Genomic DNA, 57,671 nt, shown 5'->3' with positions numbered 1-57,671 from the left:
TGGCTTGGGGGCGATTGGTTTGGCGGTGGTGCAAGGTGCGCGTCAAGCCAAAGCCGGTCGCATTATCGCTATTGATACCAATCCTTCAAAATTCGAGCTGGCAAAACAGTTTGGTGCAACTGATTGTTTGAACCCAAACGATTACGATAAACCGATCAAAGATGTGTTGTTAGACATCAATAAATGGGGCATTGACCATACCTTTGAATGTATTGGCAATGTAAACGTAATGCGTCAGGCATTAGAAAGTGCACACCGTGGTTGGGGTCAATCCATTATCATCGGCGTAGCGGGTGCAGGACAAGAAATTTCAACTCGTCCGTTCCAGTTGGTCACAGGTCGTGTTTGGAAAGGCACGGCATTTGGTGGCGTGAAAGGCCGCTCTGAACTTCCGAAAATGGTGGAAGATTCAATGAAAGGCGACATTCAGTTGGAACCATTTGTGACCCACACAATGACGCTCGATCAAATCAATGAAGCCTTTGAGTTAATGCATGAAGGTAAATCGATCCGCGCTGTTATTCATTACTAAGGCCCGAGATGAAACTGATTGAACAACATCAAATTTTTGGCGGTTCGCAACAAGTTTGGGTGCACCATGCCCAAACGCTTCAATGCGAAATGAAATTTGCCGTCTATTTGCCAAATAATCCGGAGAATCGACCGCTTGGTGTGATTTATTGGCTTTCCGGCTTAACTTGTACTGAACAAAATTTCATTACCAAATCAGGCTTTCAGCGTTATGCGGCAGAGCATCAAGTGATTGTGGTCGCCCCCGATACCAGCCCTCGCGGAGAGCAAGTGCCGAACGATGATACTTACGATTTAGGGCAGGGTGCAGGCTTTTATCTGAATGCGACCGAGCAGCCTTGGGCGACGAATTATCAAATGTATGATTATATTTTGAATGAGTTGCCTAGTCTGATGGAGGAAAATTTTCCTACCAACGGCAAACGTTCGATTATGGGACATTCAATGGGCGGACATGGCGCATTGGTATTGGCGCTGCGAAACCAAGAACGTTATCAAAGTGTTTCTGCCTTTTCGCCTATTTTGTCGCCAAGCCTCGTGCCTTGGGGAGAAAAAGCCTTTTCTGCCTATTTAGGGAAAGATCGCGAAAAATGGCAGCAATATGATGCTAACTCGCTCATCCAACAAGGCTGTAAAGTGCAAGGTATGCGCATTGATCAGGGCTTGGAAGATGAGTTTTTGCCAACACAATTGCGTACCGAAGATTTTATCGAAACCTGTCGTGCGGCAAATCAACCGGTCGATGTGCGCTTCCATAAAGGCCATGATCATAGCTATTACTTCATCGCCAGTTTTATTGGTGAGCATATTGCCTATCATGCGGCATTTTTGAAGTAAACCAAAGAAGTGATTTGTGTTAATAAATTAAAAAGGCATCGGATTGATGCCTTTTATTTTTTATAAATGATGAAAAATAATGTGATTAAAATGAGCTAGCTTGCCCACTTTATTTAAATATCCCCCCATTCCAGTCCAAACCGTTGCAAATACTTTCTCAATCGATCGCTGTCATTGACTTTTGCCCTTTCTGTTCTGGAGACGTTGAACAATGCACGGCCGGCAGCGGCCATGTTGGGGTGTTTGCGGCATTCGTCGATGACGTGTTGCAGTTGTAGTTTGTCGAACAAATCCAATGTGTCCCAATCGACTTTATCGGGGTAGTCTTGTGCTTTTTCAGACGGCCTTTTATGTAGGAGGCCGTCTGAAAAGGGTTCTTCCGACCATAGCCATTTGAGGCGTTCGATTTCGGCTTGGACTTGTTCTACCTGTATCCTGCCTTGCGGCGCGAGTGTGGCCAGGCGCATGATGCTGGCAGCGAGGTCGCGGAAGTTGCCGCGCCATGGTGCTTGGTTGGAGTGGGCGAAGTCGAGGTAGGCGGCCAGGGCTTCTTTGTTGAAGCGGGTGGTTCGGCCGAGTTCTTGCGAGGCTAGGGCGAGCTGGTGTTCGACGTTGGGCTCGATGTCTTCGCGACGGTTGGCGAGTGCAGGTAGTGGGTAATTCCAGATATTAATGCGGGCGAACAGGTCTTCGCGGAAGCGTCCGGCGCGGATTTCGTGGCGTAGGTCGCGGTTGGTGCCGGCGATGAGTTGGAAGTCGCTTTTGACTTCGCTGTCGCTGCCAACGGGGTAAAAGTGTTTTTCTTCAATGGCTTTGAGCAGCATGGCTTGCTCGTCCAAGCCCAATTCGCCGATTTCGTCTAAAAACAATACGCCGCCGTCGGCAGTTTTCAGATAACCTTCACGCTTTTCTGCGGCGCCGGTAAAGGCGCCTTTTTTGTGGCCGAACAGGGCAGATGCTGCGCCGTCGCCGCGAAGGGTGGCGCAGTTTACATCGACAAATGTGCCTTTAATCAGATGGCGCGCTTTTTTCAATTCAAAAATCCTGCGTGCCAACATAGATTTGCCTGCGCCTGTCGGGCCGGAAAGCAGAATGGGGGAAGGGGAGTTGAGTGCGACTTGTTCGATTTCGGCAATCATGCGGTTGAAGGCGGCGTTTTTGGTGGAAATGCCGCTTTTCAGGTAGCGCACTGCGTCGTCGCGTACGGCGGCAAGGCGTTCTGCCAGTACGTCATAACGAGCCAAGTCTAAATCGATGATTTCATAACTTCCGACATTGCCGTCCTCCATACTGCGTCTTTGATTTTTGGGCGGAGCGGTTTGTAACAGTACGCCGGGGATTTGACGCGATTCCACCAATAAAAACAGGCAGATTTGGGCAACGTGTGTACCTGTGGTGATGTGGGTGAGATACGTTTCTTCTTCTGTATCAAATGGATAGCTCGCAGCCCAATCGTGCAGCTTGGTATAAACTTCGGAAAAATCCCACGGGTTTGCCAGCTCCATAGGCACAAGATTGACGACCGTGTGTGGCGACACCTGTTGAATATCGGCTTTTACATGATCCGCTAGGTTGCGATATTTCTCCGCATAAAACAGCTCCATGCGGTCGAGATGAAAATCCTGATGCTGATTCATGGCGACATTCGGCCGCCACTTCTGCCAACGGCCCTGACCGAAACCTTTATCCAGCACTGTACCGAGAAAACTGACGGCGACTTGTTTTTTAGGGGTGATATTCATGTTTCAGACGGCCTTTAAATTATTTTTTCAATACAAATTTGCCGTTTGCTTAACCGCAAGCGTTTGTCCAAATCATCGAATCTCATCATATATCCTTATATATTTTATTTTCTATATAACTATCTACAAATATATTTTTCAGCATTCTACGCTTTTTGCCGATAAAAGCCACTTTAAAATATATTTTTCTTATATTCAATAAATTAAAAATTATTTTTATAAAATTTTATTCTTGGCACGCTGTTGGCTATGTTGTGAATGTAGCGATACAGCAGATGCTTCGGGAAATACAGTTACCGGAGAAAAATTTTCCGTAAATTTAGTTGCTGTGTGGTTACAGGGCGAATGCCGACAAGACTACATTTGGATTAACAGGTTCGAATCCTGTCTCGTCTGATAGACGTTGAACGTCTTGTTTATTTAGTCGCCCACCCTTTTTCAATATGGCAGGCAAATGCCTAGGAAAACTACAACATGGATATCCTTATGTCGCAGGTTCGAGTCCTGTCTCTGTTGTTCCAAATAGCAGAGTAGCTCAGTTGGTAGAGCCAAGGCATGTTTCCCTTAAAAACTTGTTGCGTGCCATATTACTTTTACGGCAGCAGGCGGATGTCTGGAGAGAATACATGAACCTTTTACGTTAAAACCGTTTCTCTTCATGTTTATCCGCTACGCAGCCCCCATTCGAGGCCGTCTGAAATATTCAGGCGGGCTGATATAAAAACTGTTTTTGGTGCAAACGGCAAATGCCGGAGGAATTACAGCCTGCTAAGCTCGAGGTCGCGGGTTCGAGTCCCGTCTCTGCCGCCAACTATGGCAGAGTAGCTCAGAGGATAGAGCGCGTAAAAATTTCTCCACTCTTTGTTGCCCAATGTGCCACCCCTTATGGGCGAATGCCATTAGGATTACATTCCTTCCTTGCTACAAACCCGAATGATCCTAATTAAACTGGTCGCCCTACGGCAGTAGGCGGATGCCCGGAAGAGAATACATTAGCTTTCAGTTAAAAACGCTTCTCTTCATCTTTAGCAGCCACACTGCCACCCATTCAAGACCGTCTGACAAACAAAGCTAAAACAAGTTCAGACGGCCTCAAACCAACAATATGAAAGAAAATGAAAATGGCTAATACTACCTTGTTTCAATCTATTAAAAACCGTTTTACTAAAACCGATACCTATAATGAAGCCGGCGGCATCGCCTACACGCTGACACCCAAACAACAGCTGGCCCAACTTGCCGCTACCGGTTGTCTGAACAATACCTACTATGCCGATGCCCAAAGTCAGCTTGACCAAGTGTTGAAATTGGCAGAAAGCCTGGATGCCGAGTTTATCGCCAAAACTGCCGTATATGCCCGTCAAAAAGGTTTGATGAAAGATATGCCTGCGCTGTTGCTTGCCGTGTTGGCGCAAAAAGACGTGAACATGCTCGCCCGCGTATTCGACCAAGTAGTGGACAACGGTAAAATGTTGCGTAACTTCGCACAAATTATCCGTAGCGGCGCGGTCGGCAGAAAATCTTTCGGCAACCGTCCGAAAAAACTGATGCAGACTTGGCTTTTGACTGCCACCGAAAAACAACTGTTGAACGCCGCCGTCGGCAATTCGCCATCGCTGGCAGACGTGGTCAAAATGGTGCACCCCAAACCGCGTGAAGCATGGCGTGCCGCCTGGTTTGCGTGGCTGATCGGCAAACCGTACGACCGCGAAGCATTGCCACCCATTACCCGCGCTTTTGAAAACTACAAACAAAGCCGAGAAGGCGAATTACCCAACGTTCCTTTCCAAATGCTCACTGCTTTAGACTTGAACAGCGGCGACTGGGCAGAGATTGCCCGCAACGGCTCATGGCAGCAGGTTCGTCAAAACCTGAACACTTTCCTGCGCCACGAAGTGTTTGCGAAAAGCAAAAACATCAAAATGGTGGCAGAAAAACTGCGTGACGAAACCACCATTGCCCGCGCCCGTGTTCTGCCTTATCAGTTGCTGACCGCGTATCAGGCAACATCTAATCAAATGCCGTCTGAAATCTGCGAAGCCCTGCAAGATGCGATGGAAACCTCCGTACAAAACGTACCGGCCATCCAAGGCAAAGTCGTGGTTTGTCCGGACGTTTCCGGCTCTATGCACAGCTCGGTTACCGGCTATCGCGGCAGCACGACCAGCAAAACCCGCTGCATCGACATTGCCGCGCTCGTATCTGCCGCCATGTTGCGTACCAATCCGCAAGCCCGCGTGATACCGTTTGAACAAATCACGGTAAACGTGAAGCTCAATCCGCGCGACAGCATCATGACCAACGCCGAAAAACTCGCCAATATCGGCGGCGGCGGAACGGCATGCAGCGCACCGCTCGCCATGCTGAACCGTGAAAAAGCCGATGTGGATTTGGTCGTCATCGTATCAGACAACGAAAGTTGGGCAGATGACAGCCAAGGATGGGGTGCCACAACCAGCCTGATGAAAGAGTGGGACATTCTGAAACGGCGTTGTCCCGAAGCCAAACTTGTTTGTCTGGATATCCAGCCCTACACCAAGGCTCAAGTACGAAACCGTCAGGATATTTTGAACATCGGCGGCTTCTCCGACCAAGTATTCTCCCTGATCGGTTCCTTTGCCGAACGAGGTATGGGTACAGATTTCTGGGTAGAAGAGATTGAGAAAACGCCGTTGGCAGTTGTGAACTGAAGCTAAGGCCGTCTGAAAAAAGGGTAGAAATATTTTTCAGACGGCCTATTTATTCAGGGTAAGCTGAGAAAAAGAATAAGGAAACAAAATGCAAAAATTTATCTTAATCCGCGGTCATCAAGGTTCGGGAAAATCGACGTTTGCCGAACAAAAAGCCACCGAATTTAAAGCGCAATATCCGGATGCAGAAGTTGTCCGTATTGAAAACGATTTGTTCATTACCGATGAATACGGTGAGTATCATTGGTCGGGTGAAGCAGTGGATAAGGTGCAGAAACGCGGTAATACCTTGATGACTGAAACTTTGAGACTTGGACGCCAAAATCCGAACCGAAATATTCTGATCATTAATTCCAATACCAACCAAAAAGCTTCGCGTTGCCGTCATTTATTGGATCAGGCGGAGAAAAGCGGTTTTGAAACAGAGGTCTATCGACTGCACAATTTCTATCCCAACCTGCATGGCGTGAAAGAGCATGACGTATTGGCGGCGTATATCAAGCTGAACCAAAACCGAGTGGCAAACGAAATCCATATCGAGGCCGTGCAACCGGCAAATGCGGAACAGTTAGAAAAAATCGAACAGATGCAGGCTATCGAGCATAAGCCGCTGGTGTTTGATGAGGCGCAGCAAACCTTTGTGACCGATCACTATCTGCAACACAGCAGCCGTAACTTTACCGCCAAAGCATCCAAGCGTTATCCCGAATTGCGCGTGTTGAAATACGCCCGCAGCGTGTTCTATAACAACCGCTTTGATGATGCGTTGCTGGAAATGCGCGGTTTGATTATCGATGCGCATAATCGAATCATCGTGCGTCCGTTTAAAAAAGTGTTCAATTATTCGGAACGTATTGCCAAATGCAGCCGTTATCCGATCATAATCGGCGACGAGAGACTGGTAGATGCGGTGGTGAAAGTAAACGGCTTCCTCGGCTGCTGTACTTTCGTCTCGCTTTCAGACGACCATCTGTCTAAAGGCGCGGCGTTTGACGGCAAAGTGCTGTATTCGACCACCGGTTCGCTTGATAGCGCGTTTGCCGACATGACCGCCACACACTGCGCACAATACGAAACCTTGTTCCGCGCATATCCGAACCATACTTTTTTGTTTGAAATCACAGACGCGAAAGACGTACACATCATCCGTGAAGAGTTGGGCGAAACCTTAATCGGCTGCATCGACGTGGCGACAGGCCGTCAGTTTACCGAAGCCGAATTGGACGAAATCGGCAAACAATACGGTATCCGCCGTCCCGAAACGCTGAAAAACATCACGTTCGAGGAGTTGAAAGGTCGTCTGAAAAACGTGGAACACGAAGGTTTTATGGTGTTTGATGCCCAAACCGGCGAAATGCTGTTCAAACTCAAATCGCCGTATTACCTGATTTCCAAGTTTTTAGGACGAAGCAACGAGGGGAATATCGGCCGCAAACTCGACAAACGCCACGTCGATGAAGAGTTTTACCCCTTAATCGACTACATCCACGAGCATCAGGAAGCGTTCAATGCTATGCCGGAATTGGATAAAATCGCGTTCATTCAGGCGTTTTTGAGACAGTTGTAAGGCCGTCTGAAAAATGCTATATGCTTGTGTTAGTATAGCGCTGGCGGATGGAGTGTTTCATCTGCCATACTTTTAGTGAATAAGGAAAAACAATGAAAAAAACAAGTATCGTTAGGAAACTGATGCTCGCCATCGCTATGCTTCCGTTAGCTGTTCAAACTGCGCAGGCTGAGGAATTTGGGTCTTTCGGCGCTCCGCCTAAAGGCTTCAAAGTCGGCTATCAAACCGCGCAAAATGGTGTGACATTGATAGAACTTGTGCCGCAGAAACAGACTGTGGAAGACTGGACGCAAATGGTCACGCTGCAATCCATGGCAGGTATGAAACCGGGTGTTGAGCAGTTTTTCGGCAATCTTTCAGCCTCATGGCAGAATGCCTGTCCGCAAAGTAGTGTCAACCCAATAACGGCAGGTGAAGAAAACGGCTATCCATTCGCTTTGGTGATGTTGTTTTGCGCCAACAATCCGCAAACCAGCAAACCTGAATTTACTTGGATAAAAGCCGTACAGGGTAACGAAGCTTTGTACGTGAAGCAATATGCTTTCCGTTACGAGCCGACGAAGGCCGAGTTGACCAATGCCGTCATGCATTTGCGCAATTTACGCGTCTGCGACAACAGCGCAGGACATCCTTGCAATAAAAAAGGAAAATAAGCATTTAAATATTTTCAGACGGCCTTACCGGTTTTGCTAAAGCGAAACGTAACAAGGCCGTCTGAAAATATATGGAGCAACACGTATTTATTTTCCGCGCTCGTATGCTTCGATTTCTCCGACTTTAGGCGCATAGCTGCTGCTTGTGTCGTGGCGCAAATCCAACCAAATATCGACCAATGCCCAAGCGGCCGGCGCGGCAATCACGTTTTGCCCCATACATAAAACTTGCGCGTTATAGTTTTCCACCGAGCCGCGGATAGTAAGCAAATCATGTGCTGTCGCCGCTCGTATGCCGCGCACTTTATTGGCGGCAATTGCCGTGCCCACGCCGGTGCCGCAAATCAATAGCGCACGGTCGGCGCGTCCTGCCGCGACTTCTTCGGCTGCGGTAAACGAGAGTTGCGGATAGCTTCCTTCTGGCGAGGATAAATCGACCAAGCTGCTGACGCGCGTGTCGTTTTGCAGATGCGCTTTGAGCGCGTCTTTCAATATTGCGCCGTTGGCCGGCGCGGCAATAACCAAACGCATAAAAACTCCTTGAAGCACACAATAAACATCACTCAGCATACGCCCGCGCGTGATACGATTCAAGCTTGCAACGCAGAGAACACGGCATGAGCAAAACCTACTTCACATCCGACCTACATTTCTCACATAAAAACATTGCCAAATTCTGCCCGCAATTTCGACCGTTCGATAACGTGGAGCAGATGGATGAATTTTTAATCCAAACGTGGAATGAAACCGTTACGCCTGAAGATACGGTGTACAACTTGGGCGATTTTTCCTTTGCCCAAGACCATAAGCAGATAGAGCGCGTTTTGTCGCGGTTGAACGGGCAACATCACTTGATTTACGGCAATCATGATCATGTGATTCGGCAGCATGCCAATTTGTTCCGCAGCCAAACCAAGCATGACGGCCATCCGCTGCTGTCGTCCATACGGCCGTATTTGAAACTCAAATTGCCGGAAATTAAGAATACGCTGGTTCTCTTTCACTATCCGATTCAGGAGTGGGACGGCTGCTATCAGGGCTGGTATCACTTGTACGGCCATTTGCATGACAGGGTGGCGGAAATCAAAGGGCGTGCTTTAAATGTCGGATTTGATTTGCACGGCCGCTTTTTGACGGCGCAAGATGTCGATAAGTTTTTGTGTGATTTGTCTAAAATTTCGTATTTTGGCGAAGCAGTGTTGAAGGCCAATTCGCCGGAAGAAGCGGCAGAGCTGGTGTCTCGGAAACTGGCGCAGTTAAATCAGGTATAATTTCAGACGGCCTTTGCGGATTTCCGGCAAAGGCCGTCTGAATATCAATTTCCCATTTTTGAGTGATACATGGAAAACCTTTTGGCTTACTTACTACAAAAAATCAGCCTCCCCAATCAAACCGGCAAGGACAAGCCATGAGCGGTAAGCCTTTGAAGTATCCCGTTTCCGCTTTGGTTGTTTTGCATGATAAAGACGGCAATATCCTGCTGATTGAACGCACGGCGCCGCAAGGTTTTTGGCAGTCGGTCACAGGCAGCTTGGAAGAGGGCGAGCGTATCGAAGAAACCGCATGGCGCGAAGTGTGGGAAGAAACCGGTATCCGCCTTGCAGACGGACAGCTGGAAAACTGGCACGACAGCACCGTTTATGAAATCTATCATCACTGGCGCCATCGCTATCCCAAAGGCGTTTTTGAAAACCGCGAACACATCTTCTCCGCCCAAATTCCGCGCGATACACCCATCGTCCTGCAACCGGACGAACACGTTGCCTACGGTTGGTTTGATGCAGAAGAAGCGGCGGAAAAAGTGTTTTCCCCTTCCAATAAACGCGCAATTTTAGAACTGGTCAAAAGGCTGAATGCCAAAAAGGCCGTCTGAATACGACAGTTTCACATTTTCAGACGGCCTTGGGTTTGCTATACTTTCGCCGTTTGACTCTCTTTAAAATCAAAGGAAACCATCATGGCAGACTTCAACAAAATCCTGACCCCGGGCGACGTGGACGGCGGCATCATCAACGTTGTCAACGAAATCCCTGCAGGCAGCAACCACAAAATCGAGTGGAACCGCAAACTGGCCGCTTTCCAACTCGACCGCGTTGAACCGGCAATTTTCGCCAAACCGACCAACTACGGCTTCATTCCGCAAACTTTGGACGAAGACGGCGACGAATTGGACGTATTGCTGGTTACCGAGCAGCCTTTGGCAACCGGTATTTTCTTGGAAGCACGCGTTATCGGCGTGATGAAATTCGTTGACGACGGCGAAGTGGACGACAAAATTGTCTGCGTTCCAGCCGACGACCGCAACAATGGCAACGCCTACAAAACTTTGGCCGATTTGCCGCAACAACTGATCAAACAAATCGAGTTCCACTTCAACCACTACAAAGACCTGAAAAAAGCAGGTACCACTAAAGTTGAATCTTGGGGCGATGTAGAAGAAGCGAAACAAGTCATCAAAGAATCTATCGAACGTTGGAACAAACAAGCCTAATCGGTTTGTCCCATCCAATATCAAGGCCGTCTGAAAGTAAAGTTCAGACGGCCTTTTTATGTTCCAAACCAATATAACAAAATCGTCTTTAAAACAAACAAACCATTCTTTCTCATTTTCAGACGGCTTCATTAAAGTAACGCCTATACCAAAAATAAGGAGTGCTTCAATGACTGCTACCACAACCGACCCACGAGCCAAGCTGCCTGAGACACCTTTGTCCGGCAACGAAGCCTTGAAAGAGCGCAGCGATTATCTGCACGGTACGATTAAAGAAGAGTTGAAAGACGATTTTACCGGTGGCTTTACTGCCGACAACTTTCAGCTTATCCGCTTCCACGGTATGTACGAACAGGACAACCGTGATATTCGTGCCGAGCGTACCGAACAAAAACTTGAACCCTTAAAAAACATGATGTTGCGTTGCCGTTTGCCCGGCGGCATCATTACGCCGAAGCAGTGGCTGGGTATCGACAAATTTGCCGGTGAAAATACGATTTACGGCTCTATCCGCCTGACCAACCGTCAAACCTTCCAATACCACGGCATTCTGAAAACCGATTTAAAACAGGCACATCAGGCATTGCACAAACTTGGTTTGGATTCCATTGCCACAGCCAGCGATGTCAACCGCAATGTGTTGTGTACCAGCAATCCTGTGCAAAGCACTTTACATCAAGAAGCCTATGAATGGGCGGCGCGCATCAGTATGCACCTTCTGCCGCGCACCATGGCATATGCCGATGTATGGCTGGACGGTGAAAAAGTGTTCACGACCGAGCCGACCGAGCCGCGCAATAAAGAAATTGCCGACGACGTAGAGCCGATTTTGGGTAAAACCTATTTGCCGCGCAAATTTAAAACTGCCGTCGTGATCCCGCCCGATAACGATGTGGACATTCATTCCAATGACTTGGGTTTTGTGGCGATTGCAGAAAACGGCAAGTTAGTGGGTTTCAATGTATTGGTCGGAGGCGGTTTATCCAGCGAACACGGTAATACCAAAACTTATCCGAACACTTCTTACGAATTTGGTTTCGTTCCGCTTGAATACACCCTCAATGCTGCCGAAGCTGTCGTTAGCACCCAGCGCGACTGGGGCAACCGCAGCGACCGCAAAGCTGCCCGTACACGCTATACGCTGCAACGCGTGGGCGTGGATGTGTTCAAAGAAGAAGTCGAAAGGCGCATGGGCATTAAGTTTGAACCCATCCGCCCTTACGAGTTTACCCACCGCGGCGACCACATCGGCTGGGTACAAGGGCATGAAGGCAACTGGCATTTGACTTTGTTTATTGAAAACGGCCGCCTGCTCGATTATCCCGGCAGACCGTTGAAAACAGGCATCCGCGAAATTGCCAAAATCCATCCCGGCGACTTCCGTCTGACGGCAAACCAAAATCTGGTGGTTGCCAATGTACCGCCCGAATTGAAAGACACGATTGATAAAATCGCCAAAGACCATGGCCTTATCAGCAAATCGATTACCATCCAGCGTGAGAACTCGATGGCCTGCGTTGCCTTGCCGACCTGTCCGCTGGCGATGGCGGAGGCTGAGCGTTTCCTACCAACATTCTCCGATAAAATTGACGAAATGTTCGCCAAATATGGTTTGGAAGACGAATACATCGTTTTGCGCGTAACCGGTTGCCCCAACGGTTGCGGCCGCGCCATGCTGGCAGAAATCGGTTTGGTCGGCAAAGCGGTCGGCCGCTACAACCTTTACGCAGGCGGCAACCGTGAAGGCACACGCATTCCGCGCCTGTTTAAAGAAAACATTACCGAACCTGAAATCCTTGAAATTGTCGAAGGCTGGGTGGCAGATTGGTCTCGAAACCGTTTGGATGATGAAGGTTTTGGCGATTTCGCAATCCGTACCGGCATCGTCAAACCTGTATTGGACGCTCCGCGAGACTTCTGGGCATAACGCATACAAACAGATCCGCAAGTCTACAATAAGAAAATAGAGAAAACCAAAGGCCGTCTGAAAATCATATTTTCAGACGGCCTTTTATATTGTGCGTATTTATATCAAAGATGGAATATAAACCGAATCAGCGACGGCGGCCAAAGCCCCGACCCATACTTGGGCGGCGGTAGTTGGAAGGCTGACGCGCGGTTTCGCGGTAACGCTGTTGCTGTTGAGCGTTTTGTTGTTGCGCATTTTGCTGTTGGGCACGCAGGGTACGCGTATTCAGCTGTTGGCTGGTGCGTCCGTTTGGACGTGCGGTTTGATAATAGTTGGCACGGGCTTGACGGGCAATCGGGCTGTTTTGATTGCGTGCCTGTGTGAATTTGTTGGCCAATGCGTTGCCGATAAATGCACCGGCTGCCGTGCCCACCAAGCTTTGCAGCAGCCAGCTGCCGGTGGATTGGTCGTAGATGTATTGTTGGCCGTCTGTACCGGTTACCGGTTGGCCGTTGTTGCCGTTGGCTTGTGCCTCGGCAGGAATGGTGTCTTTCACGGCTTCAGGCGTGAGCTGGTAAACCGTATTGTCTTCTTGTTGGCCGTTTTGTTGTGCCAACTGTTGTTGCAATGCTTCGATTTGTTTTTGCTGCTGCTCAAGCTGCGCTTGGGTATTGTCTTTGCAGGCAGCGAGGGCAAAAGTGGAAAGGGCGGCTAAGGCAATCAGTTTTTTCATTATTTTTCCTGAGAGAAGTTTGTCTTTGCCGAGATTTCGGCGGAGTGTGTCTGCCTAATATTAAACCATTTCCCTGTTTTTCAAGTGGTTTTACAAAATAATATTGGAAAGTTGCGCTGCAAATGCACGGCTGTTGGCAGCCAGATTGCCCAGCGCAGGCATTTCGTGTTCGGTTTCGATAATCAGCAGGTTGGCAGGGCGGCGGGTGTGCAGGGACATTTGCATTTCAGCGGGAGAGAAGGGCATGTGATGGCGTTTGGCGAAAGCTTCGGCGCGTTTGTTGGCGGTTTTGAGCATAGGCAGCAGGGTAATGTCCAAATGGAAACGGCGTACGCCCAAAACCAAAATACGCGCTGCGAAGAAATCCGCTTCATCAGTAAAAACGTTGGGGCTGCTTTGATTGAAGTCGTGGCGCTCTGCGGCAATCAAGGTCGCGATGGTGCGTACTTGCGGAATCAGGGCTTCGCTGATGAGGCTGTCAGGCGAATCAGGCAAAGTGTGCATGTTGAGCATGCTGTGGTGGCTGTTGCTGTCAACGACCATGCGGCAGGTGTGTAACATTTGTGTTTGGCTGTGGATTTTAGTTGAGGCAGTCATGGCTGTATTCCTTATTTCTTAAAAATGGGTGGATTTAAGCGGCCATGGTGGGTATAAAAAAAGCCGCTCAAATGAGGCGGCTCTAATTTGCGTATTTTCAATTTGGTCTGTTTTAGACAAGCGCAAAAAAGTACCGCACGTTTGTGTGGTACCAATAGAAGAAAGTAGCAGAGCGTTGCGCGGTTTGCATGATGAAAATACGTCTTTAATGTATAAAAGAATGGAACGTAGTTTAAAACAAGAATGCCAGTAATTTCAATATCCAATCGACAAAACCCACCAATAAATCTACAAGTTGTTGTAATCCTTCCAATTTATTTTCTTTCGAGTGAGTCAAATTTGCACAATTATAATGCAAAACCGGGTGAATTGATAACAATCCGAGCAGGCTCTTTAAAAAGGCCGTCTGAAAACTGAATTTCAGACGGCCTTTATTTTTGTTTATCCAATCAATAAATGTCGCGTTGGTAGCGTTTGTCTTCGCGCAGGTCGTTGAGATAGTCTTCGGCTTCGTCACGGCTGAGTTTGCCTTGGGTTTCGATGACTTCGATCAGGGCGTTTTCGACATCGCGTGCCATGCGTGCGGCGTCGCCGCAGACGTAGATGTGTGCGCCTTGTTGCAGCCAGTCCCAAACTTCGGCGGCGCGTTCGGCGATTTTGTGTTGGACGTAGACCTTGTGTTCGCCTTGCCGGCTCCATGCGAGGTCGGCGCGGGTGAGGAGGCCGTCTTTGCGCCATTCGCTCCATTCGAGTTGGTAGAGGAAGTCGTCAGCCAGGCGTTGGTTGCCGAAGAAGAGCCAGTTTTTGCCGCTGTCACCATTGGCGGCGCGTTGTTGCATAAAGGAGCGGAAGGGGGCGACGCCTGTGCCTGCGCCGATCATGATGATGGGTGTATCGCCGTTTTGTGGCAGGTGGAAGTTGGGGTTGGGTTCGACAAAGACGCGGACTTCGCTGCCTTCTTCGAGGCGTTCGCCCAAGTAGCCGGATGCTGCGCCGGTGTAGGTGTGGTCGTGGTGGTCGAAACGGACGACGCCGATGGTGAGGTGGACTTCTTCGCCGACTTCGTCTTGTGCGGAGGCGATGGAATAGAGTCGCGGGGTTTGTGGGCGGAAGAGGCTGTATAGGGTTTGTGCGTCCAGTGGGTGCGGATAGGCGGCAAATACGCCTACGGGCGGTGTGGTGGCGAGGTAGGCATCCAGTTGGGCTTTATCTGTGGCTATGGTTTTGAGTTCTTTGTTGTTTGTTAATTCGGCGTATTGTTGGACGAAGGCGGGTGTGTTTTGGGTGATGTCTGCGGATTCGGTCAGGGCGGTGCGGATGTCGGTTTCGCGGCCGTCTGAAAGTTGGACGGTTTCGCTGCCGGTCAGTTGGTTGAGGTCGAGGATTTCTTGAACGAGGTCGGCGGCATTAAGCGGCCATACGCCGAGCGCGTCGCCTGCCTGATAATGCAAACCTGAGCCGCTGAGGTCGATTTCGATGTGTTCGACGTCTTTTTCTGCGTCGCGCGATGTGATTTTTTGGCGCACGGATAGGGTGGCTGTGTAGGGTTTTTCTTTGGTGTAGACTGTGCCGCTGCTTGGTGTTGCCGAGCCGTTTGGTGTAGCGGTTGGACTTGGGCTTGCTGCTTGGGCGGTCAATTCGGCTACTTTGGGTACGACGGCGGCAATCCATGTGTCGACATCGGCTTGGAATTCTAAGTCGCAAATGCCCAAGTCGTTCAGACGGCCTGCGCCCAGTTCGGCAAATTTGGCATCAAAGTCTTTGCCTGCTTGGCAGAAGTTGGGATAGGAGGAGTCGCCAAGGCCCAAGACGGCAAAGGTGAGTTTGCTGAGATCAGGTTTCTTTTTGCCGTAGATGAATTTGTACAGGGGCAGGGCTTCTTCGGGCGGTTCGCCTTCGCCTTGGGTGGAGGTAACCAAAAGCACGATGTCTTCGTCGGGCAGGGTTTTGCTTTTGAAATCGCTTGCGCTGTTGAGGCGGGCTTCTACGCCGGCGGCTTGAAGTTTGGTGTGTAAGGATTCGGCAACGCTACGGGCATTGCCGGTTTGTGAGGCGGAGAGGACTAATACGCGGCGGCTGACTGTCGAGGCGGCTGTTTGCAGGGCAGATGGTTCGGCTGCTGCTCCGGATACGCCTTGGCTTTGCGCCCAGCAATAGCCAGAGAGCCAGGCAAGTTGGGTGGGGGATAGGGTGGAGAGTTGGACGGAGAGTTCGGGTGGAAGCGGATTGGCTTGGCTCATTTGGATTCCTTTGTTGGACGGCTATAACCGATTGTTTGAATAATGGACAATCGCCACTTTAAACAGGCCGTCTGAAAAAAGGAAAGAATGCTTGGTTTTAATTTAAGATGATTTCGTTATATTCGGGAAGGTATTAGGCCGTCTGAACATGCTCGTTCAGACGGCCTTGGATTGGATAGAAACGAGATTTTCAGTTTCCGCTGGAGAGTTTCATCACTACGACGCCGGAGATGATGAGAAATGCGCCAAGCCAGCGGCCGAAGTTGGCAGCATCGTTGAAAAATACAACGCCTACCAAAAAAGCCCCCGCCGCGCCTATGCCTGTCCAGACGGCGTAGGCTGTACCCATCGGAATACTTTTTTGGGCAAGGTAAAGGAAGTATCCGCTGCCGATGATGCAGGCAAGCGCGGCGGCAAAGCCATGCCAGCGGTAGCCTTCCTGTTGTGCCAGCTTCAAGCCTAATGGCCAGCCGATTTCCAGCATACCGGCTAAGATTAAATAAAACCAACTCATAATATATCCTGATAGTGTGTTAAGGTTTCAGACGGCCTTGGAAAGATTGTTTTCTTCCAAGAGTTCAACGCGTTGTCCGATATCTTTTAGATTGGAGTATTGTTCGACCAAGCGCGGTACATCGTCCAAGCTCATTGCAAACATCCATAAATAAGTGCTGACGGAATAGATATGGCCGGCGCTGCCATAGCCTTTAAGCGTCATGTGTATAAAGGCGAAGCCGAACAATACGCTCATTGCCATGCCGATACTGAGATAGCCTAAGGCTTCGCGGTTGGAAATCAGCACGCGTAGTTTGGCAACCCAGCCATAGTGGCGGTAGAGCTGATGCTCGTTGCCGTCGCGGATAAGGTAGTTGTCGCGTTCAAGCCGGTTGTTTAAACGGAAATATAGATTTTCGCTGATGGCGGCAAAACGCGGCAGCAACCATAAAAACAGGGCAAGTATCGCGACAGCCAATACACCCACCCAAAATTCCAGTATCAGCAACATCATACATGCACCGAAGATGGAGACCAGCGAAGTAGCAGCGATGGGCAGGTGTTCTTCAAAGAAACTGACAAACTCACGCGATAGAGCGACGCGTGCGGTAATGGCGGAATGCGGTACTTCTCGTTTGCGCTGTTCCAAAACGACCGGGATGGCTATTTCAGTATAGATTTTGGTAAATGTGCGCGTATCGGCTATCCTTCGGGCGGCGCCGATTATCCACATTAATAAAACCACCACACCATACAACATTGCCTGCCAGACGTTGCCTTCCATAACGGCATTAATCGCCCAGCCGCCAAATACGGGATATATCAGCAAGAGCAGATTATCCAAGCCGACGAGAGAGAAGGTTGTGATGAGTTTGCGGCGGTGTGTTTGACCGATGTGTTTCAACATTTTCCACATGGTTGCCCTCCTTATTTAGTATTGAGGGTTTGCGCCATTAATTCGGCCAACGCGTCCAAATCGGCAAACAGTCGGGCTGCACGTTTTTCACCGAAGGCGGTAAAAATTCGTTTGCTGAATTCCTGCATGTTTTGCATCAATGGTGCGGCAGATTCCTTGCCTTGCTCGGTCAGCGACAATAAGCGTTCGCGTTTGTCTTGTTCGCTTTCTTGAAATGTCAGCAAGCCTTGTTCCGCCAGCGTTTTGCATGTGCCGGAAACGGTTTGCTTGGGCAGGCTCCATTCTTCGCCTATGTATTTTTGAGTGCGGCTGCCTTCGGTGGCTAAGGTGTATAGCACGGCTAAGGTGTTGTAGTTGGTGTTTTGCTGTTTAATCCATTGGTCAAATGCGCTGTCTATGTGGCTGATGCGCATACCGAGTTGATCGAGCTGATTCATAAATTGGTCTCAATATTGACTAATTGGATGCGGATTATAGTCATGTTTAGGACTAATTGTAAATAGAAGGCCGTCTGAAACAATCATTTTCAGACGGCCTTGAAACCGTTAAAATAATTAATGTAGAAACGATATATTCAAACTACAATAAACCTAATAACATCTTCAACACATACGCCATGATTCATTTCTTATCTCAAAACATCTCCTCCAAACAAGCTACTGCCATCGGGCTGCTTGCCGTTGCTTTGTGGAGCTTTGTCATTTCTCTGATACGCTCTTTGAGCCTGCATATGGGGGCAGTGGGCGGCGCGGCAATGATGTACACCCTGTCTACCGTATTGATTTGGCTGATTTTCGGCCGGCCGCATTTGCGCAATTACAACCGCAGCTATCTGTTTTGGGCGAGCGTGTTTTTTGTCGGCTGCGAACTGTGTTTGTCGCTCTCGGTCGGTTTTGCGCAAAACGCGAGACAGGCGGTGGAAATCGGCATGGTCAATTATTTGTGGCCGACGTTTACCATCGTCGGAGCGGTATATTTCAACAAACAGCCGTCAAAATGGTGGATAGTCATCGGCTTTGTGCTGTCGTTTTTAGGGATTGCCACTGTATTGGGCGGCGATGTCGGCTTGTCGGTTTCCGGTATTTACCACAATGTCCGCACCAATCCCGGCGGCTACATCATGGCATTTGCGGACGCAGTGTTTTGGGCGGCATATTGTACGCTGACGGCGCGCGTGAAAGCGGAAGGCAGCAGCGTCGGCTTCTTCTTTGCGCTGGTGTCGATACTGTTGTGGATAGAGTATTTTCTCAGCGGCGCGGATACGTTGAGTTTTGATTCTGTATCGCTCGGCTATGCCGTTGCCGCCGCGTCTTGTATGGGCTTGGGCTATGCAGTGTGGAATATCGGTATTTCGCGCGGTAATCTGACTGTATTGGCAGGCGCATCTTATTTCATTCCGGTATTGTCTGCGGTAGTGTCATCATTTTTGATTAGCGCGCCTTTGTCCATGACGTTTTGGCAGGGTGCGGGAATGGTGTGCTTAGGATCGATTGTGTGTTGGTTGGCGACCCGGAGAAAACGGATAGCGTGAGGCAATATCCCATAGCTTTGCGATATAACGAAAACAGCTTTTTTAACAACCAAACATTCTTTCCCATTTTCAGACGGCCTGTTTAAAGTAGCAGTCAGTTTGAGAAATCACGAGAAATGGGAAAGAATCATGACCGCAGCTTCCGCTCCGCTTTTACGCTTCATTACGGCCGGCAGTGTCGATGATGGCAAATCCACCCTCATCGGCCGCCTGCTCTACGACAGCAAAACCTTGCTGACCGATCAAATTGACAAGCTCAACCGTGCCGCTGAAAACGGCGAAACGCCTGATTTTGCCAGCCTGACAGACGGTCTTGCCGCCGAGCGCGAACAAGGCATTACCATTGACGTCGCCTACCGTTATTTCGCTACACCCAAACGCAAATTCATCATTGCCGATACACCGGGACATGAGCAATACACGCGTAATATGGTTACCGGCGCATCGACTGCCGATGCCGCCATTATTTTGGTAGATGCCACACGCGTCGATTTTTCAGGCAGCGAGCCCGTTCTCCTGCCGCAGACCAAACGCCACAGCGCGATTTTGAAGCTCTTGGGCTGCCCCAATATCATCGTCACCGTCAACAAACTCGACCTGCTCGACTTTGACGAAGCCAAATATCAAGCCATTACCGAAGCCTATCGAAAACTGGCAGAACAAATCGGCCTCCAAGCACAAATCCACTTCCTGCCCATCAGCGCCTTGAAAGGCGACAATATCGTCAATGCAAGCAGTCAAACCCCGTGGTATCAAGGTTTACCGCTTTTGCCTTTGCTTGAAAGCCTGCCCGTCAACCGTCAAAATGCCGCCGACCAAGCCGCGCATTTTCCCGTACAACGCGTGGCGCGCCAAGACGGCAGCAGCAGTGACGACTTCCGCGGCTATCAAGGCAGATTGGAAGCGGGCCGTCTGAAAGTGGGCGATGAAGTCAAAGTCCTGCCCAGCGGCCATGTTGCCAAAGTTGCCGAAATCTATAATGCAAACGGTAAAACCGAATCTGCCGAGGCAGGGGAAGTGTTGACTGTCGTTTTGGATACCGACATCGATATTTCACGCGGCAACAGCATTGTTTCAGCCGACAGCGCCATTGTTCCCGAACAACAATTTCAAGCCGCGCTTTGCTGGTTTGACGATATTCCGCTCAATCTGCGCCGCAAATATTTGCTGAAACACACTACCCAAACCACGCCCGTAAAAATCAGCGAAATTGCCTATGTTTGGGACGTGAACACCCTCAGCCGCGTCGAATCCGCCGAAACGCTCAAGCTCAACGACATCGGCAGCGTCAGTTTCAAAACCCAACAGCCTCTTGCCGCTGCCGCATACGAGGACAACCATGCCCAAGGCGCGTTTATTTTGATTGACGAAGCCACCAACCATACTGTCGCGGCAGGCATGATACGCAAAGTCAGCGAAACAAACAGTTTTGAAATTTAAAAGAAAAGTTGAAATAAAAAAAGGCCGTCTGAAGTTTCAGACGGCCTGTTATTTTATCCAAGGCGAAATGTTTATGCGCCGTAAACCGGATATTTATCGCACAAAGCAGTCACTTGTTCGCGGACTTTGGCGAGGTTGGCTTCGTCTTCAGGGTTGGCCAATACGTCGGCAACCAAGTTTGCCAATACGCGCGCGTCGGCTTCGTTAAAGCCGCGTGTAGTCATGGCGGCGGAGCCGATGCGGATGCCGGAGGTAACGAATGGTTTTTCCGGATCGTTCGGGATGGCGTTTTTGTTGACGGTGATGTGAGCTTTGCCCAAAGCGGCTTCGGCGGCTTTGCCGGTGATTTTCATCGGTTGCAGGTCAACGAGGAAAACGTGGCTTTCAGTACGGCCGGAAACGATGCGCAAACCGCGTTTAACCAACTCTTCCGCCATAGCGGCAGCATTGATTTTCACTTGTTTTGCGTATTGTTTGAACTCAGGTTGAAGCGCTTCTTTAAACGCCACGGCTTTGGCAGCAATAACGTGCATCAACGGACCACCTTGCAGGCTTGGGAAGATGGAAGAGTTCAGCGCTTTTTCGTGGGTATTGTCACGGCACAAAATCACACCGCCGCGAGGGCCGCGCAGGGTTTTGTGGGTGGTGGTGGTCACGAAGTCGCAGAATGGCACGGGGTTAGGATATTCGCCACCGGCAATCAGACCGGCGTAGTGCGCCATATCGACAAAGAGGTATGCGCCGACTTTATCGGCGATTTCGCGGAATTTTGCCCAGTCGATTTGCAACGCGTAGGCAGATGCACCGGCCACAATCATTTTAGGTTTATGTTCAAGAGCCAAGCGTTCTACTTCAGCATAATCGAGAACTTCGTTTTCATCCAAACCATAAGTAATGGCGTTGTAGAGTTTGCCGGAGATGTTGACGCTTGCGCCGTGGGTCAAGTGGCCGCCGTGTGCCAGAGACATGCCCAAAATGGTGTCGCCCGGTTTCAAAACAGAAGCGTACACGGCTTGGTTGGCTTGGGAGCCGGAGTGCGGTTGAACGTTGGCATAGGCGGCGCCAAACAGTTCTTTTACGCGATCAATCGCTAATTGTTCAACAATATCAACATATTCGCAGCCACCGTAGTAGCGTTTGCCAGGATAGCCTTCAGCGTATTTGTTGGTCAATTGCGAACCTTGGGCTTCCATTACGGCGCAGCTGACGTAGTTTTCAGAGGCGATCAGCTCGACATGGTCTTGCTGGCGCTTGTCTTCTTGGGCGATGGCTGCTGCCAAATCGGGGTCATATTGTGCGAGGGTAACGCTTTTTGAAAACATGTTCTCGATTCCTTTGTGATGGGCTGAAAATATAGGATGGAGTGCTGCGAATTGGTTCAAGATGAACTATTTTTCTTGCATTGTCAACAATTGTGTCGGGTGTTTGGTTTCAGACGGCCTGAGATTGAAGGGTTTATTTGAAAATATCATCTTGTTTTAAATGAAAATCCATTTTTTCCAGAAGCGCGGCTAAGTCGGCTTCGGCTTGGGCGGCTTTAAGATTTTTTGCCAGTTCTACTAAGGCTACTGCATTTAATCGTTCTTTCTCCAGCCGTAGGGCTTCTTCGCTGAAGATTTTGATATTGTCTGCCGATTCGGCGGCATTTATTTTTTCAAATGGATAAAACGATTCTTGGTGCACGGCCAAACCGTCGGACAGGGGTGCGGCATGGTTGAAATCGGCATCATTGACCGGCATCCATGAAGGATGGTTCTCAAGCAGGATAAATTGTCCGTCCATGCCGTTGATATGACGGAATAGGGTGGTTCGGCCATTGTGTAAACGCATAGGCCCGATTGTATGCCCAAGTCGGCAAGCCGTCTATAAAGCCGTTTCTTTCTATTTTTGGCGCTAACTTATGTTGATATTATTAATTTTGATGTAAAACAGTTTCGACTTAAAAAAGACTGGATAAAACGCCCGTGTTTGTTATAATGAAGCTAAAGATTGATTCGTCCTGGTTTTTGACAGCAGTACTTTTTTATTTAATTAACAAGAGAGGAAAACAAAATGTTTCCAGAATATCGCGATCTGATTTCTAAACTGAAACAAGAGGATGCACACTTTGCTCGTTTGTTTGAGGAGCACAACGAGCTGGACGATAAAATTACCGGTTTGGTGAATAACGTGGTAACCAGCGGTGCTGAAGAGATTGAAGAGCTGAAAAAAGCCAAACTCAAACTCAAAGACGAATTGTATGCCCTTTTGCAAAAAGCAGCAGGCAAATAATTAAAAATTGAATAAGGCCGTCTGAACGGTATGATAGGAATCTCGGATTTCGTTTCATACTGTTTCAGACGGCCTTTTTACTTGTTTGGTATTTTGTTATTTCTATTAGCACAATTTAACTTTTAATTGTAAATCACTCTTAATTGCATTGAAAACTCTGTTAAGTTTATTTAAAATCTCAAATAATTTTTATTTTGATTTTAAACAAACAAAACCAAGAGAAACGATGCAATGAAAACATTCACACTCGCCATTTTGCCTTTGGCGTTAATTAGTGCATTCTCACACGCAGCTGAAGAGAAAGCAGTTGAACAGGCTGAAGTCGATACCGTTTACGTTACTGCCGAGAAGCAACTGCAACAGTCGCTGGGCGTATCGCGTATTTCGAAAGACGACATCGACAAGCGTCCTGCCGTCAACGATATTTCCGAATTTGTCCGCACCATGCCGGGCGTCAACCTGACCGGCAATACAGCGACGGGTCAGCGCGGCAACAAACGCCAAATTGACTTGCGCGGTATGGGCCCTGAAAACACATTGATTTTGATTGACGGCAAGCCTGTAAACTCGCGCCAATCCGAGCGTATCAGTATGCGCGGTGAACGCAATACGCGCGGCGATAGCAACTGGGTGCCGGTTGAAGAAATCGAATCCATCACTGTTTTACGCGGTCCGGCGGCAACGCGTTACGGCTCCGGCGCGATGGGCGGCGTGGTCAATATTGTTACCAAAAAAGTGTCTAAAGAATTTAAAGGCCAGGTCAATCTTTACGCCAATCAACCGCAAGACAGCAAAGAAGGCGCAACCCGCCGTATCGGCTTCAATTTGAGCGGCCCGATTATTCAAGATACTTTGGGCTTCCGCATTTACGGCAATTTGAATAAAACGGATGCAGATGCTGCTGATATTAATGCCGGACACGGTAATGACAGCGCGGCCGGTGTCGAAGGCGTACGCAATAAAGACATCGCAGGCCGTCTGCAATGGAAAATCAGCCCAGCGCAAACGCTGATTTTGGACAGCAGCTACAGCCGTCAGGGCAATATCTACAACGGCGATACGCAAAACAGCAATCCGCGTTCCGCTTTGGTTAATTCTTTGGCCGACAGCAAAGCCGAAACCGCACGCTTATATCGTTCTGCTTTCTCGCTTACTCATGATGGCGCATGGGAATGGGGTGATACCAAAAACGTGATCAGTTATGAGCGCACAGTCAACAGCCACTTGCCTGAAGGTTTGGCCGGCGGTCCGGAAGGCAGCTATACAGGCTTGGATTTTGTTCAAAGCCGTCTGAAAAACCTGCGTTTCAGCAGCGAAGCGAATATTCCGTTCAAACTTGGTGTTGATAATGTATTGACGGTCGGTGCGGAATTTACTGACAGTAAGTTGGACGATCCTGCTTCCAATACTCAGGGATTTAAAGACCAAGGCAAAACCGATGCGTTTAACGGTATCTCCGCAACACGCGGCGGTAAGGCTTCGCAACGCAACTGGGCGGCCTACGTTGAAGACAATATTTCGTTGACCGACAAAACCCATCTGATTCCCGCCATCCGCTTCGACCACAACAGCGACAGCGGCAGCAACTGGAGTCCGGCTTTGAACTTCTCGCATCAAATCGGAGAAAACTGGTTGGTCAAAGGCGGTATTGCCCGTGCGTACAAAGCGCCAAATTTGTATCAAACCAATCCTGACTTTATCCTGTACACACGCGGTCAGGGCTGTCCGCTTAATGCGCCGAACAGTGTCCGCTGCTACTACATGGGCAATGGCAATTTGAAACCTGAAACCAGCATCAATAAAGAGATTGGTCTTGAGTTCAACAAAAACGGCTGGCAGGCTTCCGCGACTTATTTCCATAATGCGTACCGCAATAAAATCGTGATTGGCGACCAGCTTATTGCCACCAGCAATATCGGCAACTGGCTTTTGCAATGGGAAAATACGCCGAAAGCGACTATTTCGGGTATCGAAGGCAACTTGGTGATTCCGTTGCATGACACACTCAAGTGGAGCAACAATTTCACTTACATGCACAAATCCGAAGATTATCAAGGCAATCCATTGTCTTTGGTGCCGAAACACACCATCAACAGCACACTGTCTTGGACACCGAACGAACGCTTCGATGCCAACCTGACCTTTACCCACTACGGCCGCACCAAGCCGCGCGGCGTGGCAGTCAACCGTTTGGAGCAAAACGGCAATCCGCGTGCAGGCGTGGCAGCGTTGTCTTCCGAACATAACCAAACGCAAGTCGGCTCTTACGGCATTTGGGGCATCAATGCAGGCTACAACTGGAACAAACGCGTGGCCGTCCGTGGCGGTATCAGCAATCTGTTTGACAAAAAACTGTACCGTACAACTGCCGGCGCACAAACGTACAACGAGCATGGCCGTGCCTTCTACGGCAGTTTGAAAGTATCGTTTTAAGTAGAAGCGTATTAAATCAGGCCGTCTGAAACGGTGTGAAATGAAATCTAAGATTTCTGACACATGGTTTCAGACGGCCTTTTGATTTTTAAATTTAGAAGCATTTGTTGTTACGGAATTTACCTCACTATTTTAAAAAAGTAAAAGGGCGACATTCGCCGCCCTGAGAATGCAAACTGCTTATTCGACCCAAGTCACCATTTCATCAATCGGTTTGCGTGATTTTTTAGTGATTTCTTTGGCACGATAGCCGAATGTTGCCGCTACGGATACGCCCCATTCGTTGGCATCAAACAGGCCTTCTGCTGCCAATACTTCGTTCATTTTGTCGTAGTTGAAGCCTTCGATTGGGCAGGAATCGATGCCGATGGCCGCTGCACCTGTAAGCATATTGGCCAAAGCAATATAGGTCTGCTTGCCGCTCCAGTCAAAGAGTGCGCGTTGGTCGTCGGCAATTTTAATGTCGGTTTCTTGGAAGCTTTTGTATCTTGCCAACGCTTTTTCCAGTTGCTCTCCTTGCAGGCCCCTGCGTTCGGCAACACTGCGGAAGAACGGGGTATCGTAACGGGCATTTTTCTTGGCAAGGATAATCACCAGATGGCTGCAGTCGTCCAGTTGGAATTGCATACCCCAGCTGAAAGGCTTGATTTTCTCACGCAGGGCTTTGTTTTGAATCAACAAGAATTTCCATGGCTCGGAGCCGACAGAGCTGGGAGAAAGGCGGGCAAATTCTAAAATCGCGGCAAAATCTTCTTGGCTGATTTTTTTGTTGGGATCGTAATAACGGGTGGAGCAGCGATTTTCGAATACTTGCAGCATTTGTTCGCGTGTAATTTGATTCATCTGGTTTTCCTAATAAATGAAGATGTTATTCCAATATCCGGTTCCTTTTGAGGCATCATTACCGGCATAACCTTAAGGAAGAAACAGGCTGGGGCAACACCATGTTAAATCAAACCTGACGGTCAGGCTATCTTTTAATTCTGAATTTCGCAAAAAAATTCGATAAATATCAATATCAATACGAAAAGGCCGTCTGAAACTTTAAACGTTTAAAGTTTCAGACGGCCTTTGATTTCAAATCCTCATTACAGATGAGGATTAATCAGGTTTTCTGGGGAGAGGATGCGGTTGAGCTCTTCTTCGCTCAACAGGCTGCGCTCCAGTACGACTTCGCGCACGCCTTTGCCGGTTTGGGCGCAGATTTTTCCGACCAAGTCGCCATTGCGGTGGCCGATGTACGGATTCAGATAAGTGACCAAACCGATGGAGTTGAAGACGTAGTGTTCGCAGATTTCGCGGTTGACCGTAATGCCTTTGACGCATTTGTCGGCCAGGTTGACCGCGGCGTTGCCCAAGAGGGAAATGGTTTCAAACATACATTGGGCGATGACCGGCTCCATAACGTTCAGCTGCAACTGACCTGCTTCGGCTGCGAAAGTGATGGTGGTGTCGTTGCCGATGACTTTGAAGCAGACTTGGTTGACGACTTCGGGAATCACGGGATTGACTTTGGCAGGCATGATGGAAGAACCGGCCTGCAATTCAGGCAGGTTGATTTCTTTCAAACCGGCGCGCGGACCGGAAGAAAGCAGGCGCAAGTCGTTACAGATTTTGGACAGTTTGACGGCTGTGCGTTTCAATGCGCCGTGTACCATCACATATGCGCCGCAGTCGGAGGTCGCTTCGATCAGGTTTTCAGTCAGTTTGCAAGGCAGGCCGCTGACTTCGGAGAGTTTCTCAACAACCAAAGCCGCATAGCCTTTAGGCGTATTCACGCCTGTACCGATGGCGGTGGCGCCGAGGTTGACTTCAAGCAGCAGGGAGCGGGTGCGGTCGAGGTTGAGGATTTCTTCTTCCAACAACACTTGGAAAGACTGGAATTCTTGACCGGCAGTCATCGGCACCGCATCTTGAAGCTGGGTGCGGCCCATTTTCAAAACGTCTTTAAATTCTTCGGCTTTTGCGGCAAAGGCGTTTTTCAGGATAGCCAGTTTGTCGAGCAATTCGCCGATGCTGTAATACACGGCAAGGCGGAAGCCGGTAGGGTAGGCGTCGTTAGTGGATTGGCTGGCGTTGACATGATCCATTGGATTGACGATGTCGTAGTGGCCTTTTTCGTGACCTAAGACTTCCAGTGCGAGGTTGGCAATGACTTCGTTGGTATTCATGTTGACCGAAGTACCGGCGCCGCCTTGATAAACGTCGGACGGAAATTGGTCGAGGCAGCGGCCTTTGACCAATACTTCATCGCAGGCTTTTTCGATGGCTGCCGCGATTTCCGGCTTGATGGCACCCAATGCGCCGTTGGCTTGCGCGGTGGCTTTTTTAACCATGACCATGCTGCGGACAAATTGCGGTACGTCGGAAATTTTTTGTGTGGAAATTTTAAAGTTTTCAATGGCGCGCAAAGTATGGATGCCCCAATATACTTCAGCAGGGATCTCGCGGTCGCCCAGTAAATCGTGTTCGATTCGTACAGTCATTTCTCTTACCTTCTCGTATAGTTGTGTTGGTGTGCATTATGCGTTTGGAACATTAGCCCAGTTTGGCAAGATTGTCCAGTCGGTAAGGCTTAATCGTCAGGGTGAAAGCGTGCCGCTTCGCGCTCTTTTGCGGCTGTCTCTTTATCTTTCAATTTCGCGCCCAAGCCCAACATTTTTTCATATTCGGATTGCGGCGTGCCATCCTCTTCCATGCCGAATGCGCTGGCATTGACCCAAAGGGAAAGCAGGGAAACGATGAAGGCGAAAAAACCAACGATATACCAAAACATTTTTTTCTTCCTTGTGTGTCTGCGGGTGCAGATTGTTGTGGTTTGTAAAGATGTGAATGTAGCACAAACGCGGTTGGGTTTAAATTCTTCTCCCGCATCCTTTCATTGATTTACCTGTAATTGTTTAGAAAGGAAAAGGCCGTCTGAAAAGTAAGACTTTTCAGACGGCCTCGGAGGCTTTGTCGGGAAGATTTAGCCGCCGCATGCGCCGCAGCAACCACCTTCGCCATGACCGCCGCGTTTTTCTTCGTTGTTGATAACGGGCAGTTCGGTTTCTTCAGTTTGCTCTTTTTTATCTTCAGGCAAATCGTTTACTTTGATTTTGTTTTCTTCGGCCATGATACATCCTTTCAATGGATTGAGGAGTGGAAAGATTCATAAAGATAGCATCTTTAAGCGGATAAACCAAGCAGTACAAAACTGCCTTGTGATAATGCCATGACTTGGAACAATAAATTTGCTTGTAAAAGCGTTCAGGCCGTCTGAAAAAATCCAAAGAAGAGTGTTGGTTTTTATGGTTTGAAATGGCAGTGGAAAGATTTAAGAATGCTTGATTTGAAGGGATAAACTGACATTGATTTCAAAAAACAATACAATGTTATCATCATCTGGAAACAGCCAATTTATCGGAGCATATATGTATTCATACCATAGCGAACGCCATTTCAGCGACCGCAACAACTGGCTTCGGGCAAGCGTATTGGGTGCCAATGACGGCCTGATTTCCACTGCCTCGCTGTTGACGGGCGTAGCCGCTGCCGCGCCAGATTTCCAAACCCTGCTTTTGACGGGCGTTTCGGCGCTTATCGGGGGCGCGGTGTCAATGGCGGCAGGGGAGTATGTTTCCGTGTCCAGCCAATCGGATACGGAAAAAGCCGATTTGCACAAAGAGTGTTTTGAGTTGGCAAATAATCCTGATGCCGAACTTGAAGAGCTGACTGAAATTTACCGCCGCCGCGGTTTGTCCGACCCGCTCGCCGCAGAGGTGGCCAAAGCCTTGATGGAGCACGATGCACTCGCCGCCCACGCGCGTGACGAAATCGGCATTACCGAAGCCTCTGCCGCCCAACCCATGCAGGCCGCGCTGGCTTCTGCCGCTTCATTTTGTGCCGGCGCGATTTTGCCTTTACTGGTCGCGTTGACGGTTTCTGCCGCCATTGTTCCAGCCTTGGCAGTTTCCACTTTATGCGGACTGGCCGGACTGGGCTATGTTTCCGCCAAACTCGGAGGCGCGCCTGTCGTTCCTGCCGTTTTGCGCGTGTGCCTATGGGGCGTGGCGGCATTGGTGATAACCGGATTTATTGGAAAACTGGCCGGTGTGGCCGTCTGAATGTAAGGCCTTATATTCTTTTAAACCTGTATCCAGTAAAATTGAAAATCTATTTGATCGCTAAAGGCCGTCTGAAAATTTTTCAGACGGCCTATGGTGCTTGTATTTACTTATTACAAACTGTTTTTTGTCATGACCTATCCGATTCCCAAACCCTGTGAAAAATCCCGTTGGCTCAATCTGTCTCAAGGCTCGCTGCCCTTGGCTTTGGCGCGTTATCTGCCGCATAAGCAGCTCAAGGTTGTCTTGACCCAAGATGCGGAACAGGCGCTACGCCTTCAGACGGCCTGGCTGTTTTTCCGTCCGCACGATACGGCGGTGTTCCTGCCGGACTGGGAAACGCTGCCTTACGAGCGTTTTTCTCCGCATCAGGATTTGGTGTCGGAGCGCTTGTCGGCGTTGTGGCAGATTAAGAGCGGCGCGGCGGACGTGTTGTTCGTACCGGTTGCGACGGCGATGCAGAAGCTGCCACCTGTGCCGTTTCTGGCAGGGCGCACGTTTTGGCTGAAAACAGGGCAGACTTTGGATATAGGCCGTCTGAAAAGCGATTTGGTGGATGCAGGTTATAACCATGTTTCCCATGTTGTTGCGGCAGGTGAGTTCGCTGTGCGCGGCGGCATTGTCGATTTGTTCCCGATGGGCAGCGAAATGCCATACCGCATCGATTTGTTCGACGATGAAATCGACAGCATCAAAACCTTTGACACTGAAACGCAACGCACCATTTCCCCCGTTTCCGAAATCCGCCTGCTGCCGGCACACGAGTTCCCCACCGACAGCGAGGCGCAAAAGATTTTCCGCAGCCGCTTCCGCGAGGAAGTCGATGGCAATCCGAACGATGCTGCTGTGTACAAAGCCGTCAGCAACGGCCATTTCGGTGCGGGTGTGGAATATTATCTGCCGCTGTTTTTTGAAAACGAGCTGGAAACGCTGTTTGACTATATCGGCAAAGATGCGCTGTTTGTCTCTTTGGGCGATGTTCATGCCGAGGCAAACCGTTTTTGGAGCGACGTTAAATCGCGTTATGCCATGGCGCAGGGCGATGAAACTTATCCGCCTTTGCTTCCACAGCATTTGTATCTCTCTGCCGATGTCTTTGCAGGCCGTCTGAAAAATTATGGTCAGGTATTGCCGGATATTTTTGGTGATGAACATACGTTGCCAAACGTGGCCGTCAACCGCCAAGCAGATGAACCGTTGCAGGCACTGAAAGATTTTCAGACGGCCTTTGATGGACGGATTTTGTTGTGTGCTGAAAGTTTGGGACGGCGCGAAACCATGCTCGGTTTCTTACAGCAAAACGGTTTGAAAGCCAAAAGCGTGTCCGACTGGCAGGGCTTTTTGTCGGCGCATGAGCCACTGATGATTACAGTGGCGCCGTTGGCTTACGGGTTTAAATTAGAAGATCAAAACATCGCGGTCCTTACCGAATCCGATCTTTATCAATATGTCGCCCGCTCGCGCAAACATCATCGTAAGAAACACGCCGCCGTTTCAGACGGCCTGTTGCGCGACCTTGCCGAAATCAATATCGGCGATCCTGTTGTACACGAAGAACACGGCATCGGCCGATATATGGGCTTGGTAACGATGGACTTGGGTGGCGAAACCAACGAAATGATGTTGCTTGAATACGCAGGCGAAGCGCAGCTTTATGTGCCTGTTTCGCAGCTGCATTTAATCAGCCGCTACTCCGGTCAGGCGCATGAAAACGTTGCCCTGCACAAGCTCGGCAGCGGCGCGTGGAACAAGGCGAAACGCAAAGCCGCCGAAAAAGCGCGCGACACCGCCGCCGAGTTGCTCAACCTCTACGCCCAACGCGTCGCCCAATCGGGACACAAGTTTGAAATCAACGAGATGGACTATCAGGCGTTTGCCGACGGTTTTGGCTATGAAGAAACCGAAGACCAGGCCGCCGCCATTGCCGCAGTGATTAAAGATTTGACACAGGCGAAACCTATGGACCGCCTCGTGTGCGGCGATGTCGGCTTCGGCAAAACCGAAGTCGCCCTGCGCGCCGCGTTTGTGGCGGTGATGGGTGGCAAACAAGTTGCCGTACTCGCCCCGACCACGCTTCTGGTGGAGCAGCACGCGCAAAACTTCGCCGACCGCTTCGCCGATTTCCCTGTGAAAGTCGCCAGCCTTTCGCGTTTCAACAACAGTAAAGCCACCAAAGCCGCGCTGGAAGGCATGGCGGACGGCACGGTCGATATCGTTATCGGCACGCACAAACTGGTGCAGGACGAAATCAAATTCAAAAATTTAGGTTTAGTGATTATCGATGAAGAACACCGCTTCGGCGTGCGCCAAAAAGAGCAACTCAAACGCCTGCGCGCCAATGTCGATATCCTCACCATGACCGCCACGCCGATTCCGCGTACCCTCAGCATGGCGCTCGAAGGTCTGCGCGACTTCTCGCTGATTACTACCGCGCCCAGCCGCCGCCTCGCCGTCAAAACCTTTGTCAAACCCTTCAGCGAAGGCAGCGTGCGCGAAGCCGTATTGCGCGAACTCAAACGCGGCGGACAAGTGTTTTTCCTGCACAATGAAGTGGATACGATTGAAAATATGCGCGAGCGGCTCGAAACCCTGCTGCCTGAAGCCCGCATCGGCGTGGCACATGGACAACTGCGCGAGCGCGAGTTGGAACAAGTGATGCGCGACTTTTTACAGCAACGATTCAACGTGTTGCTCTGTTCTACCATCATCGAAACCGGCATTGACATCCCCAACGCCAACACCATCATCATCAACCGCGCCGACAAATTCGGGCTGGCACAACTGCACCAGCTGCGCGGACGCGTCGGCCGCAGCCACCACCAAGCCTACGCCTACCTGCTCACGCCCGAATACATCACCAAAGACGCAGAAAAACGCCTCGATGCCATCGCGGCGGCAGACGAACTCGGCGCGGGTTTCACCCTAGCCATGCAGGATTTGGAAATCCGCGGCGCAGGCGAAATCCTTGGCGAAGGACAATCCGGTGAAATGATACAGGTCGGCTTCACGCTCTACACCGAAATGCTCAAACAAGCCGTGCGCGACCTCAAAAAAGGCCGCCAGCCCGACCTCGACGCACCGCTGGGCATCACCACCGAAATCAAACTGCACAGCCCGGCATTATTGCCTGAAGACTACTGCTCCGACATTCACGAGCGCCTCGTCCTCTACAAACGCCTCGCCGTCTGCGAAACCGTGCAGCAAATCAACGCCATACATGAAGAACTGGTCGACCGCTTCGGTCTGCCCGAACAACCCGTCAAAACCCTCATCGAAAGCCACCACTTACGGCTTATGGCAAAAGAATTGGGTATCGATGCCATTGATGCGACCAGCGAAGCGGTAACGGTAACCTTTGGAAAAAACAACAATGTCGATCCAACCGAAATCATCCTGCTGATTCAAAACGACAAAAGATACCGCCTTGCCGGCGCGGATAAGCTGCGATTTACCGCAGAGATGGAAAATATCGAAGTGCGGATTAATACAGTGAAGAACGTATTGAAGACTTTGAAAGAAAGGGTGATGGTTAAGTAAGGAAGGAGGAAAAAAGGCCGTCTGAAAATTTTCAGACGGCCTTTTTATACTATTCCTACTTAATAAGTGTAGGTTGAATTGAGGACCAACAGAACTATTAAATTTATTGAAATCGTTAGGTTTATCAATCCAATCTACGCATTTAAGAATTTATAGTACTATCAGCTTCGGGAATCGAACCTAAAGTTGTTAAATCGATCAGGGAATTATTATGAAAATAAGGGCAATGATGCTGGGTATTGCAGGCTTGATATTATCCGGCTGCTTTTTCTCTAATGAAGAAATTAAGTTGGAAGATATTTGGAATTTTAAAATTACTGTCAATGAAGCTAAGGGGAATAGGCAGGTTCATTTGACAGGCTTATTAGGCAATAGTGCAATGGGTATTTCAGATATTAAAACAACTAGCCGCAACGATGAGCTGAATATTACTTTATTTCAAAAATTAGCAGGTTCGGAATATTCAGGAGTATTAGATAAAGAAATTCCTCTTGAAAGCAGTATTAAAAAGATTACATATGGTTCTGAACACAAGGTTATATGGCAAGATTAAAATCAATGAAAAGGCCGTCTGAAAACTGGATTTCAGACGGCCTTTTATTTTCTTATAACGTCATAACGTCGTTCGTATTATCAGAAACGATAGTTCACGCCCAAGGCAAACTCGCGGCCACGTTCGTAGAAGGGCACGCGTCCGTTGCCGTCGGGGAAGCGTTGGCTGTGTGAACGGTATTGCTTGTTGCCGATGTTGTTGACGGCGAAGTTGACGTTCAGGTTGTCTTTTTTCAGCGGCTGCCAGTTGGCGTAGATGTCGTGTACGCCGTAACCGGCTTTCTTACCGTGTATCGTGCCTAGTCCGCGGGCGACGTCGGTGTATTTCACGCTTTGGGCGTAGCGGCCGCGCCAGCCGATTTCGAGTTTGGGGTTTTCAAACTGGTAAGACAGACCGGTCAGCCATTGGCGGCCGGTGTTCCAGAAGGTGAACGAGCTTTCGTGGTCTTCCTCTTGAATCGGGCTTTCGCCGTAGTACATTTCGCCGTTCAGACGGGGTTTGACGTAGGACACGCCGGCGCGTGCGGTCAGACCGCCCCAGCGATAGGATGCGTCAAGTTCGTAGCCGTAGGTTTTGAGCGTACCGCCGTTGTAAATCTTGCCGCGTTCGGTGATGGAGGCGGTGTTGTTGTTGATTTTTGCCCAACGATAGACGATGAGGTTTTTGATGCGTTGGTGGAACACGCTGCCGCTGACGTTGAAGTTGTCGTTGCGCCATTTGAAGCCAATTTCAGCACGGCGGGCAGTTTCAGCTTTGAGGTTGCTGTCCAAATCGGCGGCGGCACCTGCACGTTCGTTAGCCAACAGGGCTTCGTTCAGGCGGGGCGCACGGCTTGCCTGATTGAGGTTTGCCAAGAGGGAGAAGTTGTCGTTGATGTCCCAAATCGCGCTGATGCTGGGGTTGAGTTGTCCGTGCGACGCACTTTGTTTGCTGGCGGCGTTGTATTTGAAATGGTCGTAACGCAGGCCGGTGGTCAGGGTAACGGGGTGCAGGTTCCAAATGCCTTCCGCGTACACGCCGTATTCGGCTTTTTTCTCTTTGTCGCGGTCATACAGGCCGAGAATCTTCAGCCACGCGCCTTTGTCGGACGGCTCGGAGGTTTCGTGGCGGTAGTTGACGCCGTATTTCACTATGTGTCCGTCGCCGAAGGAGCTGGCGAGGTTCAGATTCGCGCCGGTCGCTTTGATTTTGCTTAGCTCAAGCTGACCGATGGGAACGCCGCCTTGCGCCGTGCCGGAAGCTTGGGCTTTTGGAGAAGGAGCGCCTTTAGGCGGTTTGGTGTCATCGGTGTTGATTTGGAAGACGTTGGCATCGATTTTGTCGATAAAGCCGACGTTACGGCCACGGTATTCCAGATTGTAGGTCTGCTCTTTTTGATAAGTGCCGTCCACGCCGATGTAGCTGTCAACGTTTTGGAACTCGGCTTTGTCGGTGCGGTTGCCTTTTTGGTATTCCTGACGGTAGGTCAGGCGGATGCCGTGGTCGTCGTTGAAATCGTAGCCGAGTTTGGCGAGGTAGCTGTGCTGTTTCAGACGACTGCCGAGGTTGACATTGCCGTTACCGTCTTTGTAGTCACGGTTGTTGAGGAAGTTGCCTGCAAACAGGGCATCGAAGCCGTTTTGATAGCCGTAAACCGCTGCGCTGCCGGTTGAGCCTTTATTGCTGCTCAAGCCCGTGCCCAGTTTGAAACCGAAAGGTTTGCCGTCTGTCAGCAGGTCTTTTGCGTCAACCGTTGTTACGCGGATGGTACCGCCGACCGCACCCAAACCCGCGCTCGCCGCGCCTGTGCCTTTTTCGACGTTGATGCTTTTCACCAAAGCAGGATCAAGCTGGAAGCGGCTTTGGTGGTGGAAGATTTTTGTGGATTGGCTGGTGTTGTCGACTTCTAGGTTAATTTTGTCTTCACCAACGCCGCGGATGCTGTAAAACTGCGCCACACCGTTGCCGCCACCGACATCCATGCCGATTTGGTCTTTCATGACTTGTTTTAAATCGGTCGAAATTTCGCGGTCGAGCTGGTTGCGGGTTACACGAGTCGGTACGGCAGTACCGGTGACCTTAATTTCATTCAGCTCGGCAGTTTCTGCGGGTTGCAAATTTTCGGCATGAGCGAAGCTTGTTGATAATGCGAGTGTAATGATACTAAGGCGGAATACAGGAGAGGAGACCTTATTCATGATTTTTCCTAAGTAAAAAATTGACTGTTTATTCTAATTGTTGTAATAATGATTATCAAATTCTTAATGGATATTAATAAATACATTCTGTTTTATTCCAGTCTCAAATTAATAGGATTTTTATAAAAATCAATTAGTTTATATTTTAGTTAAATTTAGTAAAGATTCTTTGGTTGGGAAATGGGTTGAGTCTTACTTTTTCCGAGAGGGAGAGATGGGATAGCTTGAATATCTGTCAATAAAGAATTTTGTCTATCAGTGTTTTATTTAAAAAGGCCATCTGAAAAGTATTTTTCAGATGGCCTAAATATTTATGTTTTACAGCAAAGGGCTCATCAGGCGGACGGCATTTTCTACGAGGCCGCGGAGTTTGGAGCGTTGTTGCCATGATTTGATGGCAATGTAGCTGCAGTTTTTGAGGTAGTCACGTTGGAGGTTGCAGATTTGTTTGGTGGTGTCGCGATCGTAGATGGCGAGGCTGATTTCGAGGTTGAGGAAGAAGCTGCGCATGTCCATATTGACCGTACCGAAGAGGGAGTAGTCTTCGTCTATGGTCAAGGTTTTGGCATGCAGAAGGCCGCCTTCAAACATGGCGATTTTGACGCCGGCTTCCAGCAGCATAGGGTAGTAGGCGCGTGAGGCGTAACGTACCATCAGTGAGTCGACTTTGGCGGGCAGTATCAGGGTTACTTTGACACCGCGCTTGGCGGCGACGGTTAATGCCATGAGAAGTGGCTCGTCGGGGACGAAGTAGGGGGTGGTAATTGTGATTTGTTTGGTAGCGGCATAGATGGCGCTGATGATGGTTTCGTAGATGACGAAGCTGCTTTGCTCGGGGGCGGAGGGAATGATTTGGGCAACAATATTGCCTTGCTGCATTTTTTCGGGAAGGATTTGGGGCAGCAGGTTTTTTGCTTGGTTGAGGTATGTTTGTACGTTTTGGAGGTTTTTATCGGTTTCGACGGCAAGGTCGGCGAAGAAGACGGCAGACAGTTCCAGTACCATAGGCCCTGTGCAACGCATCATGGCATCTATCCATTCGCCGACGCCTGAATTTTGTTTGAAGTAACGCGGATCGACGAGGTTGAAGCTGCCGGTGTAACCGATTTTGCTGTCGATGACGAGGAGTTTACGGTGATTGCGCAGGTCGGTGCGTGTGAATAATGTACGCCAGATACCTACAGGTAAGGAGGTATGTACTTCAACGCCGGCTTGGCGCAGTTTCTCTACCCAATCGCTTTCAAGAAAGCTCCTGCTGCCGACGGCATCGGCCAGTATGGCGCAGTCTACGCCTCTGGTTTTGGCAGCAAGAATTTCATTTAGAATTTCTTCGATGCGGCCTTTGGGCTCGATAATGTAAAAGGCCAACAGGCAGGAATGGGCTGCGCCGCGTATGTCGGCAAGCATGCTGTCGATGATGGTATCGGTGGTTGAGAGCAGGCTCATGGCGTTGCCTCGGGTTGCACCCAGCCCCGTTCCTTTTTCGGCAACTTTACTGATGCCGTGGTAACGCGATTTCACTTGGTCGGCAATATCAAGATACATATCGGTAAGGTGGGCGGCGGCAAAGTTGCGGTAGAAACGGTTCATTTCGCCGGTACGTTTGGCGCGGGCCGTACCGAGACGCGGCTCGCCGATGAGGATGTAGGCGATGGTTCCGAATACGGGGAAAAGGAAGAGGATAATCAGCCAGGCAAAGGTTGAGCCGATGTTTTTTTGTTTGTACAACACGCGCAGCATGCAGGCGAGTGCGGCGCAGGTGTGGACGAAGATAAAAATCTCGGTCCAGGTAATGTCTTTTAAGAAATTCATATTCGGTGGGGAGTGGTTGGGTTTTTCAATTTGAAGGTTGGGGCCGACAAGCTTCAAATATTAAGTATATAGAAAAACCGTCTGAAAACAAATTTACACGATAATTGTGTTTTTTTTTGTTTTCAGACGGCCCTTGCGTTGCTTCCATTAACGGTGATACTGACGGGACAATTCGTGTACGGTATCGACCAAGATTTTGGCGTGTTCCGGATCTGCGTGTTGGTTGATGCCGTGGCCGAGGTTGAATACATGGCCGCTGCCGTTGCCGTAGTCGGCAAGAATGCGTGCGACTTCGGTGCGGATAGATTCTGGTGTTCCGAAGAGGGCAAACGGGTCGAAGTTGCCTTGCAGGGCAACTTGTTCGCCGACGCGACGGCGGGCTTCGCCAATGTTGCAGGTCCAGTCCAAGCCTAATGCGTCTGCACCGATTTCCGCCATGCTTTCCAGCCATAAGCCCCCGCCTTTGGCAAATACGATAACAGGCACGCGGCGGCCTTCGCTTTCGCGTTTGAGTCCGGCTACGATTTGACGGATATATTTCAGGCTGAATTCTTTAAATGCGGCATCGCTCAACACGCCGCCCCAAGTGTCGAAAATTTGTACGGCTTGTGCGCCGGCATCGATTTGGGCATTGAGATAAGCGGTAACGGCTTGGGCATTGGTATCGAGGATTTTATGCAGCAAATCAGGGCGCGAATACATCATGGTTTTGATGGTGCGGAATTCTTTGCTGCTGCCGCCTTCGACCATGTAGCAGGCGAGTGTGAACGGGCTGCCGGAGAAGCCGATGAGCGGAACGCGGCCGTTCAGTGCTTTACGGATGGAAGTTACCGCGTCAAAGACGTATTGCAATTTTTCCATATCGGGAACTTGCAGTTTGGCGATGTCGGCTTCGTGTTGCAAGGCACGTTCAAATTTCGGACCTTCGCCTTCGGCAAAATACAGGCCCAAACCCATGGCATCGGGGACGGTCAGAATATCAGAAAACAGAATCGCTGCGTCCAGATCGAAGCGGTCTAAAGGCTGGATGGTAACTTCGGTCGCCAGCTCGGTGTTTTTGCACAAATCGAGAAAGCTGCCTGCGCGTGCGCGCGTGGCTTTGTATTCAGGCAGATAGCGTCCGGCTTGGCGCATCATCCAGATGGGCGTGTATTCGACAGGCTGTTTGAGCAGGGCGCGGAGGAAAGTATCGTTTTTCAGAGCAGTCATGATAAATAGGCTTTCTGATTTGGTGTGTTGGAACAAAGTTCAGACGGCCTTAGTTGTTTATTCAGGCCGTCTGAAATAATTAAATGGTTGGTTTTGTTGTAGATTTCATGTTGTCGCTTAATGCTAAATCAGCACATCAATTTGGTTGAGGAAGGGCTGCCGGATGTTCTTCCTCGGCCACGCTTTCTAAAACCAGATTGCGTTGTTCTTGCGCTTTTTGCGGCTGATCGGTTTCATCAAACACGCGCGCTAGGACTAAATGCGCAGATACGCTGGGTTGCAGGGCGATGCTGGCTTCGAGGTAGCCTTGGGCTTTGCCCCAAAGTTTGCGGCCGTAAGCCAGTTGGCCGAGATACATTAACAGTAGCGCATTGTCCGGTTGTTCCTGCAACCAAGAATCTGCCAAATCGATGGCTTTTTGCTGGTCGCGCTCGCTTAGGAAACGAACGGATTCGACAAATGCTTCCAAAAGCTCGGGCTGGCGGTTTTGCGGATAATGGGTTTTTACCCATTTGACCGCTTCGGCATACAAGCCCAAACGCTCGTATTTCTCGGCAATCGCGACGCACAATTCGCCAGATTTCACGTTTTCGGGAATCTGTTTCAAACAGGCTTTCAGACGGCCTGCATCGGTTACTTCGCTTAAGAGGCGGCGATATGCCCAATTTTGATACTGTCCGGCTTCGTAATCGTTGATGGCGCCGGCTTTAACCAGTTTTTCCGCTTTTGCCAAGACATCTGCAGCATCGCCGTGATCAAAGGCATAACGCAATTGCAGGCGGACCAGGCGGCTCAGGTTGCTATTGATTTTTGCTGCTGCTTCAAGGTTTTGTGCGGCAGTCGAATAATCGCGGCGGCCCAGTGCAGATTCGGCCAGCAAAAGATGACGGGAAAGCTGCTGTTTTTGTGGCAGCTGTTCGATTTCGTGCAGATAGCGGTCGCGTAATTCAAAGTTTTCCATTTGGTCGGCTGCATGCGCGCCCAACATCAAAGCCAGGGTACGGTTGTCGCCTGCTTCTTTGTTTTGCAAGACTTTGGCGGCTTCTTGTTCGGCTTTTTCAAAACGACCTTCAAAATATGCCAGACCTGCGCTGTTCAAAGAGGCGGAAGCCTGACGGCCTTTGCGGGCAATACCGAAGCGTTGCATACGCACTGGAATATTTAAGAGGCCGAACACGAATTTAATCAGGAAATACAAGACGAATACGCTCAACAGCAGGCCTAAAACAAAGGCATGCAGATTGATACGTAGCATGGTTTGTTCAACCACGACGTACACGTTGCCGGTATAAATACCGGAAGCTAAAGCTAAACCGACGGCGGCGGCAAACAGAATGACAATCCAAACGACGGTTTTCATGCTTGCTCTCCTTTAATTTTGGCAGCAGGCTTGGTTTGGTTTTGTGGTTTGGCAGCTTCGGCGGCCGGTTCTTTTTTGTTTTCAGACGGCAATGCAGGTGCTTCTAAAGACTGAGGGGCAGAAGCGGCAGCAGGAGCGGCAGTGGTGGCTTGCTCGGTAGTTGCAGCCGGAGCGGAAGCGGTTTTCTCGGCAGCTTGGGTTTGCGTAGCTTCTTCGGTCGTCATTTGTGTACGCGAACCTTCTTGATAAGCACGAACGGCGCTCAAGCTGGCTTTCAGGCTGTCGTCTGAAATCATGCGGACATCAAGGGCTTTGAGTTCAGCCAACTCTTTCAACCATGACTGCGTAGCAGGGGATTTGCTGTCGAAGTATTGTTTGACGGTTGCTTCAACGTTGTTCAAATCGCTTTGATACACTTCGCCGTTGTGTTGCAACAGGGCAATGCGCGCATCCAAAAGGCGCAGGCGCAGGTTTTCACGGATGAAGTAGGTTTGTTCGGGCGAAATCAACATGGCGTCGTTGCTGTCCAGATGACGGACTTCAACCAAGCCTTTGAGGGCATTGAGGGATTTCTCCCATGTGTTTTCCCACCAAGTTCCTGAATTGGCGGCTTCGACAGGCGCGGCACCCGGTTTCAATACGCCGTCCAAGACCAAAGGCAGGCCGGAAATACCAGTTTCCAAACGGTCGATACGCAAGGCAGTAGCGGAAATATCGACATAAGGACGGTTTTTCAGTGCAGCCAAATCATTGCTGATGGCTTGTTTGACGGGGATAAGTTCAGGTTGTTCAAAACGGCTTAAGCGGCTGTCGATGTGTTCCAATACGCTGACCGCGCCTTGGAGGTTGCCTGACAGCATCAATTGTTGCGAAGCAGTGTTCAACATGGATTCGGCTTCATCAACCAGCCAGTTGATACGGCCTTTGAGTAACTCTTGATAAGCTTTCTGCGTTTGCAGGATTTGATCGCTATTGTTTTTTTGACCGTTGTTCAGGCGGTCTAACTCGGCCTGAATAGCGGTTTGGCGGTTGAGGTTGTCTTTTAAAAGGCTGGCGTTTTCAGATTCACCTAACGCGGCTTTGTCGATTTTTTGGTTGAATTCGAGCTCTTGGTTTTTTAAAACATTTTGACCCTGTACAAACAGGAATCCGCTCGCGCCTAGGCCAAGCAGTGCCAAGACGGTTGCACCTGCGGCCAAGGCTTTGCCGCCAGATTGTTTGATGATAACAGGGGAGTTGTTTTGTGGGAGATTGTTGGACTCGGGCATGCTCGCCTCCACTCGCTGAGGTTGGGTAGGTTTGATTTGTTCAGACGGCCTAGTGTTTTCAGAACGTTCAGGCGCCGGAGCTGCCGTATTGGCAACTTGTTGGGTATCTTTATTGTCTTCGACTGGGTTCACTGCTTGGCTCCTTTGTGGCATGGATGAAAGTGCAGCGGATAGAGAAGTGACGGTTTCTACATGTTTGGCACCGACGATGCGAAGCGCATCGGCAATGCGCGGATGATGGGTAAAGTATAGCAAGGATTCGAAGAATCGGGAAAATTGCGGCGGAATCTGATGGAAAAATTCGCGCGCAAGTTCGCCGGATGTAACGTAGGCGGCGGCGATGTCTTCGGTTTTAAAGTGCTGCCAATCGATGGCGTGTGGCCGTCTGAAATAGATTTCGGCGATGTCGATTTGGAAACCCAGTTCGGTCAGTTTGTCTGCCAGAAAATTACGGCCGCCATGACCTCGAATGATTAGAACTTGGGCATTGGGTGGCAGGTTTTTCCAAATAGGCATTCTCAAGACGGCTTCGCTGTCGTTGCCATCTTCGGGGGAGAATACGGGATAGGGGGAGAATTGTGCTAAAGTATGTTGGCTGGTTTGGCCGACGGTAATGTGTGCTCTAGGGCCGTCTGAAAAGTTCAGGTGCGGCGCTGCGGTTTCAATAGCGGTAGGGCTGACCCAAAACACGACATCGGCTTGCTTGAATTGCTCGGGAAGTTTTTTTAGCGCCGAATGATCCAACTCTATTTCAATCGGACTCAATACCTGAGCCTGCCAACCGGCAGCATGGCAGGTTTGGATATCTTGTTGCGGACGGTTGGACGGACGGATGATGAGTAGAGTAGGCATAATGTGGGATAAATTATTAAGGTTTAGGCCGTCTGAAAGAAGGGTTTCAGACGGCCTGTTGCTGACGTACGTTATTGATCGACGAATGCGCGCTCAATCAGGTAGTCGCCGCGGACACCGGTTTTCGGAGAAACGGTCAGGCCGAAATCGTCCAAGACGTTGCAGGTGTCTTTCAACATGGCAGGGCTGCCGCACAGCATGGCGCGGTCGTCTTGTGGATTGATTTTAGGCAGGCCGATGTCTTCGAAGAGTTTGCCGCTGCGCATCAAATCGGTCAGACGGCCTTGGTGTACATATTCTTCGCGTGAAACGATTGGATAGTAAATCAGTTTTTCTTTAACCAAGTCGCCCAAGTATTCGTGTTCGGGCAATTCTTTAGTGAAGCGGTCGTAGTATGCCAAATCTTTTTTGTAGCGTACGCCGTGAACCAAGATGATTTTTTCGAATTGCTCGTAAATTTCAGGGTCTTTGGTAATGCTCAAGAAAGGGGCGATGCCGGTACCGGTGCTCAAGAGGTAGAGGTGTTTGCCCGGATTCAGGTCGCCGGCAACCAATGTACCGGTTGGTTTTTTACTGATGAGGACATCATCACCGACTTTAAGGTGTTGCAGGCGGCTGGTCAATGGGCCGTCTTGTACTTTAATACTGAAAAATTCCAGATGCTCTTCCCAGTTGGCGGAAGCCACGCTGTATGCGCGCATCAGCGGTTTGCCGTCTACCATCAGGCCGACCATGACGAACTGGCCGTTTTCAAAGCGCAAAGATTCGTCACGGGTACAGGTGAAAGTGAAGTAAGCGTCGGTCCAGTGGTGTACGGACAAGACTTTCTGGGTGTTGAATGCTGCCATTGATATTTCCTGTCGGATAAGGCCGTCTGAAAAGGATAAGTCGGGGCGGCCAAGGTTAATAAAAAGAATGGAATATTGTGTTCAGCTACTTGCTTGCCGGTTTGGCTGATTTTTCGCTGAGGCTGTGCAGGTCGGAATAGCGTCCGCCTGCGCTAATCAATTCATGATGAGTGCCTTGTTCTACGACATTGCCTTCATGCATGACAACGATGTTGTCGGCTTTTTCGATGGTCGAAAGTCGGTGGGCAATCACCAATGTGGTACGGTTTTGCATCAGGTTTTCCAATGCGGTTTGTACCAAACGTTCGGATTCATTATCCAATGCGCTGGTGGCTTCGTCCAAAATTAAAATCGGTGCGTTTTTCAAAAGTGCACGCGCAATGGCGAGGCGTTGACGTTGGCCGCCGGACAGTTTTAAACCGTTTTCGCCAACTTCAGTGTGCAAGCCTTGCGGCATTTTTTGGATAAATTCCCAAGCATTCGCGGCTTTTGCAGCATTGATAATTTCTTCTTCACTGAATTTGTCAGCTTGAGCATAGGCAATGTTTTCAGCAATCGTACCATTAAACAGGACAACGTTTTGGCTAACGAATGCCATGCGGCTGCGCAGGCTTTCTAGTGTATATTCATTGATGTTGATGCCGCCAATCAAGACCTTGCCTTCATCCGGATTGAGGAAGCGCGGCAACATATTGGCCAGGGTGGTTTTACCGCAGCCTGATGCGCCGACCAATGCGGTCACTTTGCCTTGCGGTACAAGCAGGTTAATGTGGTTCAAGCTGTTACGTTCGGCTTCAGGATAGCGGTGTACAACATCGCAAAATTCGATATCGCCAGGGTTTGGGCTGAGGGTTTGTTTGCCTTCGTTGCTTTCTTCGGGTTGATCCAAAAAGGTGAAGACACTTTCTGCCGCCGCCAAACCGCGTTGCAGGGATTGCATCACGCCGGTCATGCGTTTAATGGGGTCAAACATCATGATCATGCTCGACAAAAACGACATGAAATCGCCTGCACTAAAGCCGGAAAGTCCTGCTTGGCGGGCGGCTGCGTAAATAATCGCAGCCAGAGCAACCGAGGCCATTAATTGCGTAATGCCGGTACCGGCAGAGCTGGCGGAAACCTGTTTGAGCAGGTTGCGGCGAACATCATTGGCAATACGGTCGAAGCGGCGGTTTTCATAATCTTGACCGCCGTAGATTTTTACAACGCGTTCACCATTAATGCTTTCGCCCAAGACCTGCATCAGCTGGCCAAGATAAATTTGGTTGTTGGCAGACAGTTTGCGCAGGCGTTTGCTGACTGTTTGGATACATACAGCAACAACCGGCAAGATGATAAAAGTAATCAGGGTCAAACGCCAGTTCAGATAAGTCAGCAAGCCCAATAGGCCGACTACGCTCACGCCGTCTTTAGCAATCACGGTAATGACGTTAAACCCTGCATCGGTAATTTGATTGACGTCGTTCAAGATACGAGACATCAAACGGCCGCCGGTATTGCTGCTGAAATACGAAGTCGGCAGGTGCATCATTTTGTTGAACATTTCACCGCGCAAGCGCTGCACCAAGTGGCTGGACAGATAAGTCGTGCAATATTCGTTAATGAAGTTAAACAGGCCGCGAACGAAAAACAGCGCCACAATTGCCAGCGGCAACCATGACATGCTTTTCATGTTTTTATCAACAAAACCTTCATTAATCAGAGGTTTGAGCAAGTAACCGAAAGCCGGCATGGTACCGGCGACAATCAGCATGGCCACTACGGAGACGATAAACATCTTCCAATAGCTTTTTAAATATCCAAGCAAACGCTTGTACAGCTCCCAGTTGGATGCGGCTTGTGTTGTCTGCATATCAATCCAGATTTAGAGCAAACATGCAATTCTAAACGAAAATATCTGTCATTACAATGTTTGCAATTGAAAGTCAAAAGGAGTCGGTATTGTTTTAACACCTTGATTTTATATTAGGAACGACTGCAGCGTGGTGGGTTTGGCAATAATGTTACCCACTTCTCAAATATCGGTTGCGGCCGTCTGAAACTTTTTCAAACGGCCTATGCAGTCGTCAAGGACGGCCAGTTAAGCCAGGGCTTCCTTAATGATGTCTTTCACTGCCGTTGCATTATTAGGGACAACACGGACACGTTGCGGCAGGTTTTCCAAGCCTTCCAATGCGGCCGGACGGGGGATCGCAACTTTGCCGACCGCTTCATGGATGGTGGCTTCAAATTTGGCAGCCAATGCGGTTTCGAGGCAGACAATGGTTTCGCCGGCTTCGCGGACTTCACGGGCGACTTTAATGCCATCAGCAGTATGCGGATCAATCAATTCACGGTCTTGCTCGTAAACCTGTTTGATGGTGGCAAGGCGGTTGGCATGGGTCGATTTGCCGGAAACAAAGCCATATTGTTGATGTACTTTGTTTAAGGCAAATTCCAAATTAAAACCTTTACCGGAACCTACTTCAGCCCATAAGGTTTTGATTTCGTCTGCATCACGGTCCATCAGGTCAAACACAAAACGCTCGAAGTTGGAGGCTTTGGAAATATCCATAGACGGGCTGGAAGTAACGTGGGTGTGTTCGCTGTTGCGCGGGCGGTATGCGCCGGTTTTGAAAAATTCGTCCAATACGTCGTTTTCATTAGTGGCGACAATCAAGCGATGGATAGGCAGACCCATTTGGCGGGCGATATGGCCGGCGCAGACATTGCCGAAGTTGCCGCTTGGTACGCAGAAGCTGACTTTTTCGTCATTGCTCGAAGTGGCATTGAAATAACCGGCAAAGTAGTACACGACTTGGGCGACAATGCGGCCCCAGTTGATGGAGTTGACTGTGCCGATGTGGTATTTGGCTTTGAATTCGGCATCGTTTTGTACGGCTTTGACGATGTCTTGGCAGTCGTCAAACATGCCTTCAACAGCGATGTTGTGGATGTTGGCATCTTGCAAGCTGAACATTTGCGCGCGTTGGAATGCGCTCATTTTGCCTTCCGGAGACAGCATGAAGACATTGACGCCTTTTTTACCGCGCAGGGCATATTCGGCGGCAGAGCCGGTGTCGCCACTAGTGGCGCCTAAGATATTGAGTTCTTTGCCTTCTTTGTTCAATACATATTCAAACGCATTGCCCAAGAATTGCATGGCCATGTCTTTGAATGCCAAAGTCGGGCCGTTGGAGAGGGCTTGAATTTTGATGCCGTCTGAAAGTGTACGAACCGGAGTAATGGCTTTTGTGCCGAATACTTCTTCGGTGTAGGTACGGTTGATGATATCGCGTAAATCATCAGCAGGGATGTCGGTGGCAAACAGGCTCATGACTTCAAACGCCAACTCAGGATAGCTGAGTGTGCGCCATTGGTCTAAAGTAGCACGGTCGATTTGAGGGTATTGCTCAGGCAGCATCAAACCGCCGTCAGGAGCCAAGCCCATCAATAAAACTTCGCTGAATTGCTTGCGTGCGGTTGCACCGCGGGTGCTGATGTATTTCATGGTTTCTTCTCTATATATTTAAAATTCAAATAGAAAGTCAAAACGAATTCAGACGGCCTCGATATTAAAAAAGGCCGTCTGAACGATTATTTGTAGAGTCGTTTGAAGCAGGCGGTAACCGTTTTCGCGGTAACGGAAGCAATGGCCTGCTCGCGAGTTGCCGGGCTCAACACCTGCATCATTTCGGTTGCAGTCAATTGGTTTGGCGCTTCTTCGCTGGCGCAGCCGCAGATTTTATTTTCCCATTCGGCTTGTTTTTCCGCGCTCATGGCCAAAGCAATGACGCGCCATTCGTTACGTTTGTTCAATTCGGTACGGCATTGGCTGTCTACCGCCATTTTCACTACGCTGCTGCCGATACCTGTACCGCTGCCCAAACCGCCGAAAGATTCGCCGCCGGTAGCGCATGCACCCAATAAGAAAACTGATGTAACAGCTGCCAAAAGAGTTTTTGAAGTCATGATATTTCCTGTAAGCAAGGCCGTCTGAAACGCCCGAAGAATTCTCAAAATAGCGTGTATTATACCGTAATGCGGCCCGATATGTGAGTTTGCGAAACTGCCGTATAATGCTAGCGAGTTTTCTTTTCAATCAGCCAGCACGAAAGCCGCTATGTCCGACCTTTTTACCCGCCAACCCGAAGCCCCTTTAGCCGAACGCCTGCGCCCACATTCTTTAGACGATGTCATCGGGCAGCAGCACTTAATCGGCGAAGGCAAACCTTTGCGCGTGGCGGTCGAGGGTGGGAAGCCGCATTCTATGTTGCTGTGGGGGCCGCCGGGCGTGGGCAAGACGACGTTGGCGCGGATTTTAGCGCAGAGTTTCAATGCCCAGTTTCTGCCGGTTTCCGCCGTATTTTCCGGCGTAAAAGACATACGTGAGGCAATTGAGAAAGCTGAAATTGCCTTGCAGCAAGGGCATGCGACGATTTTGTTTGTTGACGAGGTACACCGCTTCAACAAAGCGCAGCAGGACGCATTTTTGCCTTATGTCGAAAGTGGTTTATTAACCTTTATCGGTGCTACCACGGAGAATCCGTCATTTGAAGTCAATCCGGCATTACTCAGTAGGGCGCAGGTGTATGTCTTGCAATCCTTGTCTTCAGACGACCTGAAGAAGCTGATTGCCAAAGTATTGGCTTTGCCTGAATACCAAGATTTCACGATTGAAGCAGACGCGCAAGAATTGCTTGTGAATACTGCCGATGGCGATGCGCGCAGATTGTTGAACTTGATCGAGCAGCTTTTACGCGCCGCTAATACACGCCGTCTGAAAACCTTAACTGCTGAATTTCTTGCCGATAGTTTGGGTGCGCAAATCCGTCGTTTTGATAAGGGTGGCGAGAGTTTCTACAATCAGATTTCCGCGCTGCACAAATCCGTACGCGGTTCGCATCCTAACGCGGCATTGTATTGGTTCTGCCGTATGCTCGACGGCGGTACCGACCCGCGCTATCTTGCCCGCCGCATTGTCCGCATGGCATGGGAAGATATCGGTTTGGCCGATCCGCGTGCCTTAACGATTGCCAATGATGCCGCCACTACTTATGAGCGCTTAGGCTCGCCAGAAGGGGAGCTCGCTTTGGCTCAAGCCGTGTTGTATCTCGCTGCCGCCGCCAAATCCAATGCAGGCTATAAGGCATACAACCAAATGCGCCGCTTTGTCCAAGAAAACGCCAGCGACGAAGTACCTGTCCACCTGCGCAATGCCCCGACCAAACTGATGAAAGAATTGGGCTACGGACGTGAATACCGCTACGCCCATGACGAACCAAATGCCTACGCCACCGGCGAAAGCTATATGCCCGATGGCTTGGACGAACCGGATTTCTATCAACCTGTCCCGCGCGGGCTGGAAATTAAAATTGGCGAAAAGCTGAAATGGCTGAAATCCTTGGATGAAGATGCGCTGGATGATTAAAACAATAAATGTACATAATACAAATCTAAGATCAAATTGAATTTTTCAGACGGCCTTTGCTGTTTGAATATTTTTAACCTATACCATACACACATATTTTCATGAATATTTTTGAAGCCTTATTATTATTGTGCCTGCTGATTGTCATTAGCGCGTTTGTGTCCTGTTCCGAACTTGCGCTTGCTTCGGCACGCAAAATCAAATTGCAGGTCATGGCGAAAGACGGCGGCGATACGCGTGCGCTTGACGTAATCAATATGCAGCAGCAGCCGGGCAGTTTTATTACCGTTGTTCAAATCGGTTTGAACGCCGTCGCCATTCTTGCCGGTATCGTTGGCGAGGCGGCAATACGTCCGTATTTTGGCAAACTTTTGGAGAACGCAGGCAGTTGGGGCAGCACAGTTGCCTCTTTGCTGACATTCTCGCTGGTTACAGGCAGCTTTATTTTAATTGCCGACCTGATGCCCAAGCGTATGGCAATGACCCATCCCGAAGCGGTGGCGGTACGCATTGTCCGTCCGATGATGTTTTTGATTTTTATCTTAAAGCCCCTTGTCTGGGTTTTTGACGGATTGGCAAACGCAATATTCAAACTCTTTAAAATCTCAACCGTCCGTCAGGAGCAGCTGACCTCGGAAGATATTTATGCCGTCGTTGATGCAGGCGCGCAGGCTGGTGTATTGAAAGAACAAGAACACTATCTGATTGAAAACATTTTTGATATGCAGGAGCGCACGGTCACTTCCACCATGAGTACGCGCGAATATATCGCCTATTTTGACAAACATGACGACAGCGATACTGTGTTGGAAATGATGTCGGACAAACCGCACAACAAATTCCTCGTATGCGACGGTGATTTGGAACGTGTCATCGGCTATATCGAATCGCATACGTTGCTGACCTTATTTTTAAGAGAAAAAGATGTCCGGCTGACCGACAAGCGCGTGTTGCGTAAAGCCTTGTTTATCCCCGATACGCTGTCGCTTTACGATGTCTTGGAAACCTTCAAGACTTCTGGCGAAGACTTTGCCGTCGTAGTGAACGAATACGCGCTGGTGGTCGGTGTGGTAACGCTGAAAGATGTGATGAGCATTGTGATGGGCGAGCTGGTCAATACCGAAGAAGAGCCGCAAATCATCCGCCGTACCGAAGACACATGGTTGGTGGACGGCGCGACCCCGCTCGCCGATGTCATGCGTGCGTTGGATATCGAAGAGTTTCCCGATTCGGAAAACTACGAAACCATCGCCGGCTTTATGATGTATTCCCTGCGTAAAATCCCGAAGCGTACGGATTTTCTGGTTTATGCCGGTTATAAGTTTGAAATCATCGATACTGAAAATTTGAAAATCGACCAGCTTTTGGTTTCTAAACAAGGAAATATAGTGGGGAAAATGTAACAAGTCGCTGGGAATACTTGAAAAGAAAATTAAAAAATGAATAAAAAGGAAAAAATATTATGACGACAACCGAACCTCAAAAATACGCCCGCAGCCTGCACGCGCCCATCAGCCTCGGTACTACTTCTGACGACCGTTTTATGCCGCGCGGCTTTCTTTCATATTTTGCCTCACTGCCGAAATTGGTTTTAACCGAAAAATTAGATGGGCAAAACAACTGCTTTGCCGCACACGGCCTCTATGCCCGTAGTCATGCTGCGCCTACCCAGCATCCGTGGGATAAACCTTTGCTGCAACGATGGCAGCAAATCAAAGATGATTTAGGCGATCTGGAACTTTTTGGCGAGAATCTGTATGGCATTCATTCGATTGCCTATTCACAACTGGAAAGCTATTTTTACCTGTTTGCAGTCCGCCGTGGCGGACATTGGCTTTCATGGGAAGAGGTTAAATTTTATGCGCAGCTGTTTGATTTTCCGACTGTACCAGAAATCCCCATTGTCCAGCCGCTTGCAGATTTCACTCAAAAATACGCCAATGAAGATATTGCTTTAGCGCAATGGCTTGCCGCTAATTTGGGGGAGACGTGGACGGACAGCGTACAAACTGCCGGCAAGCTTGGCGGCTACGATCCGAAAACAGGAGCGGCTTGCAGTGAAGGTTTTGTTATCCGTAATGCAACTGATTTTGCCACCAACAACGGCAACCTGCCTGTTCAATCCAATGAATTTGATAATCTTTTCAAATTGGTGCGAGCCAAACACGTTAAAACCGACGTTCATTGGACGAAAACTTGGAAGCCTGCCCGTCTTATCGATTACGACAAATACCATTGGCAAAGCTGGCAGTTTCAGACGGCCTGAAGTCCAATTATCTAATAATAAGAAAGACAATTATGTGGACATTCCCATATTACATACCCGGTCAACTTCCTGATTGGCAAGCCTTAGAACGTCGTTTCAGCTGGTTTGCCGATATGAAGGACGTTCCGCAAGACCCTGAGTGGCATGCCGAAGGCGATGTATTTACGCATACCAAAATGGTATGCGAAGCCCTTTTACAACTGCCCGAGTTCCAAGCGCTTGATGGACAGGAGCAGCATATTCTGTTTGCTGCCGCCATGCTGCATGATGTGGAAAAACGCAGTACGACCAAGAGTGAAATAGAAAACGGCAAAGAGCGTATCGTTTCGCCGCATCACGCAAAAAAAGGTGAGCATACCGCCCGTACTTTGCTGTATACCGAACTTGCCGCTCCATTTGCCGTAAGAGAAGCAATCGCCAAACTCGTGCGCTTGCACGGATTGCCCTTATGGGCGATTAATAAGCCTAATCCTGATCGAGCTGTCATAGTGGCCAGTTTGCAGGTCAATACTGCGCATCTTGCCATGCTTGCTAAAGCTGATGTACTGGGTCGTATATGTTGCGATCAACAGGATATTTTGCTGCGCATTGATTTGTTTCGTGAACTCTGTGAAGAAAACGCTTGTTGGGGTAAGGCACGTACGTTCGCCAGCTACTACGGACGCTATCTCTATCTTAACGGCCGTAGCGAAATGCCGGATTATCAGCCATTTGATGATCAGACCTTCGATGTGTACGCCATGTGCGCCATAGCAGGTAGCGGCAAAGACAGTTACATCAGGCAACATCTTGCCCATCTGCCTATGCTGTCGCTGGATGAGATTCGCCGTGAGCGCAAACTCAATCCTGCAGATTCCAAACATACCGCCGAAGCAGTGCGTTTGGGTAAAGAGCAGGCAAAAGAATACCTGCGAGCCCGTACGTCATTTGTCTTTAATGCGACCAATCTTAACCGCGACCTGCGCAGCAAATGGCTGCCGATGTTTGCCGATTACGGCGCACGTGTGCATCTCATTTATTTGGAAGTGCCTTACACGCAATTACTATCGCAAAACCGTAACCGCGAACATTCTGTTCCGAATGATGTGTTGCACCGCATGATAGAAAAGCTGGAAATCCCTGATTACAGTGAAGCGCATACAGTGGATTTTGTAGTCTCTTCTTAAAAAGTAAAGGGTTTTTGTAAGTAGGCCGTCTGAAACAATCTAATGTTTCAGACGGCCTTTTTATGAAATTAAAATTACTAGAGCTAAGGGGAAGGTCTTTATTCGCAATTTAAGCCTTTTGTTTTTTCAGCGAATGTATCCATGGCAATTTGGCACATGCGTTCACGTTGGCCTACGTCGGCAGCAGGCAGGATTTGGCGCAGGTATTTTGTGTTGTCACGTTGGAACGATGCTTTATCGCCTGCTTTTTGATAACACGCATCCGCGCGGGTAAAGTATTGCTGGCAGATTTTCGGCAATTCTTCAAAGGACAAGGGTTTGCTTTTGTGCATACCGTGTGCGGAGACGGAGAGGGAGGAAAGGGCGCACAGCGCGATTATTAAGGTTTGGGAAATGGTTTTCATGGTCAGCCTGTTTATTGAAGTGGTGTTTAAATCAATTGTTCGCCCCAATGCAGCTTTTGGCGCAGGGTTTTGAAGTATTGGTAATCGGTGGGATGGAGGACGCGCAAGGGGTTGTGATAGCGGCGGATGATGATGCGGTCGAAGTTTTGTACGTCGATATGGGATTGTCCGTCAAAATGTGCGCGTGCGTCGCCGCTTTTGGTGATGAGGATTTCGATCACGCTGGTGTCGGAGATGGCAATCGGACGGTTGGTCATGGATTGCGGGCAGATAGGCACAAGCGTGAAGGCGTGCAGACCGGCCTGCATGATGGGGCCTCCGGCGGCAAGCGCGTAGGCAGTCGAACCTGTCGGCGTGGAAATAATCAGACCGTCCGAACGTTGGGTATAGACAAATTCTTGATTGATAAAGACTTCAAATTCGATCATTTGGCCTGCGCCGCCACGAGATAGTACGGTGTCGTTGAGGGCGAGGGCGCGTTCGATGGTTTCGCCGTCACGAATGATGCTGGCTTCGATGAGGATGCGCTCTTCGGGCAGATATTTGCCTTCCAGTACTGGGCGGATGCCCTCAACCATGGTGTCGCGTGAGATTTGGGTAAGAAAACCCAAGTGGCCTTGATTGATGCCGATAATGGGAACGGCGCGCGGGGCGACTTCGCGGGCGGCGGAGAGGAAAGTGCCGTCGCCGCCGAGTACAACGACGAGGTCGCAATATTTGCCCAGCTGGGCTTTGTTTACGGTTTCGCAGTAGGCGGAATCTTGGATATAGACGCAGTGTTCTTCTACGCTCAATTCATCCAGATAGATGGTGAAGCCGTTTTCGCGCAGAAAAGAAACCAATGTGTGGACGGTATCTTGAATTTCGGGCGTATTGGGACGTGTAACGATACCGATGTTTTTAAATGGGCTTTTCATGTAATAGGCCGTCTGAAATTAAGTATTTAATCTATCCAGATATCGCGCTCGAGGCGGTCGAGGCGTTCGTTTAGGCGAGCAACGTCGTCACGCAGTTTGTCCACTTCTTCCAACCATGCGGCAAGCGTGGCTTGGTCGATAACAGGAGATTCGGGTTCGCGTGAGAAGTCGCTGATTTGTTCGGCAATGCTTTTGCCGATTTTTTTCATGGTGCGGCCGATATCGCCGGCGCGCGAGCTGATACTTTCTGCGGCCACATGACCGAATACACGCGCCAAATCGTCGCTTGGATAATAGCGCAGTCCACCCAAAATAGGAAGGACGGACATGCCCAATACCAAGTCGCCTTCGAGGCTGATGTCGCCCACTCCGGGCTGGCCGCCTTGGAGGATTTTTTGGATGGCGCTGTTGTGGAATGTGATGTTGGTGTCGGCGGTTTCGTTTGCGGTTTCAAGAAAACCTTGTTCGCTGATGCGTCCGGTCAGTCTGAAACCGGTCAGGCTGATGCAGATGATGCTGCCTGCAAATTCAGACAGCTCGCGCTGTTGCTCTGGATTTTGCTGTATCAGGTGGTTGATAAGGGGAAATAGGGCGGACATGGTTTACTCTAAATGCCGTCTGAAACGGATTAATGGGTTGAGTCGCAATTTTACAGGCTTAGCCCGTCTGCGCAAACGGTATTTACAATTTTGCCGTTGCTTTTGTCATCAACGATGAAATCAGGAGCCGGCAGGCCGAGTTTGGCCGCTTCGGCGGTATAAAATTCGGCCCGGCTTGGGTGGCGGGGTTCGACAATATTGCGGATACGCTTGCCGTCAGCTTGGCAGGCCGTCTGAAAAAGGACTTGGACGGCAAGATCCTTATGAAGAATATTGACGGGTTGATTGCCGCCTTGAATGCGTGTTTTTTGAACCAGCTTGGTAATGGGATGACGGTCGGCAGAATAAAGTCCGCCCAGTCGCAGTATGTCGATATGGGGGACGGTACTTTCAAGCAAGGCTTGCTCGACTGTGAGGATTTGACGGGCGGATTCGGTTTGCGGATCGGGCGGCGTGGTTTCATTGCATATGCGTGCTTGGTCGCCATACACGCTGGTGCTGCTGGTAAAGATGATGTGTTGTACCTTAGATTGCTCGGCAAGTTGAATCCATTTTTTCAGGGTATCGGCGTAATGGTTTAATGACGAAGGCGGAAGCAGGCAAAACCATGTCGGTTTGTTGATATGGTTTTGCCATAAGGTCGAACTGTGAAAAATATCGTTTTGGTTTAAATCGATAATGTCGAGTTCAATCGGCAGATTGATATCATCGGAAGTCAGATTGCGTTTGACGGCGGCTACCTGACTGCCTTGCTCATAACATTTTTGCGCCAGCGGCAGGCCGAGATAGCCTAAGCCGAGAATGGAAATATCGGGAAGGTGCATAAATAAAGCATCCGAAAATTAACAGGCCGCCTGAAAATAGCTTTAACTTGGTTAAAGCCACGTTTTCAGACGGCCTTTGTATGGAAAAATTAATGGTTGCTGCCGATTTTTTGGTCGAATTCGGCACGGTGTTCCGGCAGGAGGTAAGGGCGCAACAGGCTGAGTGTGCGGCTGATGCCTCGTACTTTGGAATCTTCGGTCAACTTGGCGCGGCCGCGCAGGGAGCTGTCGAAGTCGAACCAGTATTTTGTCACCATCCACATATTGACGGCAAGGTCATTCATGGCGGTTTGGTCTGCGCTGATGATGTTCAGGCCGTTGAGCTGGGTCAGCAGGTTGACCAACAGCGGGGAAACTTTGGCTTGGGTAAAGGTATTGTGTTCGCCCAATAATTCGGCACTGCGGGCAAGCAGGGTATTCACATCGCTGAAAAGGAAACGGTATTCCCACATCACATCATAAATACCGGCCATGTAGTTGATGGAGTCTTCAACATTAGACGGCAATACGGCTTCGTTAAGGTAGACAAGCAGGGCTTCGCTGTAACGCTTGAACAATTGGACGATAATTTCGTCTTTGTTGCGGAAATGGTAGTAGAGGTTGCCCGGGCTGATGCCCAAGTGGGCGGCAATATGGTTGGTGCTGATATTGCGCTCGCCTTCTTCGTTGAACAAGGCGAGGCTGGCATTGATGATTCGTGTGTAAGTGTTGACTTTAGCAATGCGCGGCATGGGATACACTCCTTTGTTTTATAGGCTGTATGAAGTCGGCAGCCAGTTGGGTTCTGCGTGTAATTCTACCTGAAATTGAGTAAATACTGTATTACAAACATATTGTGCCAGCTGGTGGACATCTTGCGCGGACGCGTTGTTTTTATTCACCAAAACCAAAGCCTGTCTGTCATGTACTGCCGCACCGCCGATCTGATGGCCTTTCAGACGGCATTGGTCAATCAGCCAGCCGGCCGCGAGTTTGACCGAACCGTCAGGCTGCGGATAGCGTGGCATATTGGGGTATTGCTGCAACAAATCGGCAGCTTTTTCAGCGCTGACAACTGGGTTTTTAAAGAAACTTCCGACATTACCAAGCACGTTAGGATTAGGCAGTTTACTGTTGCGGATTGCACACACTGCGTCGGAAACATCTTTGGCCGTCGCCTCGCGGCCTTGGCTCAGCTTGGCAACCGCTGCCGCCAAATCGCCATAGCCCAAGTTCGGCACAAAATGCTCTTTTAACGCAAATACAACCGAAACAATCACATAACGTCCCTTGCCTTCCTGTTTGAACAGGCTTTCACGATAGGCAAAGTCACAGTCGGCATTGGAAAGCTCGACAAAGGTTTCTGTATCCAAATCAAAGCAGCGAACGCTATGGATAACATCTTTGACTTCAACGCCGTATGCGCCGATGTTTTGTACTGGAGACGCGCCGACCGTGCCCGGAATCAGGCTGAGGTTTTCCAGCCCGCTTAAACCCAGTCCAACCGTATGCAAAACAAAATCATGCCAAATTTCCCCGGCTTGAGCTTCGATATAAACCAGGCCATCTGAACGCTCAATTTCGCGTATTCCCTTGTTTTCCATATGCACAACCAGACCGGTATAGTCCTCCATCAAAAGGATATTGCTGCCGCCGCCGAGCCATAAAACAGTATCTCGGTTGAACTCGGGCAGTCGGACGATGTCGCGCAATTCATCGGCGTGTTCGAGTGCAACAAATGCTTGGGCTTGGGCTTTGAGGCCGAAAGTGTTGTAAGGGGTAAGGTCGGTTTGGTATTGGATGGGTTGCATGGGTTTAACTTTAAAATAGGAATTCGTTGATTAAAGGACGTAGTCAGTGGAGAAAGACTGCTTGTATTGTTCAGACGGCCTTATGCGATTTGACCCTCTCTTTACTGCAAAGCTCCAAGCACCATACCAATGCAATGGCGGCAATCGTCAGTGAAACGGTCAGCGCGGTCCAGAAGCCGTAAATGCCCATATCGGCATGATAAGCAAGCAGGTAGCCGGGCAACAGGCCGCAACCCCAAAAAGCCACGGCATGGATGAACATCGGCATTTTGGTCACTTTATAGCCGCGCAGCGCATATGAAGCGATACATTGGGTGGCGTCTGCCAGTTGGAATAGGGAGGCGAAAAATAAAACGGTCGCGGCAATGCCCAATACGGCCGCATCGTTGGTGTACATACCGGCCAACTGAAAGCGAAAGATGACCAAGAGCAGTGCGGTGCAGGTAGCAAGTACCCAGCCCAACACCAGCGACACGCCTGAAATATAACGCGCCCGCAAAAAATCGCGCCGTCCGAGCGAAAAGCCAACGCGTACAGTGCTTGCAGAGCCGACGCTTTGCGGAACCATATACAAAATGCCCGACAGGCTGATGACGACTTGTTGCGCGGCGACATAATCCTCGCCGAATGGCGCCACCAAAAAGACGATAAACGAAAACGCGCTGGCTTCTAAAAAATAAGACAAGCCGATGGGTGCGCCGATTTTCCAAATTTGTTTGAAGGCCGCCAAATCGGGTTTGCCAATTTTTGCCGTCAAACCAAACGGACGGAAGAATTTTCCTTTGGCGATATAAAGCCACAAAGCCAATGCGCTGAACCAAAATACCGCTGCCGTTGCCACACCGCAACCTGCGCCGCCCAAAGCAGGCATACCGAATTTGCCGTAAACGAACACATAGTTCAGCGGCACATTCAATACAAATGCCGCGAAGCTGACCAACATAATCACGCGCGGACGGTTCAAGCTGGAGGCATAGGCGTGCAGGGCGCGGTGTATCATGGCGGCCGGCATTGCCAAGCTGGTAAAGAACATATATTGCGCCATCGTGTCTTCGACATAATCGTTCAATGTCAGCCAATGACGGAACGGCGTAATCATTGCCCACATCAACAGCATACCAAATACGCCCAAACACAAGCCAAACCAAATGCCCTGCATTCCTGTTTTGCCGACTTCTTCGGTTTTACCTGCACCGTACAGCTGGGCAATCATCGGGTTCAACGCCGCCATTACACCCATAAAAGTAATGTAAATCGTAGAAAACGCGCTGCTGCCCAAAGCCACCGCGGCCAAATCTTCCTTACCTGCGCCACCGGCCATCACCGTATCGACAAAACCAATACCCACTTGCGCCACTTGGGCCAACAGCATAGGCAGGGCGAGGGCGGTAAGCAGGCGGGTTTCTTTTAAGAAAACAGGAAAGGCAAAGCGGTTGAGGTTCAGTAGCATAAGTGTGTGTGGATTGAGGATAAAGGCCGTCTGAAACAGAAACGTAA

At 49.6% G+C, this 57,671-nt stretch carries 50 protein-coding genes and 1 pseudogene (1 of these 51 cut by a window edge); 20 read left to right on the top strand and 31 right to left on the bottom strand.

Going from position 1 to position 57,671, the window contains the following annotated elements:
• A protein-coding gene (locus tag ACTHTK_RS01975) for an S-(hydroxymethyl)glutathione dehydrogenase/class III alcohol dehydrogenase (RefSeq protein WP_107723427.1) crosses the window boundary here: on the top strand, positions 1–532 show its end. It extends 605 nt beyond the left edge of the window; 532 of the gene's 1,137 nt are visible here — the last part of the coding sequence; the start codon falls outside the window, past its left edge; the stop codon is at positions 530–532.
• A gap of 8 nt (positions 533–540) precedes the next feature.
• A complete protein-coding gene (gene fghA, locus ACTHTK_RS01970; protein ID WP_107723426.1) occupies positions 541–1,368 on the top strand; it encodes an S-formylglutathione hydrolase in 828 nt (275 codons plus the stop codon).
• A 113-nt stretch (positions 1,369–1,481) separates the two neighbouring features.
• Here the strand turns inward: fghA and rtcR are convergent, their stop codons facing one another.
• Positions 1,482–3,110: an RNA repair transcriptional activator RtcR gene (rtcR, locus tag ACTHTK_RS01965; RefSeq protein WP_440378283.1), complete on the bottom strand. Its 1,629-nt coding sequence runs from the start codon at positions 3,108–3,110 to the stop codon at positions 1,482–1,484.
• Between the two features lie 1,115 nt (positions 3,111–4,225).
• Here rtcR and ACTHTK_RS01960 point away from each other — a divergent pair.
• From ACTHTK_RS01960 to ACTHTK_RS01950, 3 genes are all read left to right on the top strand, one after another.
• Positions 4,226–5,800, top strand: coding sequence for a vWA domain-containing protein (locus tag ACTHTK_RS01960; RefSeq protein ID WP_107723424.1), 1,575 nt, complete (start codon positions 4,226–4,228; stop codon positions 5,798–5,800).
• A gap of 88 nt (positions 5,801–5,888) precedes the next feature.
• Positions 5,889–7,367 carry an RNA ligase gene (locus ACTHTK_RS01955; RefSeq protein WP_107723423.1) on the top strand — a complete coding sequence of 493 codons (1,479 nt, stop codon included), beginning with the start codon at positions 5,889–5,891 and terminating at the stop codon, positions 7,365–7,367.
• A gap of 92 nt (positions 7,368–7,459) precedes the next feature.
• Positions 7,460–8,020 (top strand): hypothetical protein, encoded by a 561-nt coding sequence (locus ACTHTK_RS01950; protein ID WP_003746257.1) that lies wholly within the window; start codon positions 7,460–7,462, stop codon positions 8,018–8,020.
• A gap of 87 nt (positions 8,021–8,107) precedes the next feature.
• On the opposite strand, the gene ACTHTK_RS01945 is transcribed toward ACTHTK_RS01950, so the two are convergent.
• Positions 8,108–8,551, bottom strand: a complete 444-nt coding sequence (locus ACTHTK_RS01945; protein WP_107723422.1) for an RpiB/LacA/LacB family sugar-phosphate isomerase — start codon at positions 8,549–8,551, stop codon at positions 8,108–8,110.
• 86 nt (positions 8,552–8,637) lie between these two features.
• Between ACTHTK_RS01945 and ACTHTK_RS01940 the strand changes: the two genes are divergently transcribed.
• From ACTHTK_RS01940 to cysI, 4 genes are all read left to right on the top strand, one after another.
• The gene (locus tag ACTHTK_RS01940; protein ID WP_107723421.1) at positions 8,638–9,291 is read left to right on the top strand and encodes a metallophosphoesterase; all 654 of its coding nucleotides are present in this window, start codon (positions 8,638–8,640) and stop codon (positions 9,289–9,291) included.
• A 137-nt stretch (positions 9,292–9,428) separates the two neighbouring features.
• On the top strand, positions 9,429–9,893 hold the full coding sequence (nudB, locus tag ACTHTK_RS01935; protein ID WP_107723419.1) for a dihydroneopterin triphosphate diphosphatase: 465 nt from the start codon (positions 9,429–9,431) through the stop codon (positions 9,891–9,893).
• 84 nt (positions 9,894–9,977) lie between these two features.
• Positions 9,978–10,511: an inorganic diphosphatase gene (locus ACTHTK_RS01930; RefSeq protein ID WP_003678634.1), complete on the top strand. Its 534-nt coding sequence runs from the start codon at positions 9,978–9,980 to the stop codon at positions 10,509–10,511.
• A 169-nt stretch (positions 10,512–10,680) separates the two neighbouring features.
• Positions 10,681–12,438, top strand: coding sequence for an assimilatory sulfite reductase (NADPH) hemoprotein subunit (gene cysI, locus ACTHTK_RS01925; RefSeq protein ID WP_070625725.1), 1,758 nt, complete (start codon positions 10,681–10,683; stop codon positions 12,436–12,438).
• A gap of 127 nt (positions 12,439–12,565) precedes the next feature.
• Here the strand turns inward: cysI and ACTHTK_RS01920 are convergent, their stop codons facing one another.
• The 6 genes from ACTHTK_RS01920 to ACTHTK_RS01895 all read right to left on the bottom strand — a co-directional run bounded on the left by ACTHTK_RS01920 (position 12,566) and on the right by ACTHTK_RS01895 (position 17,838).
• On the bottom strand, positions 12,566–13,153 hold the full coding sequence (locus ACTHTK_RS01920; protein ID WP_070608717.1) for a hypothetical protein: 588 nt from the start codon (positions 13,151–13,153) through the stop codon (positions 12,566–12,568).
• A 90-nt stretch (positions 13,154–13,243) separates the two neighbouring features.
• The gene (locus tag ACTHTK_RS01915) at positions 13,244–13,750 is read right to left on the bottom strand and encodes a hypothetical protein (RefSeq protein ID WP_003685697.1); all 507 of its coding nucleotides are present in this window, start codon (positions 13,748–13,750) and stop codon (positions 13,244–13,246) included.
• 449 nt (positions 13,751–14,199) lie between these two features.
• On the bottom strand, positions 14,200–15,990 hold the full coding sequence (locus ACTHTK_RS01910) for an assimilatory sulfite reductase (NADPH) flavoprotein subunit (protein ID WP_107723418.1): 1,791 nt from the start codon (positions 15,988–15,990) through the stop codon (positions 14,200–14,202).
• Positions 15,991–16,180: 190 nt separating this feature from the next.
• Positions 16,181–16,504, bottom strand: a complete 324-nt coding sequence (locus ACTHTK_RS01905; protein WP_107723417.1) for a DMT family transporter — start codon at positions 16,502–16,504, stop codon at positions 16,181–16,183.
• A 27-nt stretch (positions 16,505–16,531) separates the two neighbouring features.
• Positions 16,532–17,401 (bottom strand): ABC transporter six-transmembrane domain-containing protein, encoded by an 870-nt coding sequence (locus tag ACTHTK_RS01900; RefSeq protein WP_107723416.1) that lies wholly within the window; start codon positions 17,399–17,401, stop codon positions 16,532–16,534.
• 11 nt (positions 17,402–17,412) lie between these two features.
• Positions 17,413–17,838: a MarR family winged helix-turn-helix transcriptional regulator gene (locus ACTHTK_RS01895; RefSeq protein ID WP_107723415.1), complete on the bottom strand. Its 426-nt coding sequence runs from the start codon at positions 17,836–17,838 to the stop codon at positions 17,413–17,415.
• Positions 17,839–18,017: 179 nt separating this feature from the next.
• On the opposite strand from ACTHTK_RS01895, the gene yddG reads away from it, so the two are divergent.
• Positions 18,018–18,932, top strand: a complete 915-nt coding sequence (yddG, locus tag ACTHTK_RS01890) for an aromatic amino acid DMT transporter YddG (RefSeq protein WP_234394582.1) — start codon at positions 18,018–18,020, stop codon at positions 18,930–18,932.
• 129 nt (positions 18,933–19,061) lie between these two features.
• The gene (locus ACTHTK_RS01885) at positions 19,062–20,372 is read left to right on the top strand and encodes a sulfate adenylyltransferase subunit 1 (protein WP_440378282.1); all 1,311 of its coding nucleotides are present in this window, start codon (positions 19,062–19,064) and stop codon (positions 20,370–20,372) included.
• 71 nt (positions 20,373–20,443) lie between these two features.
• Here the strand turns inward: ACTHTK_RS01885 and glyA are convergent, their stop codons facing one another.
• The gene (glyA, locus tag ACTHTK_RS01880) at positions 20,444–21,694 is read right to left on the bottom strand and encodes a serine hydroxymethyltransferase (RefSeq protein ID WP_107723412.1); all 1,251 of its coding nucleotides are present in this window, start codon (positions 21,692–21,694) and stop codon (positions 20,444–20,446) included.
• Between the two features lie 133 nt (positions 21,695–21,827).
• Positions 21,828–22,202 (bottom strand): hypothetical protein, encoded by a 375-nt coding sequence (locus ACTHTK_RS01875; RefSeq protein ID WP_107723411.1) that lies wholly within the window; start codon positions 22,200–22,202, stop codon positions 21,828–21,830.
• Positions 22,203–22,424: 222 nt separating this feature from the next.
• Between ACTHTK_RS01875 and ACTHTK_RS01870 the strand changes: the two genes are divergently transcribed.
• Complete coding sequence (locus ACTHTK_RS01870) at positions 22,425–22,643, top strand: YdcH family protein (RefSeq protein ID WP_003746288.1); 219 nt, start codon at positions 22,425–22,427, stop codon at positions 22,641–22,643.
• Between the two features lie 231 nt (positions 22,644–22,874).
• Positions 22,875–25,076 carry a FepA family TonB-dependent siderophore receptor gene (locus ACTHTK_RS01865; RefSeq protein WP_107723410.1) on the top strand — a complete coding sequence of 734 codons (2,202 nt, stop codon included), beginning with the start codon at positions 22,875–22,877 and terminating at the stop codon, positions 25,074–25,076.
• Between the two features lie 180 nt (positions 25,077–25,256).
• Here the strand turns inward: ACTHTK_RS01865 and ACTHTK_RS01860 are convergent, their stop codons facing one another.
• From ACTHTK_RS01860 to ACTHTK_RS01845, 4 genes are all read right to left on the bottom strand, one after another.
• Complete coding sequence (locus ACTHTK_RS01860; RefSeq protein WP_107723409.1) at positions 25,257–25,919, bottom strand: NAD(P)H-dependent oxidoreductase; 663 nt, start codon at positions 25,917–25,919, stop codon at positions 25,257–25,259.
• Between the two features lie 245 nt (positions 25,920–26,164).
• Positions 26,165–27,562, bottom strand: coding sequence for an aspartate ammonia-lyase (gene aspA, locus ACTHTK_RS01855; protein ID WP_107723408.1), 1,398 nt, complete (start codon positions 27,560–27,562; stop codon positions 26,165–26,167).
• An 89-nt stretch (positions 27,563–27,651) separates the two neighbouring features.
• Entirely contained in the window at positions 27,652–27,852 is a 201-nt protein-coding gene (locus tag ACTHTK_RS01850; RefSeq protein ID WP_003746297.1) for a hypothetical protein, read from the bottom strand.
• A gap of 192 nt (positions 27,853–28,044) precedes the next feature.
• A complete protein-coding gene (locus tag ACTHTK_RS01845) occupies positions 28,045–28,191 on the bottom strand; it encodes a hypothetical protein (protein WP_049336812.1) in 147 nt (48 codons plus the stop codon).
• Between the two features lie 298 nt (positions 28,192–28,489).
• Between ACTHTK_RS01845 and ACTHTK_RS01840 the strand changes: the two genes are divergently transcribed.
• The 3 genes from ACTHTK_RS01840 to ACTHTK_RS01830 all read left to right on the top strand — a co-directional run bounded on the left by ACTHTK_RS01840 (position 28,490) and on the right by ACTHTK_RS01830 (position 33,272).
• Complete coding sequence (locus ACTHTK_RS01840; protein ID WP_440378281.1) at positions 28,490–29,182, top strand: VIT1/CCC1 transporter family protein; 693 nt, start codon at positions 28,490–28,492, stop codon at positions 29,180–29,182.
• A 132-nt stretch (positions 29,183–29,314) separates the two neighbouring features.
• Entirely contained in the window at positions 29,315–32,719 is a 3,405-nt protein-coding gene (mfd, locus tag ACTHTK_RS01835; protein ID WP_440378379.1) for a transcription-repair coupling factor, read from the top strand.
• A 226-nt stretch (positions 32,720–32,945) separates the two neighbouring features.
• Positions 32,946–33,272, top strand: a complete 327-nt coding sequence (locus tag ACTHTK_RS01830) for a hypothetical protein (RefSeq protein WP_234394581.1) — start codon at positions 32,946–32,948, stop codon at positions 33,270–33,272.
• Between the two features lie 80 nt (positions 33,273–33,352).
• Here ACTHTK_RS01830 and ACTHTK_RS01825 read toward each other — a convergent pair whose 3' ends face one another.
• The 10 genes and pseudogenes from ACTHTK_RS01825 to ACTHTK_RS01780 all read right to left on the bottom strand — a co-directional run bounded on the left by ACTHTK_RS01825 (position 33,353) and on the right by ACTHTK_RS01780 (position 46,749).
• Positions 33,353–35,449 (bottom strand): TonB-dependent receptor domain-containing protein, encoded by a 2,097-nt coding sequence (locus tag ACTHTK_RS01825; RefSeq protein ID WP_440378280.1) that lies wholly within the window; start codon positions 35,447–35,449, stop codon positions 33,353–33,355.
• A 318-nt stretch (positions 35,450–35,767) separates the two neighbouring features.
• Positions 35,768–37,261 (bottom strand): cardiolipin synthase, encoded by a 1,494-nt coding sequence (gene cls / locus ACTHTK_RS01820; RefSeq protein ID WP_311475874.1) that lies wholly within the window; start codon positions 37,259–37,261, stop codon positions 35,768–35,770.
• Positions 37,262–37,408: 147 nt separating this feature from the next.
• Positions 37,409–38,470 carry a uroporphyrinogen decarboxylase gene (gene hemE, locus ACTHTK_RS01815; RefSeq protein ID WP_311475875.1) on the bottom strand — a complete coding sequence of 354 codons (1,062 nt, stop codon included), beginning with the start codon at positions 38,468–38,470 and terminating at the stop codon, positions 37,409–37,411.
• A gap of 136 nt (positions 38,471–38,606) precedes the next feature.
• Positions 38,607–39,830 (bottom strand): heme biosynthesis protein HemY, encoded by a 1,224-nt coding sequence (locus ACTHTK_RS01810; protein ID WP_440378279.1) that lies wholly within the window; start codon positions 39,828–39,830, stop codon positions 38,607–38,609.
• Entirely contained in the window at positions 39,827–41,098 is a 1,272-nt protein-coding gene (locus tag ACTHTK_RS01805; RefSeq protein ID WP_234394594.1) for a uroporphyrinogen-III C-methyltransferase, read from the bottom strand. The genes ACTHTK_RS01810 and ACTHTK_RS01805 overlap by 4 nt, the downstream gene beginning before the upstream one ends.
• A 216-nt stretch (positions 41,099–41,314) precedes the next feature.
• Positions 41,315–41,950: pseudogene (locus tag ACTHTK_RS01800) on the bottom strand (uroporphyrinogen-III synthase); the annotation flags it as partial.
• A gap of 71 nt (positions 41,951–42,021) precedes the next feature.
• Entirely contained in the window at positions 42,022–42,798 is a 777-nt protein-coding gene (locus ACTHTK_RS01795) for a ferredoxin--NADP reductase (protein ID WP_107723401.1), read from the bottom strand.
• An 85-nt stretch (positions 42,799–42,883) separates the two neighbouring features.
• Positions 42,884–44,650 carry a lipid A export permease/ATP-binding protein MsbA gene (gene msbA, locus ACTHTK_RS01790; RefSeq protein WP_107723400.1) on the bottom strand — a complete coding sequence of 589 codons (1,767 nt, stop codon included), beginning with the start codon at positions 44,648–44,650 and terminating at the stop codon, positions 42,884–42,886.
• Between the two features lie 228 nt (positions 44,651–44,878).
• Complete coding sequence (gene thrC / locus ACTHTK_RS01785) at positions 44,879–46,288, bottom strand: threonine synthase (RefSeq protein WP_107723399.1); 1,410 nt, start codon at positions 46,286–46,288, stop codon at positions 44,879–44,881.
• Between the two features lie 86 nt (positions 46,289–46,374).
• On the bottom strand, positions 46,375–46,749 hold the full coding sequence (locus ACTHTK_RS01780; RefSeq protein ID WP_070824390.1) for a hypothetical protein: 375 nt from the start codon (positions 46,747–46,749) through the stop codon (positions 46,375–46,377).
• A gap of 151 nt (positions 46,750–46,900) precedes the next feature.
• Here ACTHTK_RS01780 and ACTHTK_RS01775 point away from each other — a divergent pair, with 151 nt between their 5' ends.
• The 4 genes from ACTHTK_RS01775 to ACTHTK_RS01760 all read left to right on the top strand — a co-directional run bounded on the left by ACTHTK_RS01775 (position 46,901) and on the right by ACTHTK_RS01760 (position 51,640).
• Positions 46,901–48,208 (top strand): replication-associated recombination protein A, encoded by a 1,308-nt coding sequence (locus tag ACTHTK_RS01775; RefSeq protein WP_107723398.1) that lies wholly within the window; start codon positions 46,901–46,903, stop codon positions 48,206–48,208.
• Between the two features lie 101 nt (positions 48,209–48,309).
• Complete coding sequence (locus ACTHTK_RS01770) at positions 48,310–49,611, top strand: hemolysin family protein (RefSeq protein WP_107723397.1); 1,302 nt, start codon at positions 48,310–48,312, stop codon at positions 49,609–49,611.
• Positions 49,612–49,670: 59 nt separating this feature from the next.
• Entirely contained in the window at positions 49,671–50,474 is an 804-nt protein-coding gene (locus ACTHTK_RS01765; protein WP_234394580.1) for an RNA ligase family protein, read from the top strand.
• Between the two features lie 32 nt (positions 50,475–50,506).
• A complete protein-coding gene (locus tag ACTHTK_RS01760) occupies positions 50,507–51,640 on the top strand; it encodes an AAA family ATPase (protein WP_107723395.1) in 1,134 nt (377 codons plus the stop codon).
• A 98-nt stretch (positions 51,641–51,738) separates the two neighbouring features.
• Here the strand turns inward: ACTHTK_RS01760 and ACTHTK_RS01755 are convergent, their stop codons facing one another.
• The 7 genes from ACTHTK_RS01755 to ACTHTK_RS01725 all read right to left on the bottom strand — a co-directional run bounded on the left by ACTHTK_RS01755 (position 51,739) and on the right by ACTHTK_RS01725 (position 57,624).
• Complete coding sequence (locus tag ACTHTK_RS01755) at positions 51,739–52,044, bottom strand: hypothetical protein (RefSeq protein WP_003746349.1); 306 nt, start codon at positions 52,042–52,044, stop codon at positions 51,739–51,741.
• Between the two features lie 26 nt (positions 52,045–52,070).
• The gene (locus ACTHTK_RS01750; RefSeq protein WP_039863638.1) at positions 52,071–52,961 is read right to left on the bottom strand and encodes an NAD(+) kinase; all 891 of its coding nucleotides are present in this window, start codon (positions 52,959–52,961) and stop codon (positions 52,071–52,073) included.
• A gap of 26 nt (positions 52,962–52,987) precedes the next feature.
• Complete coding sequence (locus ACTHTK_RS01745; RefSeq protein WP_003685523.1) at positions 52,988–53,560, bottom strand: ubiquinone biosynthesis accessory factor UbiJ; 573 nt, start codon at positions 53,558–53,560, stop codon at positions 52,988–52,990.
• Between the two features lie 50 nt (positions 53,561–53,610).
• Positions 53,611–54,384 (bottom strand): NAD(P)-dependent oxidoreductase, encoded by a 774-nt coding sequence (locus ACTHTK_RS01740; protein WP_107723394.1) that lies wholly within the window; start codon positions 54,382–54,384, stop codon positions 53,611–53,613.
• An 89-nt stretch (positions 54,385–54,473) separates the two neighbouring features.
• Positions 54,474–55,115 (bottom strand): TetR/AcrR family transcriptional regulator, encoded by a 642-nt coding sequence (locus tag ACTHTK_RS01735; protein WP_004519965.1) that lies wholly within the window; start codon positions 55,113–55,115, stop codon positions 54,474–54,476.
• Positions 55,116–55,133: 18 nt separating this feature from the next.
• On the bottom strand, positions 55,134–56,174 hold the full coding sequence (gene murB / locus ACTHTK_RS01730; protein ID WP_440378278.1) for a UDP-N-acetylmuramate dehydrogenase: 1,041 nt from the start codon (positions 56,172–56,174) through the stop codon (positions 55,134–55,136).
• A gap of 70 nt (positions 56,175–56,244) precedes the next feature.
• Complete coding sequence (locus tag ACTHTK_RS01725; RefSeq protein ID WP_440378277.1) at positions 56,245–57,624, bottom strand: MATE family efflux transporter; 1,380 nt, start codon at positions 57,622–57,624, stop codon at positions 56,245–56,247.
• Positions 57,625–57,671 lie beyond the last annotated feature (47 nt).

Source organism: Neisseria sp. P0006.S009, assembly GCF_051962915.1.
In the GTDB taxonomy this organism is placed as follows: domain Bacteria; phylum Pseudomonadota; class Gammaproteobacteria; order Burkholderiales; family Neisseriaceae; genus Neisseria; species Neisseria subflava_E.
Note: the sequence above shows the minus strand (reverse complement) of the source record. Positions and strands in the feature narration are given on the sequence as shown.

Bases quoted from the DNA above. Each gene is read 5' to 3' on its own strand.
- fghA (WP_107723426.1), top strand. From the start codon at position 541: ATGAAACTGATTGAACAACATCAAATTTTTGGCGGTTCGCAACAAGTT.
- rtcR (WP_440378283.1), bottom strand. From the start codon at position 3,110: ATGAATATCACCCCTAAAAAACAAGTCGCCGTCAGTTTTCTCGGTACA.
- ACTHTK_RS01960 (WP_107723424.1), top strand. From the start codon at position 4,226: ATGAAAATGGCTAATACTACCTTGTTTCAATCTATTAAAAACCGTTTT.
- ACTHTK_RS01955 (WP_107723423.1), top strand. From the start codon at position 5,889: ATGCAAAAATTTATCTTAATCCGCGGTCATCAAGGTTCGGGAAAATCG.
- ACTHTK_RS01950 (WP_003746257.1), top strand. From the start codon at position 7,460: ATGAAAAAAACAAGTATCGTTAGGAAACTGATGCTCGCCATCGCTATG.
- ACTHTK_RS01945 (WP_107723422.1), bottom strand. From the start codon at position 8,551: ATGCGTTTGGTTATTGCCGCGCCGGCCAACGGCGCAATATTGAAAGAC.
- ACTHTK_RS01940 (WP_107723421.1), top strand. From the start codon at position 8,638: ATGAGCAAAACCTACTTCACATCCGACCTACATTTCTCACATAAAAAC.
- nudB (WP_107723419.1), top strand. From the start codon at position 9,429: ATGAGCGGTAAGCCTTTGAAGTATCCCGTTTCCGCTTTGGTTGTTTTG.
- ACTHTK_RS01930 (WP_003678634.1), top strand. From the start codon at position 9,978: ATGGCAGACTTCAACAAAATCCTGACCCCGGGCGACGTGGACGGCGGC.
- cysI (WP_070625725.1), top strand. From the start codon at position 10,681: ATGACTGCTACCACAACCGACCCACGAGCCAAGCTGCCTGAGACACCT.
- ACTHTK_RS01920 (WP_070608717.1), bottom strand. From the start codon at position 13,153: ATGAAAAAACTGATTGCCTTAGCCGCCCTTTCCACTTTTGCCCTCGCT.
- ACTHTK_RS01915 (WP_003685697.1), bottom strand. From the start codon at position 13,750: ATGACTGCCTCAACTAAAATCCACAGCCAAACACAAATGTTACACACC.
- ACTHTK_RS01910 (WP_107723418.1), bottom strand. From the start codon at position 15,990: ATGAGCCAAGCCAATCCGCTTCCACCCGAACTCTCCGTCCAACTCTCC.
- ACTHTK_RS01905 (WP_107723417.1), bottom strand. From the start codon at position 16,504: ATGAGTTGGTTTTATTTAATCTTAGCCGGTATGCTGGAAATCGGCTGG.
- ACTHTK_RS01900 (WP_107723416.1), bottom strand. From the start codon at position 17,401: ATGTGGAAAATGTTGAAACACATCGGTCAAACACACCGCCGCAAACTC.
- ACTHTK_RS01895 (WP_107723415.1), bottom strand. From the start codon at position 17,838: ATGAATCAGCTCGATCAACTCGGTATGCGCATCAGCCACATAGACAGC.
- yddG (WP_234394582.1), top strand. From the start codon at position 18,018: ATGATTCATTTCTTATCTCAAAACATCTCCTCCAAACAAGCTACTGCC.
- ACTHTK_RS01885 (WP_440378282.1), top strand. From the start codon at position 19,062: ATGACCGCAGCTTCCGCTCCGCTTTTACGCTTCATTACGGCCGGCAGT.
- glyA (WP_107723412.1), bottom strand. From the start codon at position 21,694: ATGTTTTCAAAAAGCGTTACCCTCGCACAATATGACCCCGATTTGGCA.
- ACTHTK_RS01875 (WP_107723411.1), bottom strand. From the start codon at position 22,202: ATGCGTTTACACAATGGCCGAACCACCCTATTCCGTCATATCAACGGC.
- ACTHTK_RS01870 (WP_003746288.1), top strand. From the start codon at position 22,425: ATGTTTCCAGAATATCGCGATCTGATTTCTAAACTGAAACAAGAGGAT.
- ACTHTK_RS01865 (WP_107723410.1), top strand. From the start codon at position 22,875: ATGAAAACATTCACACTCGCCATTTTGCCTTTGGCGTTAATTAGTGCA.
- ACTHTK_RS01860 (WP_107723409.1), bottom strand. From the start codon at position 25,919: ATGAATCAAATTACACGCGAACAAATGCTGCAAGTATTCGAAAATCGC.
- aspA (WP_107723408.1), bottom strand. From the start codon at position 27,562: ATGACTGTACGAATCGAACACGATTTACTGGGCGACCGCGAGATCCCT.
- ACTHTK_RS01850 (WP_003746297.1), bottom strand. From the start codon at position 27,852: ATGTTTTGGTATATCGTTGGTTTTTTCGCCTTCATCGTTTCCCTGCTT.
- ACTHTK_RS01845 (WP_049336812.1), bottom strand. From the start codon at position 28,191: ATGGCCGAAGAAAACAAAATCAAAGTAAACGATTTGCCTGAAGATAAA.
- ACTHTK_RS01840 (WP_440378281.1), top strand. From the start codon at position 28,490: ATGTATTCATACCATAGCGAACGCCATTTCAGCGACCGCAACAACTGG.
- mfd (WP_440378379.1), top strand. From the start codon at position 29,315: ATGACCTATCCGATTCCCAAACCCTGTGAAAAATCCCGTTGGCTCAAT.
- ACTHTK_RS01830 (WP_234394581.1), top strand. From the start codon at position 32,946: ATGATGCTGGGTATTGCAGGCTTGATATTATCCGGCTGCTTTTTCTCT.
- ACTHTK_RS01825 (WP_440378280.1), bottom strand. From the start codon at position 35,449: ATGAATAAGGTCTCCTCTCCTGTATTCCGCCTTAGTATCATTACACTC.
- cls (WP_311475874.1), bottom strand. From the start codon at position 37,261: ATGAATTTCTTAAAAGACATTACCTGGACCGAGATTTTTATCTTCGTC.
- hemE (WP_311475875.1), bottom strand. From the start codon at position 38,470: ATGACTGCTCTGAAAAACGATACTTTCCTCCGCGCCCTGCTCAAACAG.
- ACTHTK_RS01810 (WP_440378279.1), bottom strand. From the start codon at position 39,830: ATGAAAACCGTCGTTTGGATTGTCATTCTGTTTGCCGCCGCCGTCGGT.
- ACTHTK_RS01805 (WP_234394594.1), bottom strand. From the start codon at position 41,098: ATGCCCGAGTCCAACAATCTCCCACAAAACAACTCCCCTGTTATCATC.
- ACTHTK_RS01795 (WP_107723401.1), bottom strand. From the start codon at position 42,798: ATGGCAGCATTCAACACCCAGAAAGTCTTGTCCGTACACCACTGGACC.
- msbA (WP_107723400.1), bottom strand. From the start codon at position 44,650: ATGCAGACAACACAAGCCGCATCCAACTGGGAGCTGTACAAGCGTTTG.
- thrC (WP_107723399.1), bottom strand. From the start codon at position 46,288: ATGAAATACATCAGCACCCGCGGTGCAACCGCACGCAAGCAATTCAGC.
- ACTHTK_RS01780 (WP_070824390.1), bottom strand. From the start codon at position 46,749: ATGACTTCAAAAACTCTTTTGGCAGCTGTTACATCAGTTTTCTTATTG.
- ACTHTK_RS01775 (WP_107723398.1), top strand. From the start codon at position 46,901: ATGTCCGACCTTTTTACCCGCCAACCCGAAGCCCCTTTAGCCGAACGC.
- ACTHTK_RS01770 (WP_107723397.1), top strand. From the start codon at position 48,310: ATGAATATTTTTGAAGCCTTATTATTATTGTGCCTGCTGATTGTCATT.
- ACTHTK_RS01765 (WP_234394580.1), top strand. From the start codon at position 49,671: ATGACGACAACCGAACCTCAAAAATACGCCCGCAGCCTGCACGCGCCC.
- ACTHTK_RS01760 (WP_107723395.1), top strand. From the start codon at position 50,507: ATGTGGACATTCCCATATTACATACCCGGTCAACTTCCTGATTGGCAA.
- ACTHTK_RS01755 (WP_003746349.1), bottom strand. From the start codon at position 52,044: ATGAAAACCATTTCCCAAACCTTAATAATCGCGCTGTGCGCCCTTTCC.
- ACTHTK_RS01750 (WP_039863638.1), bottom strand. From the start codon at position 52,961: ATGAAAAGCCCATTTAAAAACATCGGTATCGTTACACGTCCCAATACG.
- ACTHTK_RS01745 (WP_003685523.1), bottom strand. From the start codon at position 53,560: ATGTCCGCCCTATTTCCCCTTATCAACCACCTGATACAGCAAAATCCA.
- ACTHTK_RS01740 (WP_107723394.1), bottom strand. From the start codon at position 54,384: ATGCACCTTCCCGATATTTCCATTCTCGGCTTAGGCTATCTCGGCCTG.
- ACTHTK_RS01735 (WP_004519965.1), bottom strand. From the start codon at position 55,115: ATGCCGCGCATTGCTAAAGTCAACACTTACACACGAATCATCAATGCC.
- murB (WP_440378278.1), bottom strand. From the start codon at position 56,174: ATGCAACCCATCCAATACCAAACCGACCTTACCCCTTACAACACTTTC.
- ACTHTK_RS01725 (WP_440378277.1), bottom strand. From the start codon at position 57,624: ATGCTACTGAACCTCAACCGCTTTGCCTTTCCTGTTTTCTTAAAAGAA.